The sequence below is a fragment of the Nostoc sp. genome (assembly GCF_036917135.1).
Classification (GTDB): Bacteria; Cyanobacteriota; Cyanobacteriia; order Cyanobacteriales; family Nostocaceae; genus Nostoc.
This window is the reverse complement of record NZ_JBALEA010000032.1, coordinates 1-53,025: the sequence shown is the minus strand read 5'-3', so window position 1 is coordinate 53,025 and position 53,025 is coordinate 1. Positions and strand designations below refer to the sequence as shown.

The 53,025-nt window shown below is 42.1% G+C and carries 42 protein-coding genes; 23 read left to right on the top strand and 19 right to left on the bottom strand.

Going from position 1 to position 53,025, the window contains the following annotated elements; genetic code table 11:
• The 4 genes from V7K50_RS09790 to V7K50_RS09775 form a co-directional block, all read left to right on the top strand.
• A partial coding sequence (locus V7K50_RS09790; RefSeq protein WP_334959482.1) for a dihydroxy-acid dehydratase domain-containing protein occupies window positions 1–933 on the top strand: 933 nt, incomplete at its 5' end.
• Window positions 934–1,377: 444 nt separating this feature from the next.
• A complete protein-coding gene (locus V7K50_RS09785) occupies window positions 1,378–1,746 on the top strand; it encodes a hypothetical protein (protein WP_334959480.1) in 369 nt (122 codons plus the stop codon).
• Window positions 1,747–1,777: 31 nt separating this feature from the next.
• A complete protein-coding gene (locus tag V7K50_RS09780) occupies window positions 1,778–3,577 on the top strand; it encodes a caspase, EACC1-associated type (RefSeq protein WP_334959478.1) in 1,800 nt (599 codons plus the stop codon).
• A 204-nt stretch (window positions 3,578–3,781) separates the two neighbouring features.
• The gene (locus V7K50_RS09775) at window positions 3,782–4,564 is read left to right on the top strand and encodes a CVNH domain-containing protein (protein ID WP_334959476.1); all 783 of its coding nucleotides are present in this window, start codon (window positions 3,782–3,784) and stop codon (window positions 4,562–4,564) included.
• 175 nt (window positions 4,565–4,739) lie between these two features.
• On the opposite strand, the gene V7K50_RS09770 is transcribed toward V7K50_RS09775, so the two are convergent.
• Genes V7K50_RS09770 through V7K50_RS09760 form a run of 3 tightly spaced genes read right to left on the bottom strand, consistent with a single transcriptional unit; the run spans window position 4,740 to window position 6,446 of the window.
• Window positions 4,740–4,928 (bottom strand): type II toxin-antitoxin system HicB family antitoxin, encoded by a 189-nt coding sequence (locus tag V7K50_RS09770; protein ID WP_334959474.1) that lies wholly within the window; start codon window positions 4,926–4,928, stop codon window positions 4,740–4,742.
• Window positions 4,929–4,985: 57 nt separating this feature from the next.
• The gene (locus tag V7K50_RS09765; RefSeq protein ID WP_334959473.1) at window positions 4,986–5,771 is read right to left on the bottom strand and encodes a Uma2 family endonuclease; all 786 of its coding nucleotides are present in this window, start codon (window positions 5,769–5,771) and stop codon (window positions 4,986–4,988) included.
• A gap of 36 nt (window positions 5,772–5,807) precedes the next feature.
• On the bottom strand, window positions 5,808–6,446 hold the full coding sequence (locus V7K50_RS09760) for a Uma2 family endonuclease (RefSeq protein WP_334959471.1): 639 nt from the start codon (window positions 6,444–6,446) through the stop codon (window positions 5,808–5,810).
• A 143-nt stretch (window positions 6,447–6,589) separates the two neighbouring features.
• Here V7K50_RS09760 and V7K50_RS09755 point away from each other — a divergent pair, with 143 nt between their 5' ends.
• Entirely contained in the window at window positions 6,590–7,123 is a 534-nt protein-coding gene (locus V7K50_RS09755; protein ID WP_334959469.1) for a GNAT family N-acetyltransferase, read from the top strand.
• Window positions 7,124–7,188: 65 nt separating this feature from the next.
• On the opposite strand, the gene V7K50_RS09750 is transcribed toward V7K50_RS09755, so the two are convergent.
• Together V7K50_RS09750 and V7K50_RS09745 are read right to left on the bottom strand one after the other, a co-directional pair.
• Window positions 7,189–9,105: a sensor histidine kinase gene (locus V7K50_RS09750; RefSeq protein WP_334959467.1), complete on the bottom strand. Its 1,917-nt coding sequence runs from the start codon at window positions 9,103–9,105 to the stop codon at window positions 7,189–7,191.
• An 81-nt stretch (window positions 9,106–9,186) separates the two neighbouring features.
• Window positions 9,187–15,087 (bottom strand): trifunctional serine/threonine-protein kinase/ATP-binding protein/sensor histidine kinase, encoded by a 5,901-nt coding sequence (locus tag V7K50_RS09745; RefSeq protein WP_334959465.1) that lies wholly within the window; start codon window positions 15,085–15,087, stop codon window positions 9,187–9,189.
• Window positions 15,088–15,303: 216 nt separating this feature from the next.
• Between V7K50_RS09745 and V7K50_RS09740 the strand changes: the two genes are divergently transcribed.
• The 4 genes from V7K50_RS09740 (at window position 15,304) to V7K50_RS09725 (ending at window position 18,282) form a co-directional block, all read left to right on the top strand.
• Window positions 15,304–16,029, top strand: a complete 726-nt coding sequence (locus V7K50_RS09740) for a pyridoxine 5'-phosphate synthase (protein ID WP_334959463.1) — start codon at window positions 15,304–15,306, stop codon at window positions 16,027–16,029.
• 149 nt (window positions 16,030–16,178) lie between these two features.
• Window positions 16,179–16,898: a SnoaL-like polyketide cyclase gene (locus V7K50_RS09735; protein WP_334959462.1), complete on the top strand. Its 720-nt coding sequence runs from the start codon at window positions 16,179–16,181 to the stop codon at window positions 16,896–16,898.
• A 65-nt stretch (window positions 16,899–16,963) separates the two neighbouring features.
• Entirely contained in the window at window positions 16,964–17,293 is a 330-nt protein-coding gene (locus V7K50_RS09730; protein WP_334959460.1) for an MgPME-cyclase complex family protein, read from the top strand.
• Between the two features lie 302 nt (window positions 17,294–17,595).
• Window positions 17,596–18,282 carry a hypothetical protein gene (locus tag V7K50_RS09725; protein WP_334959458.1) on the top strand — a complete coding sequence of 229 codons (687 nt, stop codon included), beginning with the start codon at window positions 17,596–17,598 and terminating at the stop codon, window positions 18,280–18,282.
• 57 nt (window positions 18,283–18,339) lie between these two features.
• Here V7K50_RS09725 and V7K50_RS09720 read toward each other — a convergent pair whose 3' ends face one another.
• From V7K50_RS09720 to V7K50_RS09705, 4 genes are all read right to left on the bottom strand, one after another.
• Window positions 18,340–18,795, bottom strand: a complete 456-nt coding sequence (locus V7K50_RS09720) for a divergent PAP2 family protein (RefSeq protein WP_334804974.1) — start codon at window positions 18,793–18,795, stop codon at window positions 18,340–18,342.
• 276 nt (window positions 18,796–19,071) lie between these two features.
• Window positions 19,072–20,004: a geranylgeranyl diphosphate synthase CrtE gene (gene crtE, locus V7K50_RS09715; RefSeq protein WP_334959456.1), complete on the bottom strand. Its 933-nt coding sequence runs from the start codon at window positions 20,002–20,004 to the stop codon at window positions 19,072–19,074.
• 150 nt (window positions 20,005–20,154) lie between these two features.
• Window positions 20,155–21,030 (bottom strand): bifunctional methylenetetrahydrofolate dehydrogenase/methenyltetrahydrofolate cyclohydrolase FolD, encoded by an 876-nt coding sequence (folD, locus tag V7K50_RS09710; RefSeq protein WP_334959454.1) that lies wholly within the window; start codon window positions 21,028–21,030, stop codon window positions 20,155–20,157.
• Between the two features lie 132 nt (window positions 21,031–21,162).
• Complete coding sequence (locus V7K50_RS09705; RefSeq protein ID WP_334959452.1) at window positions 21,163–21,393, bottom strand: hypothetical protein; 231 nt, start codon at window positions 21,391–21,393, stop codon at window positions 21,163–21,165.
• Here V7K50_RS09705 and V7K50_RS09700 point away from each other — a divergent pair.
• The 3 genes from V7K50_RS09700 (at window position 21,392) to V7K50_RS09690 (ending at window position 23,548) form a co-directional block, all read left to right on the top strand.
• On the top strand, window positions 21,392–21,808 hold the full coding sequence (locus V7K50_RS09700; protein ID WP_334959450.1) for a hypothetical protein: 417 nt from the start codon (window positions 21,392–21,394) through the stop codon (window positions 21,806–21,808). The genes V7K50_RS09705 and V7K50_RS09700 overlap by 2 nt on opposite strands.
• 22 nt (window positions 21,809–21,830) lie before the next feature.
• The gene (locus V7K50_RS09695) at window positions 21,831–22,265 is read left to right on the top strand and encodes an NUDIX hydrolase (RefSeq protein ID WP_334959448.1); all 435 of its coding nucleotides are present in this window, start codon (window positions 21,831–21,833) and stop codon (window positions 22,263–22,265) included.
• 179 nt (window positions 22,266–22,444) lie between these two features.
• On the top strand, window positions 22,445–23,548 hold the full coding sequence (locus V7K50_RS09690) for an AI-2E family transporter (protein ID WP_334959446.1): 1,104 nt from the start codon (window positions 22,445–22,447) through the stop codon (window positions 23,546–23,548).
• 329 nt (window positions 23,549–23,877) lie between these two features.
• Here the strand turns inward: V7K50_RS09690 and V7K50_RS09685 are convergent, their stop codons facing one another.
• From V7K50_RS09685 to V7K50_RS09665, 5 genes are all read right to left on the bottom strand, one after another.
• Window positions 23,878–24,621 (bottom strand): HAD family hydrolase, encoded by a 744-nt coding sequence (locus V7K50_RS09685; protein ID WP_334959444.1) that lies wholly within the window; start codon window positions 24,619–24,621, stop codon window positions 23,878–23,880.
• Between the two features lie 131 nt (window positions 24,622–24,752).
• The gene (locus V7K50_RS09680) at window positions 24,753–25,967 is read right to left on the bottom strand and encodes a 30S ribosomal protein S1 (RefSeq protein ID WP_334959442.1); all 1,215 of its coding nucleotides are present in this window, start codon (window positions 25,965–25,967) and stop codon (window positions 24,753–24,755) included.
• A 294-nt stretch (window positions 25,968–26,261) separates the two neighbouring features.
• Window positions 26,262–26,369: a photosystem II reaction center protein T gene (locus V7K50_RS09675; RefSeq protein WP_012409025.1), complete on the bottom strand. Its 108-nt coding sequence runs from the start codon at window positions 26,367–26,369 to the stop codon at window positions 26,262–26,264.
• 96 nt (window positions 26,370–26,465) lie between these two features.
• The gene (gene psbB, locus V7K50_RS09670; protein ID WP_334959440.1) at window positions 26,466–27,995 is read right to left on the bottom strand and encodes a photosystem II chlorophyll-binding protein CP47; all 1,530 of its coding nucleotides are present in this window, start codon (window positions 27,993–27,995) and stop codon (window positions 26,466–26,468) included.
• Between the two features lie 479 nt (window positions 27,996–28,474).
• Entirely contained in the window at window positions 28,475–28,801 is a 327-nt protein-coding gene (locus V7K50_RS09665) for a hypothetical protein (protein ID WP_334804966.1), read from the bottom strand.
• A gap of 690 nt (window positions 28,802–29,491) precedes the next feature.
• On the opposite strand from V7K50_RS09665, the gene V7K50_RS09660 reads away from it, so the two are divergent.
• Window positions 29,492–31,144, top strand: coding sequence for an ABC transporter substrate-binding protein (locus V7K50_RS09660; protein WP_334959438.1), 1,653 nt, complete (start codon window positions 29,492–29,494; stop codon window positions 31,142–31,144).
• 257 nt (window positions 31,145–31,401) lie between these two features.
• On the top strand, window positions 31,402–32,427 hold the full coding sequence (locus V7K50_RS09655; RefSeq protein WP_334959436.1) for an ABC transporter permease: 1,026 nt from the start codon (window positions 31,402–31,404) through the stop codon (window positions 32,425–32,427).
• 16 nt (window positions 32,428–32,443) lie between these two features.
• On the opposite strand, the gene V7K50_RS09650 is transcribed toward V7K50_RS09655, so the two are convergent.
• Window positions 32,444–33,049 (bottom strand): hypothetical protein, encoded by a 606-nt coding sequence (locus V7K50_RS09650; protein WP_334959434.1) that lies wholly within the window; start codon window positions 33,047–33,049, stop codon window positions 32,444–32,446.
• A 41-nt stretch (window positions 33,050–33,090) separates the two neighbouring features.
• Window positions 33,091–33,633, bottom strand: a complete 543-nt coding sequence (locus tag V7K50_RS09645) for a hypothetical protein (RefSeq protein WP_334959432.1) — start codon at window positions 33,631–33,633, stop codon at window positions 33,091–33,093.
• A 190-nt stretch (window positions 33,634–33,823) separates the two neighbouring features.
• Between V7K50_RS09645 and V7K50_RS09640 the strand changes: the two genes are divergently transcribed.
• The 3 genes from V7K50_RS09640 to V7K50_RS09630 are packed head-to-tail and all read left to right on the top strand — an operon-like array spanning window position 33,824 to window position 38,053.
• Window positions 33,824–34,891 (top strand): ATP-binding protein, encoded by a 1,068-nt coding sequence (locus V7K50_RS09640; RefSeq protein WP_334959430.1) that lies wholly within the window; start codon window positions 33,824–33,826, stop codon window positions 34,889–34,891.
• Window positions 34,891–37,734 carry an AAA family ATPase gene (locus V7K50_RS09635; protein ID WP_334959428.1) on the top strand — a complete coding sequence of 948 codons (2,844 nt, stop codon included), beginning with the start codon at window positions 34,891–34,893 and terminating at the stop codon, window positions 37,732–37,734. Before V7K50_RS09640 ends, V7K50_RS09635 begins: the two co-directional genes overlap by 1 nt.
• Window positions 37,658–38,053 carry a hypothetical protein gene (locus tag V7K50_RS09630; RefSeq protein WP_334959426.1) on the top strand — a complete coding sequence of 132 codons (396 nt, stop codon included), beginning with the start codon at window positions 37,658–37,660 and terminating at the stop codon, window positions 38,051–38,053. Before V7K50_RS09635 ends, V7K50_RS09630 begins: the two co-directional genes overlap by 77 nt.
• A 4-nt stretch (window positions 38,054–38,057) precedes the next feature.
• On the opposite strand, the gene V7K50_RS09625 is transcribed toward V7K50_RS09630, so the two are convergent.
• Together V7K50_RS09625 and V7K50_RS09620 are read right to left on the bottom strand one after the other, a co-directional pair.
• Window positions 38,058–39,173 carry an ABC transporter permease gene (locus tag V7K50_RS09625; RefSeq protein WP_334959424.1) on the bottom strand — a complete coding sequence of 372 codons (1,116 nt, stop codon included), beginning with the start codon at window positions 39,171–39,173 and terminating at the stop codon, window positions 38,058–38,060.
• Between the two features lie 120 nt (window positions 39,174–39,293).
• On the bottom strand, window positions 39,294–40,175 hold the full coding sequence (locus tag V7K50_RS09620) for an Npun_R2479 family HD domain-containing metalloprotein (RefSeq protein WP_334959422.1): 882 nt from the start codon (window positions 40,173–40,175) through the stop codon (window positions 39,294–39,296).
• Between the two features lie 562 nt (window positions 40,176–40,737).
• Between V7K50_RS09620 and V7K50_RS09615 the strand changes: the two genes are divergently transcribed.
• The 3 genes from V7K50_RS09615 (at window position 40,738) to V7K50_RS30665 (ending at window position 44,380) form a co-directional block, all read left to right on the top strand.
• Window positions 40,738–42,195 (top strand): efflux RND transporter periplasmic adaptor subunit, encoded by a 1,458-nt coding sequence (locus V7K50_RS09615; RefSeq protein ID WP_334959420.1) that lies wholly within the window; start codon window positions 40,738–40,740, stop codon window positions 42,193–42,195.
• Between the two features lie 87 nt (window positions 42,196–42,282).
• Window positions 42,283–43,674 carry an efflux RND transporter permease subunit gene (locus V7K50_RS09610; RefSeq protein ID WP_442944568.1) on the top strand — a complete coding sequence of 464 codons (1,392 nt, stop codon included), beginning with the start codon at window positions 42,283–42,285 and terminating at the stop codon, window positions 43,672–43,674.
• On the top strand, window positions 43,631–44,380 hold the full coding sequence (locus V7K50_RS30665; RefSeq protein WP_442944567.1) for an efflux RND transporter permease subunit: 750 nt from the start codon (window positions 43,631–43,633) through the stop codon (window positions 44,378–44,380). The genes V7K50_RS09610 and V7K50_RS30665 overlap by 44 nt, the downstream gene beginning before the upstream one ends.
• 370 nt (window positions 44,381–44,750) lie before the next feature.
• On the opposite strand, the gene V7K50_RS09605 is transcribed toward V7K50_RS30665, so the two are convergent.
• Entirely contained in the window at window positions 44,751–45,074 is a 324-nt protein-coding gene (locus V7K50_RS09605; protein WP_334804950.1) for a YnfA family protein, read from the bottom strand.
• Between the two features lie 406 nt (window positions 45,075–45,480).
• On the opposite strand from V7K50_RS09605, the gene V7K50_RS09600 reads away from it, so the two are divergent.
• From V7K50_RS09600 to V7K50_RS09590, 3 genes are all read left to right on the top strand, one after another.
• Window positions 45,481–50,196, top strand: a complete 4,716-nt coding sequence (locus V7K50_RS09600) for a GAF domain-containing protein (protein WP_334959418.1) — start codon at window positions 45,481–45,483, stop codon at window positions 50,194–50,196.
• 984 nt (window positions 50,197–51,180) lie between these two features.
• Window positions 51,181–51,738, top strand: a complete 558-nt coding sequence (locus V7K50_RS09595) for a hypothetical protein (RefSeq protein WP_334959416.1) — start codon at window positions 51,181–51,183, stop codon at window positions 51,736–51,738.
• Between the two features lie 247 nt (window positions 51,739–51,985).
• Window positions 51,986–52,762 carry an SDR family NAD(P)-dependent oxidoreductase gene (locus V7K50_RS09590; RefSeq protein ID WP_334959414.1) on the top strand — a complete coding sequence of 259 codons (777 nt, stop codon included), beginning with the start codon at window positions 51,986–51,988 and terminating at the stop codon, window positions 52,760–52,762.
• Window positions 52,763–53,025 lie beyond the last annotated feature (263 nt).

Sequence of the window (53,025 nt, the reverse complement as noted above, 5' to 3'; positions counted from 1 at the left end):
ATTATCACCCGCAAATCTATAGAGAATGCCATCTCTGTGATTATGGCGGTGGGTGGTTCGACCAATGCAGTGTTGCATTTTTTAGCGATCGCCCGCGCTGCTGATGTAGAGTTAACCCTGGATGACTTTGAAACAATCCGCGCCCGTGTTCCCGTTTTGTGTGATTTAAAACCAAGTGGTAAATATGTCGCTACAGATTTGCACAAAGCTGGTGGCATTCCCCAAGTAATGAAGATGTTACTTGTCCATGACTTATTACACGGTGATAGCCTCACCATTAGCGGCCAAACAATTGCAGAGATATTAGCAGACATCCCAGAAGAACCATCCGCCAACCAAGATGTGATTCGGACTTGGAATAACCCCATGTATGCTCAAGGACATTTAGCTATTCTCAGAGGTAATTTGGCAACAGAAGGGGCTGTAGCCAAAATTACCGGGGTGAAAAAACCAGTAATTACCGGACCTGCACGGGTATTTGAATCGGAAGAAGCCTCTTTAGATGCGATTTTGGTGGGTAAGATTCAAGCTGGTGATATTCTAGTTATCCGCTACGAAGGGCCCAAGGGTGGCCCTGGAATGCGAGAAATGTTGGCTCCCACTTCGGCAATTATCGGCGCTGGTTTGGGTGATGCTGTGGGATTAATTACCGATGGGCGCTTTTCTGGCGGTACTTACGGTATGGTGGTTGGTCATGTGGCACCAGAAGCGGCAGTTGGTGGTGCGATCGCTCTTGTCGAAGAAGGCGATAGTATTACTATTGATGCACCGGCGCGTTTATTGCAGTTGAATATATCGGAAGAAGAATTAGCCCGTCGTCGTACTAATTGGCAACCTCCGGCTCCGCGTTACACTAAAGGCGTGTTGGCGAAATATGCCAAATTAGTCTCTTCTAGCAGTATTGGTGCTGTAACAGATTTAGATTTGTTTTAATTAACCTCACATAATTTCAACTGCCTACACTATACCGAACTGTACAGTGTAGGCTTCTCAATTTATTCAAAGTATGGATATAGAATATAATGCCCCAGAAGTTCTGCGTATGGGGTGAAATGACTATGGCAATACAGTTCAGAATGAGCAACAAAACACTTGTAGAGACGGCGATTTATCGCGTCTCGTAAAACCAAAAATTGTTGCCAGTAGCCCTGAACCCAAGCGTATTGATGACTGTGGGAATTATAACTAACTATCCGAACACGATATTAGATTCGGAGCGATCGCCCCTGCTTCTACTAGTTTTTACTTAAATTTTATGAATTTTTGTAAAAATCTTGAAGAAGTTTCAGGAAATTTACATAGCAGATATGATGTCAATAGAGAAATCACAGAAATTATAGTTGACAGTCAACTACTTAAAACCGAAAAGGGTACAAAATGAATAATGTCAAACTAACGATCGCTCTTTCTAATCCAGACTTAGATGCAGAAGAGCAAGAACGGGAAACGCGGAATCTGCTACGAGATATCAGAGATTTAGATGTAGAAAGTGCTGAACTTGTAGCAGTCACACAAACTCCTCCAGGATCAAAGGCGTTTGGGGTTTTTCTGCTGGGAGTATTGCAAGCAGAGGTGAGCCTTGCCAATTTTAAGAAATTGTTGGGATTTTTGGGCGATCGCTTGGGTAACAAAAGCATTGAATTGGAAGTAGAGGCTAACGGTAAAAAACTCAAGGTGAAAGCTAGCAGTCGGGAAGAGTTAACAGCAGCACTGGAAGCCGCCCAAAGGTTTGTAGCCGTAGGCTGAGAAATCCCATAATAAAAGAGAGGATAACAAGATGGCAAAGGTAGCACTGCTAATCGGAGTCAGCGAGTACGAGCCTGGTCTTAACCCATTACCAGCGTCGGTAAAGGATATGCAAGCGATCGCTAAAGTTTTACAACATCCAGAAATGGGCGGGTTTGCTGAAGCAGACATCCAAAAAATGGAGAATCCCGATCCTCAGAAAATGCAGGAAGCGATCGAGACTCTGTTTAGCGATCGCCGTAAGGATGATCTAGCAATAGTTTACTTCTCCGGTCACGGCATTAAAGATGAGAGCGGCAAACTTTACCTTGCTACTCGCTTAACCCGTAAAAACCCTCAAGGACAACTCATCAAATCAACTGCTGTTCCTGCCAGTTTCATTCATAACATCATGAGTGAAAGCCGCTCTAAGCGACTAGTGATAATTCTCGATTGCTGCTTTAGTGGGGCATTTGCCGAAGGTTGGTCAGCCAAAGATGATGGTTCTGTCAATATCCAGGCTGAACTTGGGTGTGAAGGGCGGGTTGTCCTTACATCTTCCACTTCTACTCAGTATTCTTTCCAGCAAGAAGGAGCAAATCTTTCTACTTACACTCGTTACCTCGTCGAGGGTATTGAAACAGGAGCAGCAGATTTAGATAACGATGGTGTAGTTTCAGTTGATGAGTTGCATGAGTACGCCAAAAAGAAAGTTAAAGAAGCGGCTCCCGCCATGCAACCAGAAATCTACGCAGTCAAAGAAGGATTCAAAATCTTTTTGACTAAAGCACCAGTTAGCGATCCAAAACTGAGGTATCGCAAAGAAGTTGAACGGGTTGCCAGTCGGGGCGAAATTTCTCTTACTGGTCGTAGAATATTAGATGAGCTACGCTATAGTTTGCCATTGCCTCCTGAAGAGACTGCCATAATTGAGACAGAAGTTTTAAAACCTTATCAAGAGCGCAAAAAAAAGTTGCAGCAATATGAGCAAGCATTGGTTGATGCGATTAGGCATGAACAGATTTTAAGTGATTATACACGCAATGACTTGCAACGTTATAAGGAAATTTTGGGACTTAGAAATGAAGATATAGCGCCAATTGAACAGAAAATTCTTTTCGGAAAAGAATCTACTCTTAGCAATCAAAATGCAGCTTCAACTCAGTCCGTTCACTTTGAAGCCAACAATATTGAGGCAAATGATGAAAAAATCTCTTTGCTCAAGACCAACATGACTCCAAAATCCACTCCTAAAAAACCTTTAACCAATGAACTTAGTTCTCAACAGAGAGTAGACACAACTCGAAGAACTGCATCACAGCCTCAGTCACTATTTGAAAACATTGGCCAGGCTAAAAACAAATTGCTCGCAGGTCTAAACAATATAACGGTGGAACATCCACCTTTTTCATCGTCTCTTTCTAGAGTGCCTGTTATTCTGATAAGTATTGTTACTGTAATAATATCCATCGGAGGCTTAACAACTTTTATTACAGTCTCTAGGAATTCACAGCCTATTAAATTTCCGGGAAAATGCCATGACGTTAATATTCAAATTCCCGATGATAAAACGTCTACTAAGCTAGAAGCTATTTGTAATAAATTTGATGGTGAATCTCACTTAACCTCAATCGATTTGAAGGCAATCGAAAACCATAATGGAAAACTGATAGAAAATCCCAATATGGAGGTGAGTAGTTTTCAGCAAAGTTGCAATAATATTAAACTTGAGGGAAGCATACTATCTGCTGATTGCACGAAATTTGATCAAACAAAGGCTCATTCTTCAATAGAATTGAATGGAATATTTAATGAGAATGGAAATTTAATATATCATGATCAACTGAAGTAATTACATTACATAACGCTTCAAATTTAACTCTTGTCTCTCTGATTAAACTTACTTTACATATAGTGCTTTTCCCCCATCTACCTACTTAATAACTTTTTAAGTTTATAGTTTTTACATTCAAGGTTTAGCCTAGACTATGACTCTCGAAATGCAGTAGAAGCTTAATAACCTCTGCACTTTACTAATCTATCATGGTATATTATCTTGCTATCTAACTTTAGTTTAAATCGCTTGGCTACCTCGGCTCCTGTAGTAGCTTTGACACTTGGTATAGCGTTTGTTGCCCAGCCTGCTCAAAAAGCTTCTGCCCAAGTCACATCTAGTACCTATCAAAAAAGTTGTTCTAATATTAAAGTTAAAGACGGAGATTTGTTATCAGCAACTTGTGTAACAATAAATGGCAGACTCAACAATACATCTATTCGCATTCCCGGAATTGAGAATATTGATGGATTATTGACGTTTAATAATCCCAACCATTCTAGTAGCTATCAAAAAAGTTGTTCTAATATTAAAGTTAAAGACGGTGATTTGTTATCAGCAACTTGTGTAACAATAAATGGCAGACTCAACAATACATCTATTCGCATTCCGGGAATTGAAAATATTAATGGATTATTGACGTTTAATAATCCCAACAATTCTAGTAGCTATCAAAAAAGTTGTTCTAACATTAAAGTTGAAGACGGAGATTTGTTATCAGCAACTTGTATAACAATAAATGGCAGACTCAACAATACATCTATTCGCATTCCGGGAATTGAAAATATTGATGGATTATTGACGTTTAATAATCCCAACAATTCTAGTAGCTATCAAAAAAGTTGTTTTAATATTAAAGTTGAAGACGGAGATTTGTTATCAGCAACTTGTATAACAATAAATGGCAGGCTCAACAATACATCTATTCGCATTCCGGGAATTGAAAATATTGATGGATTATTGACGTTTAATAATCCCAACAATTCTAGTAGCTGGATGCCTTAGCCAGGCCATGACATCAAATTAGTTAAAATTAAACCAAATAAGTTTGTGCCGATTCAACTTTAATTTTGCAGCTTTACTTAATAGCGATCGCACTTGTTCATTCTAATATTTCCAAATAGCGATCGCACTGACTCATTCTGATATTGCCAAATAGCGATCGCACCCAGTCTTTCACTTACAGCAACTCGATAAATTCATCACGACCTTCTTCTTTTAACACTTCAATATATAACTCAATAGCTTCCTTGGTATTGGCAATAGCTTCTGTTTTCGTCTTCCCTTGGCTGATACAAGCAGGTAAGCTAGGACATTCAGCTATCCAATAATCATCTTCTCCTGGATAGATAATAACTTGTCTCTTCATCTATTACTCCTACAACTCAAAACTGTAGTCCAAACAAATCAAAAAAGCCAAAATCTCTCACAACAAATCTGGATTTTCCCCCAGTTCTCTCAATCTAGCCGCTAAACGAGCCACCTGTGCAGCAGCCGCTTCTTCTCGTACAGCAGCCGCTTGTGCTTGTGCAACAGCAATTTCCGCGTGTGTGACTACGGCTTGTGCTTGTGCAACAGCAGCTTCATCTGGTAACAAAACCAAATTCCCAGCTACATCATAAAACCGCAACCATACCGCTGTTTCTCTGTCTATTGTTCCTTCATAGGTTCCCAACCATAAACTTAACTTTTGACACCATAGCCAACCACGCTCATTCGGTGTCAAAGATTGATATTGCTGATTATGATCTAAATGCCACCCTTGCAAAGAAGTCGAGTCAAAGGGGTCATAGACAAAATAATCTGAAGTATGAAAAGTTTGTTCGTAAAGGTCTTTCTTAACAGTCTGATCTATTTTGGCTGTAGATGGTGACATTAATTCTACAATCACATGAGGATAACGACCGTTTTCTTCCCACACTACCCAACCTTGACGAGAATTAGTCCCGTTCACATTCAAGACAGCAAAGAAATCGGGGCCACGGAAATCCTGGTTACGTACTTGGGCGCTGCTATAATAAATAAACATATTGCCACCAGTAAAAAAATCATTCCGGTCAATCCAAGCTTGTTGCAATGACCGAATCAGGACATTCATAGCAATACGGTGGCGATTTGATTCCAAGGGTTCTCCGTCATCAAAAATTAAATCTGTGGGCGGTGTGGGGTGTTCCCAGTCTAGAATGGCTTTTGGGTTGTTTTCGGTAGTCATGAGCGATCGCCTTTCTCAGAAAGCCTTAGATTTTTATCATAAATTATTCTTAACCCAATCTCGAAAATTACGCATAGCTTGACTTCTCCCAATTGTTAAACACTGCTGAACATATTCATTGACTAATTCAACAATTGGGATATCAGGAAAATTAGGACTAGATTCAGATTTTATATATTTTCCTTCTCTTAGCAAAGAAATTTCTAAACCTTGTTGTGTATGTCGCCAAAGTTCAGGAACTCTCAAAATTTCATAATTCTCAAATCTAGTCCGAGAAGTAATATCAATTTCGATTGCTAAATCTGGTGGTGGGTCTATATTTAAATCTATGCGATTTTTACCAATTACAGCAGCTTGATTTTGAATATAAAAACTGGTATCTGGTTCTACTGCTTGCTGCGATCGCTCATTTTTTAGTGTTGTGGAACCGAAAGGCTCAAAATCAATTTGGAGTTTGTCTAACAAGATTTTGACTAAATCACCAATAAGCTCTTTATCTTTTTCGTGTTCTGCTAAGGGAACCATAATTTCTAACCAGCCATGACTATAAGAAATACGTGCTGCACGCCTTTCTCCCATTTCTGCCAAAATATTTTCTAACTGCTGCCAACTAATATCTTTGAGCAACGTTTGTTGACCAGGTTTAACAATAATTTGTTGCAGTTTTAAAAGCATATCACCTCAGAGAGTTGATGTAGTAACGGTTGTGTTGAGCAGATTTTATTTACAACTCAACTTTCTTAAAGCATATCGCCTCTGAGCATGAGTGTAGATATTATGTAAAAAGGTCAGTGTAATAGAACATACAGAGAATGCAAATGCAACTCACCATTCGTAAAGCTTCTTGCGAGGACATTCCGGCTTTAGAAGCTCTGATTCTGAACTCGGTGAAAAATCTTCAAGCTGCCTATTACAGTCGTGAACAAATGGATGGCGCTCTTGGCACTGTTTTTGGTGTTGATAGCCAACTCATCAAAGATGGCACATATTTCATTGCTGAGGTTGAGTCTAACATTGTCGGTTGCGGTGGCTGGAGTCAACGCAAAACTCTTTTCGGAGGCGACAAAGCTCAGAATAAACAAGATGACTTACTTGATCCACTTCATGAGCCAGCGCGAATTCGGGCTTTCTTTGTGCATCCTGCCTGGGCGCGTCGTGGAATTGGAAGTAAAATCATGGCAGCTTGTGAAGCAGCAGCTATCGGCGCAGGTTTTTCGAGACTTGAATTAGTGGCTACACTTGCTGGTGAGCCACTTTATCAAGCACACGGATTTGATAATATTGAACATTTTGAAATATCTCTTTCTAATGGAGCTTGCCTCCCAGTTATTCGGATGTCAAAGCAGATATAAAATTCCTATTTTATTTTTCAAATAAAGCTGTTTATATATTTTAATTCCAATGTTATCAGGAATTTTTAATTTGTACTTTTTAAAGGAATACGGATAGTAAACTCTGTTCCGCATCCTGGGGTAGAATCAACTTCAATAGTTCCTTTATGTTTGTCTACAACAATTTGATAGGCGATCGCCATTCCTAATCCAATTCCTTTACCCACAGGTTTTGTAGTGAACATGTGGTCAAATACCCGATGTTTCACATCCTCGGACATCCCAATCCCATTATCGTAAATTTGAACGATGGCGTAATCACTTGATTTGTCAATTTGCGTTTGCAGCTTAATTTGATTAGGATGACTTTTAAGTTCCTCAGAACTGCGTTTGGGGCTGGCTTCTTCCAATGCGTCTATGGCATTCACCAGAACATTCATAAACACCTGATTTAGTTGCCCTGCGTAGCATTCTACTAGGGGTAAATCACCGTATTGCTTCAGGATCTGAATTTCTGGTTGATTAGGCGTAGCTGTCAGACGATGGTTGAGAATCATTAGAGTGTTGTCTAATCCTTCATTAATATCTACAGATTTCATGTCTGCTTCATCGAGGCGGGAGAAATTACGCAGCGACAGCACAATTTCACGAATGCGTTTGGTTCCCACCTGCATTGATCTCATTAGCTTGGGTAAATCTTCTGCCAGAAACTCAATATCAAGGTCTTGGGCGCGATCGCTAATTTCTGGTGTAGGATTTGGGTAGGTTTGTTCATAAAGCTTTAGTAAATCGAGGATACCTTGGCTGTATTCACTTGCATGGTTGAGGTTGGCATGGATAAAATTGGCCGGATTATTGATTTCGTGTGCCACCCCAGCAACTAGTTGTCCCAGACTAGACATTTTTTCGGTGTGGATGAGTTGAGCTTGGGTATTTTGCAATTCTTTCAAGGTTTTGCTGAGTTCCTGCGCCTGCTGACTAGAAACAAAGGCGCGATCGCGAATCTGTTCATATAGTTGCACCTGTCGCCATGTACTGATCAACCCAACCACTAGCAATCCTCCCAGAACCGTAGCTAAAAGGTTTAACGCCTGCAATGGCGATTCAATATTTTCTTGTGGCACAACTAAAGCTACCGACCAATTTGCTTCATGAAGCGGGGTGTAAGCAACATAATTCCACTGACCATCTAGTTGAGCTAATTCAATATTAGTGTGTTGAGCTACCATTTTTTGAGTAATTTTCGCCAACTGGGGATTAGGCGAATTGAGGAAACTCTCGGCGGCTTTTTCAGGTGTGCCAATCAGTCGGATGTCGGGATGGGCAATGGGAACTCCTTGAGAATTGATGGCAAAGGCATAGCTACCGTTACCTTGATGTAAATTACCGATCACCTCAACTACCCGATTAATCGGAATCCCACCCATCAATACACCTGCTGGTTCTGTACCTGTTTCGGCAGGAATCGGCGAACTAATCTGAATCTGTAACTGATTGCTTGTACGTCCAATAATGGGATCGGCGGCTACTGTTTGACCTGCCATACTGCGCTGAAAAAATTCTCGATCTTTGACCCTTGTCCGACCTTCTTGAGTATTAATTAATGCACCATCGGGTGTAATTAGCGCCATGAGCAAAAATGTTTGCATCCGCTTCACCTCAGATTGCAAGTAAGGTTCCGTCATAGACCAATCCATTGATCGCACTACAGCAGAATTTGCCAGAGTTTTAATTTCTGTCTTCCGAATGGCTAACCAGTTATCAATATCATTTTGACCTTGTTGTGTTTTTAATAGCGCTTGCTGTTTAAGACTATCGAGCAACAACCCTTTGACAATTTTGTAACTAATAATAGCGGTGACGCTAATACTAAGGGACAAAATCACCAAGATTGATAGTAATATGAAATTACGCGATCGGCATTTCAATGAGTAGTGATTTTTGTCCATTGAATGATCCCGTCGGGGCTTGATTTTCAACCAGCCTTTGCGTAATTTAAGCATTATAAAGTTATTTGCTAGAAGTTAAAATTTAAAAAGCAAAAATGAAGAGTGCTGAGTCAGGTAGAAAGTACTCATAACTCTTTATTGTTGTTGAGTAGAGATTTGAATGACAAACTCTGTACCCTGTCCAAGTTCTGAAGTGCAGGAGAGAGAACCACCATGTGCTTCCACTATAATTTGACGAGCGATCGCTAATCCCAATCCAGTGCCTTTTCCTACAGGTTTGGTGGTGAATAAATGGTCAAATACTTTTTGTTTAACCTCTGGTGACATTCCTACGCCATTATCAGCAATCTTAATCAAAACGTACTGACCTGAGTCTGCCAAACGAGTTTCAATGGTGATGCAATTGGGGTTAGCGAGAATGGCTTCCAAACTATGCTCTGAATTGTATTGTTCAAGTGCATCAATGGCATTTGCTAACAAGTTCATAAACACCTGATTAAGTTGTCCAGCAAAGCATTCCACTAGGGGAAGTTTGCCATAATTTTTGACCACCTCAATTGCCGGACGGTTTTCGTTAGCTTTTAAACGGTGTCTGAGAATCAGAATAGTGCTGTCAATGCCTTCGTGAATATCAAAGGGAACTTTATAATCCTTATCTGCTCTGGAGAAGGTTCGCAGACTAGTACTAATGCTGCGGATACGTTGAACACCCAATTTCATCGAGTCTAGCAATTTAGGTAAATCTTCACGTAAATAATTCAGGTCGATGGCATTAATTTCGTCTTGAATATCTAAGCCAGGATTAGGAAACTTCTCTTGATAAAGGTTAATTAGTCCAAACAAATCCTTGACATAATCTTTGGCTGGTTCAATGTTGCCGGCAATGAAGCCAATAGGATTGTTGATTTCATGGGCAACACCTGCTACCAGATTACCAAGGGCAGACATTTTTTCACCCTGCACTAATTGCAATTGCATGGTTTGGAGTTCTTGCAAAGCTTGTTCTAATTGTTGCTTTTGTTCTTGCAGCAATTGTTGTGCTTCCTGGCGTTCGGTGATGTCTTCAGATGTGCCAAGAATGCCAAAAATGGTTCCTTCTCGATCTCGTAGGGGAATTTTATTTGTATTCGACCATGTTTGTTTCCCGTCTACTTTCTGGATGGTTTCAATAATGCTAAGTTCAGCTTGTCCAGACTCGAGAATGCGGCGATCGCGCCCTACATAATAATCTGATTTTTCCCGAATCCAGGGAAGGTCATAGTCTGTTTTACCAATAACATTTTCTGGCGCTCCTACACCCGAAATTTCCGCAAAGTTCTGGTTACATCCTAAATAAACACTATTGCAGTCTTTCCAGAAAACAGATTGGGGAATATTGTCAATAATTAACCGCAAGCATTGTTCAGTCTGTCCCAGATTTTCGAGAGTATCTTGTGCTTGCTGATAAAGTCGGGCGTTTTCTAGGGAGATTGCAGCTTGAGTGCATAATAGATTGAGAATTTCAACGCGATCGCTCGTAAACACCCCTGTAGTAATATTATTTTCTAAATACAAAATCCCCAACAGTTTGCCTTGATACAAAATCGGCGTACACAGCAAGCTTTTGGGTTGCTGACGGATAATGTAGGGATCAGCTATTAGCGCCAGATGCACTGTTGCATTAATGATAACCGTAGGCTGTAGGCTGCGTTTGACGGTGTAAATTAGACTATGGGGAACGTCTGCGCTATCTTCCACAAAAATGGACTGTAACACCGTTGATTGTTGCCCAACTTCAGCAGTGGCCTCAATGACCAATCTATCTTCTTTAAGGAGTAGTAAGGCACACTTATCTGCACCTGCATTTTCAATCACCACTTGCAACAGCTTCGTAAGTAATTTATCTAGTTCGATTTCACTAGAAAGAGTCTGAGAGGCTTTGAGAACTGTTGCCAAATCTAGCATTACGGATGCACTACTACTAGAAGTTACTGATTTATTAATGCTTGAGTGCAAGGTACTAATGCTGTCAATCTTGGCGATCGTCTCATTGGGCGTAAGTAGCGATACTCTTTCAGAGTCGCTTCGTGAACGCATCTGTTGGAGAATGGGAGCTAGCAATTGTGGATAACGTTGTTCTAAATCATCGACTTTGGCTTTAGCACCCCAGCGAGTGTAACAATAATAAGCATTAATCAAATACTCTTGGGCAATGCGTTCTTTGCCCCATTCTAAATAAAACTTGGCTGCAAGTTCGTTGGCGAGAGCTTCTTCGTTGAGATATTCGTTTTCTTTAGCTTTAGCAATGGCGCGATCGTAATACTCAATTGCCTCTAGTTTTGCCCCCAAGACTCGACATTTTTCTGCAACTACTAAAGCATGTCGGTGAGCCTGATTACTGGGTGCATGATCTGCCCAGTTCCTGAGTTTTTCTTGATGATTTTTTACCCGCTCTATAATGCCTGTTTGCTCTGTCTCACTGGCAGTTGCATAAACCGCTAATCGAACTAATGCATCATAGAAATAGAAGATTGGAATGTGCATCAGTCCTCTCCCAGCACCTAAATACTGTTCCGCTAGGCTGGCGTTTTCTAATGCCTGTTCATAGCGTTGAAACAGGTAGGAGAGGAGCATTTTATTGATATAAATCTGAAATAGTGCTGTCACATCATTGGTTTTGAGGTGAAGCTGAATCATTTCATCCTCATTATAGTGTTCGCTATGCAAGCGATCGGGTTCATCCCTAGTCTCCAGCAGATTGAGTACAGCTTGATAGTAGATACTTTGCTTGTGGAGATAGGTATCCTGGCGCAATTGCTGCATCACCTGGCGATGAGCTTCCATTGTTTGTCTGAGAGAAAATAGTTCCTGACTGCTGAAATAGGCAGTGATGCTATAACTAAGAAGACTTAGGGCGACATATTGAATATCTCCGATTTCTAATCCTCTAGAATAGGCTTTCAGATACCCTTCCAAAGTATCTTTTGCAGGTTCTTGCCAATGTCTGAGAAAGTTGTTAAAGGCAAAAATGGTTTTAGCGGTTAACTCAGGAGCATGGATATGTTGCAGTAGCTTCATCCCCAGTTGTCCAAACCGATAGCCCGCCTGAATATCTCCCAACACAACCAGCAATGTCAACCCGTACATCACATAGCCATGAGTCGATTCTGGTGCATTCCCATACTGCACAGATAAATCGACGTGAGCAAGGATGATCAGAGGTAATAAGTCTGGGGCAGCTTGAAAGGCAGCAGAAAGAACGCTGGATAGAATGACCATTGCCGCTTTTTTGTCCGGTGCGGTCATTTGGGGTAATTCCAGGAAAGATTCCATTGACCTATCGTTGAGTAAGATTTGGGTATGCTTAAGTGCCTCTTCGATGTCTGCTGGGGTGGGTTGCTCTGGCAGATGCACTCCCAGATGCTTTAGGACTTCTCGTGCTAGTCGCAAGGCTTCTAGCTGCTGATTTTGGGCAATGCAAGCCTGGATTTTAATATTGTAGATATTTACCCGATCCAGCCAGGATTGGGCATGATTCAGTACCATCTCAGCTAACTGTTCCATCTGTTCAAAATGGGTGCAGAGGTAAGCTGATTCTGTTGCTCCTTCATACAAGATCAGGGCGAGATTGTATTGGCTGTGCCAGCAATTAGCCGTTAGCATAGCAATACCGATGTTGAAATAGTCCAAAGCTGCTGCGTAAGCTGTTGCACCCTTGGCTTTATGCCCAGCCGCCAAGTTTAACTGCACGATTTCCTGTTGTTCCTGCTCGTCATTAATTAAAGCAGCCCCTTGATTGAGGTGGTTGACGATCGCAAAAATTTTCTCATCTCGTTCATTTGCTGTCGTGGCTTGTTGCAGCAAACGCCCAATGTGCAGGTGAGTAACTTGCTTTTGGTTGTCAGGAATTAATGAATAGGCAGCTTGCTGAATGCGATCGTGAAGAAATTTGTAGCTGATGTTTATTTGTCCATAATCATTGTGGCTATTTACCAATGAATGCTGTTGATAAAACTTGTAAACATCACTGGTAGGAATGATCAATCCTTCTTGGAGTGCTTTCCATAACTCATCTGCCGTTGTGGCCTCAGACTGTTCATAGACGATCGCTAATGTGGCTAAATCAAAAGAGTTTCCCACACAAGCCGCTAATTTCAAAACTTCTTGAGTCGGTGTTGGCAATTTTTCAAGTTGAATTGCCATGAACTCTACTACATCATTGGTCAGAGCGAGCGATCGCACCTGAGCAATATCACATTCCCAATAACCACCCTGAAAATTAAATGTAATTAGTTGATCTTGATGTAGCGCTTTGAGAAACTGGGTGCTGAAAAAAGGATTGCCTTTGGTTTTGCTCAATACTAACTCTGTTAATGGTGCAGCTAACACTAGGGAACAACTCAATGTATCTGCAACCAAATGATTGATAGAAATCTGCTCAAGGGGAGCTAAGGTAATTGTACTGACTGTAGCACCTAACTTCTGAATCTCTGACAAAGTTAGCATTAGGGGATGTACTGGGTTGACTTCGTTATCTCGATAAGCGCCAATTAATAGTAGATAGCCGATGTCAGCTTCTCTCATTAACAAATGCATTAAATTTAAGGAAGCAGAATCGGCCCATTGCAGATCATCAATAAAGATCACCAATGGATGTTCTAATGCAGCGAAGACTTGAGTGAATTTCAAAAACAGCAAATTGAAGCGATTTTGTGCTGCACTCCCAGAGAGTTTCGGCGCAGGAGGCTGTTTACCAATCATACTTTCCAGTTCGGGAATCACCTCAATCATCACTTGTCCGTTCTCACCTAAAGCGGAGAGAATTTTGCACTTCCATTGCTCAAATTGAGCGTCAGTTTCACTTAACAGTTGCCCAATTAAGTCTCGAAAAGCTTGCACAAAGGCAGAGAAAGGGATGTTGCGCCCGAACTGGTCAAATTTACCTTTAATGAAATAACCGCGTTGTCGCACAATTGGCTTGTGGACTTCGTTAACCACAGCAGTTTTGCCAATGCCAGAGAAGCCTGCTACCAAGATAATTTCAGTGCTTCCCTGATTGACTCTCTCAAAGGCATTTAGTAAGCTTTGAACTTCACCTTGGCGACCGTAGAGTTTTTCTGGGATGATGAAGCGATCGCAAATATCCCTCTGTGCAATTGGGAAACTCTCAATTCTACCCGTGTTCTTCAGTTTCTCTAAGCATTGTTCTAAATCAAATTTCAGCCCTAACGCACTCTGATAGCGATCTTCAGCATTTTTCGCCATCAATTTCATCACAATGTCACAAAGAACCTGCGGAATTTCCTCTTCATTTTTGAATTTTGAATTTTGAATTTTGAATTGATCTGGTTGCTTGGCAATATGACAGTGAACCAACTCCATCGGATCATTAGACTGAAAGGGTAGATGTCCGATAAGTAGTTCAAAGAAGGTAACGCCGAGGGAATAGTAATCACTGCGATAGTCAATTCCGCGATTCATCCGCCCGGTTTGTTCCGGGGAAAGGTAGGCGAGAGTACCTTCTAAAACATTAGGACTGTAAATTTCTTGGGTTTCTCTAGGTAAAAGAGAAGCAATGCTAAAGTCAATCAACTTGACTTGCTTGGTTTCTGGGTTAATCAGGATGTTGGCAGGCTTAATGTCTTTGTGGATAACCCGATGGCGATAGAGTCCCTCAAGAATATCGCTCAGAGCGATCGCAACATCCAAGAACTCTGTCAAAGTATATTGGTTATATCCCATTTCCCTGTTCATCCAATCTCTGAGGGAAATGCCGCCAAAATCCTCCATCACCAAAGCATAGCTGTTGCGGTAAGGTTCCAGACTGTAGGGACGAACAATACCAGGTAGGTCAATATTTTTAACGATCGTGTATTGATTGCGGAATAGTAGCAGTTCGTTGAAGGTAGGATATTCCTGCTGGAGCAGCTTGATGACGACCGGAATTAGATCACCCTCTCGAATTGCACGGTAAACTAAGGTTCTAGAGCCTGCATAAAGTTGTTCGCTAATTCGATAGTTTAAAAGCTTGTCCATCGGCTCAACTGCTGTATTCATACTTCATCAACTCTTGTTAAATCAGCTATTTGTTTAAAGTAGTTTGCCCAAAAATCAACTTTTGCTAACTTAGTTTTCTTTTAGGCGATGCCGATAGCGAGTCCTGCGAGCGTCATAGTCCGTCGTAGACATCGCATTTAACTCTTCACCAGTAAAACTTCCACTATTTCCGGTAAAATCAAGTTCTGAGGACTGTGGATTTGGGAGAAATTTGGGGTGCCTACACTTGGCGTTAACATTGACCACATCGCCACCATCCGGCAAGCGCGGCAGACGGTGGAACCAGACCCCGTAGCGGCGGCGGTGCTGGCAGAATTAGGCGGTGCAGATGGAATTACGGTGCATCTGCGCGAAGATCGGCGACATATCCAAGATAGGGATGTACGGATATTGCGGCAAACAGTGCGATCGCATCTTAATTTAGAAATGGCCGCTACAGATGAAATGCTAGCGATCGCTCTCGATATCAAACCAGATTACGTGACCTTAGTCCCCGAAAAGCGCGAAGAAGTCACAACAGAAGGCGGACTAGATATTATCGGTAAAATTGCTAGAATAGGTGAGATAGTTGATAAATTGCAAAGCGCTAGCATTCCAGTTAGTTTATTTATCGACGCAGAGCCAGCACAAATCGAAGCATCTGTCAAGGTACAGGCGCGGTTTATTGAATTGCACACCGGACAATACGCTGAGGCTAAAGATGAGACAAATCGCCACCGAGAATTAGCCATATTAGCTAAAGGGTGTGAACAAGCGATTAAATCTGGATTACGAGTCAACGCAGGACATGGACTCACCTACTGGAACGTCTATCCCGTAGCTGCGCTTCCAGGTATGGAAGAACTGAATATTGGTCATACCATCATCAGTCGGGCAGCATTAGTAGGTATAGAAAGGGCAGTCCGCGAGATGAAACAAGCTATTAAGGGGAATGGGGAATAGGGCATTGGGCTATTCAATTTTAGATTTTGGATTTTAGATTGAAATTTAATCCAAAATTTAAAATCTAAAATTCTTACTCCCCACTCCCCCACAGAGGGTTGTCACTGCGAAATCTAGAAATTGGGATCAAATCTTCAGCAAAAACTTCTATGAGCGCAACACAATCTAACAACCTGCCGCTTTGGGTACAAGATCGGGATCAGGTGATAGCAGAAAGCACTGATGTCGAGTGGCGCTATCAGACACCGCCTGATTATTCCCGTTCCAAAGAAAATCTTGCCCAAGAAAGTATCTACAATCATCTTGAAGGGACACTGGAAGCGATCGTCCAAAACTTGGTGCGAACCTTAGAGATGGAGGTATCCTTTAAAGCTAACCCCCAAGAGTGGTTATCTATTGTCAATGACAAGTTTCGCGTCAGTACCAACGGCGGGATAGAGTACACCGCAGCAGATTTATCAGCCCAAGGTACTTACAACTTATTTATGGCTGATTCAGAACACTACAAGGCTTCAGAAGAGAGCTTTGAATCATCCGCAAAAGTCTTCCACACAACATTTCCCCAAGGTTTCCCTTGGGAAGTAGTGGAAGTTTTCTCAGGGCCACCAAATGTCACATTCAAGTGGCGGCATTGGGGACATTTTAACGGAGAATATAAAGGCCATGCACCCACTGGAGAGACAGTAGAAATTATCGGCATGAGTATTGCAAAAGTTACCGATGACTTGAAGGTTATTTCCTTAGAACACTACTTTGACAATAATCTGTTCTTGGAAAAGCTCACATCTGGTGGCAAACAGACAAATGCTGAAAACCAGAAAAGTGCTTGTCCGTTTAGTTCTTGGTTCAAGAAATCCCAGAAAAGTTAGTTTGTAAGGGCACAGAGTGCAGCACTGTGCCCTTAAATTATTCACATAGCAACTCAAGGATGAAAATGCAAACATACTATTACGTTTTGGCTAGTCAACGCTTTCTTCTCCAACAAGAACCGATAGAAGAAGTTCTCAAAGAGCGCACTCGTCACTACCACGAACAAGAAAAACAAATAGATTTTTGGTTGGTTGAACAACCAGCTTTCTTGGAAACACCGCAATTTAAAGAGCTAAAGGCGAAGTGTCCTCAACCAGCTGTGGCGATTATTTCTACTAATCCCCAATTTATTACTTGGTTAAAACTGCGTTTAGAGTACGTCATCACTGGCGAATTCCGCGCCCCTTCTGAGACAATACCAGATGCTTTGGCATCCCTTGCTACTGTTTCCTAATCTGGGCATCATTGGGCATTGGATTATTCTCCTTGCCCCCTTGTCCCCCTCTCAGATTCGGTGGTCTTTTTATGTCTGTTTTAATTACGCGGACACCCTTTTCAGATATATGTTCAACTTATGTGATGTTATTAAGCGTACAGCTAAAGAATAGCTTTATACAGTCAAAATTATAGGTTAATTGATACATTAATAATTACAAAAAATCACTAAGTAGAGACAAATGCTATATTATTTTGGGGGAACAAAATATTTTTTTATAAAATCTTCTAAGACACCTTCATTTACATAATCTAACTTTTGTGCATAGATTTCAGACTTTACCAAGTGTTTTAGGATTAGCGATATCTACGACGATCTTCGCTTACGCAGGGTTGATTTGTGGAATGAGTTCTGTTTTTGCCCAACAAGCTATTCCCCTTTGCAAACCACCAAATGCGGGTGAGTATCTTTTATTAGTAGTCAGTCCCACAGCAAATAATCAAAAGCAGTTGCGTAGTGCCTTACCACCTGAACTTAAGACCATCACCTGCAAATATCTCAACGAAACTGTGACGCGAGTCGGGGGCTTTAACAAAATTGATGATGCCAATCGTTGGGCCAGATATGTCAGCAATATTGTTGGCTTGTCTGCCATAATTACGACTCGACCAACAACAACGGCAGATGGGCAGCCACAGCCACGGTCACAGCCACAACCACAGCCACCGCAGCAGACAGTCAGCTATAATCCTCAAGCCTTAGGAGAGGGTTATGCAGTGCTGGTAGATTATTACAACCGTCCAGAACTAGCAAATAGTGTGCAGCAATTGGTGGGAGGTAATGTAGGTTTTGTTTCCTATGGACAACGCCCTTACTTGCTGGCAGTTTATACCACTAACCAAAGTGAAGCTTACAACACATTGCAGAAGCTAAACAATGGCGGTTTTGTTGCCAGCATAGTAGATAGTCGCAAAGTGATTTTGTTGCGCTCAACTGTGCGGTTGTAGTCATTAGTCATTAGTCATTAGTCATTAGTCATTGGTTAATAGACTGTAGACTATTGACTAATAAGCAGACCTAGCTAACCAATAGATGGTTATACCTAAAGCCGACCCAGCGATTACCTGAACTGGTGTATGTCCGAGTAATTCCTTCAGACGGTCTTGGCTAAAATCTGGTTTTTCATCAAATAATTCATCAATCATTTGATTGAGGATACGAGCTTGTTTACCAGCCGCTTGGCGAACTCCGGCTGCATCATACATGACGATGATGGCAAAAACGATCGCAACAGCAAAATCAGGAGATGCCCAACCTAGTGTTTGCCCTACACCAGCAGCTAGAGCCGTAACTAGAGCTGAATGGGCACTGGGCATACCTCCGGTTGTCACCAAAACACGCACATTCAGTTTGCGATTTTTGACGATCTCGATTACGAGCTTTAGTGCTTGAGCAATTAAACAAGCTACCAGAGCAACCAGCAGCACCCGGTTGTCTAAAATGTTGCCTATGTCCTGCATGGTATTTTGGTTAGGTTAGTAAATATTAGCAGCAGTTGTTGGTTGAGGAAACATTTAGATTCAACCCAAAATCCCAAATTAACCTAGTAAATCACGGCGAAAACAGGACAACTATTCAAAATCATCGAAAAGCTTAGTTGATAAGCTTTTTTAGTTTTGAATGAGTGAATTTTGAATTCCTCTGGGTGGTGTAATACAGAATAGCCTCAATAAACCACCCATTCCAAATCAATGAAACGCTTGCACTATATGAATTACAAATTACTCAAAGCGTTACTAGTTATTACGGCTGGCAATAAAAAGAGCGATCGCTTGGAGCTGTTTGGCTCTCTCCCCAAATGGTTCTAATTCCACACAAGCTGCTTTAACTAGCTCTTGGGCAATTGATCGCGATTCCTCAAGTCCCCAAAGGCTGGGATAGGTCACTTTATTGGCTCTTTGGTCTTTACCAGCTGTTTTACCTAATTGCTCTTGAGTAGAAGTGATATCCAGAATATCATCAATGATTTGGAATGCTAGCCCAATATTTTGAGAATAACGGGTTAGTCGCTGCACATCTTCAGGTGATGCCCCAGTTATGATCCCGCCACAAACTACGCAAGCTTCCAAAAGGGCGGCTGTTTTGTGTTTATGAATGAAATTTAATGTTTCTAGGGAAATATCAGATTTACCTTCCGACTCTAAATCAACAACTTGACCGCCGACCAAACCAGCTGCCCCTAGCGCTCGACCAAGACGGGCAATTACCTGCAATACTAGCTCTCTAGGAACGCTTTGGGGGGTTTCAATGGCAACAAACTCAAAAGCGAGAGCTAACAAGCCATCGCCAGCCAAAATCGCCACATCTTCGCCATAGACTTTATGATTCGTCAGCTTGCCACGACGGTAATCGTCATTATCCATCGCTGGCAGGTCGTCATGAATCAAGGACATTGTGTGGATCATTTCCACAGCACAAGCCGTTGGCATAGCCATCTCAATAGTTCCACCCATCATTTCACAGGTAGCAAGGCAAAGAATGGGACGTACACGCTTGCCTCCAGCTAATAACGAGTAGCGCATCGCCTCATAAATCTTTTCTGGATAAATGATGGGGATAGCCTGATCCAAAGCATGATCACAAAGCTTTTGTCGCTCTTTGAGATAGGCTGCTAAGTTAAACGTGGCTTCCTCTGGTGGTGTCTTTTGAACGTTATCAGTTGCTACCATTCTTAAATTCCTGACATTTTGGGATTTTTGTCTTACACGTCACAATTTTAAGGTGCTGTGGCGCTGAAAAAATGAAGAGTTGGGAGCTGGAGTTGGAGTTAGGAGTTAGGAATTAATAACTCTTAACTTTTAACTCATCAGTCTCTTTCTTCATCTTGCCGCCTTGGAATAGCTGGCAAATGTATTTTGCAACAATATGGCGACAGTCATCGGACCAACACCACCAGGAACTGGGGTGATAAATCCGGCGACGCTAGCGGTTGATTCAAAATCAACATCGCCAATTAAGCGACTGTTGCCACTAGCATCGGTGACGCGATTCATCCCTACATCTACCACAACAGCGCCCGCTTTCACCATGTCAGCAGAGATCAATCCGGGACGACCTACTGCTGCAATTAGAATATCAGCATTTTGGGTGATGCTTTTGAGGTCATGCGATCGCGAGTGAGCGATCGTGACTGTGGCATCAGCTTCTAAGAGCATCAGCGCCATCGGTTTACCAACCAAAATACTGCGTCCCACTACTACTGCCTGTTTTCCCTGCAAAGGAATCTCATATTCTTGTAAAAGCCGCATCACACCAGCCGGGGTGCAGCTACGTAAACCGATTTCTCCCCGTACTAGTCGCCCCAAGTTCACTGGGTGCAGTCCATCAGCATCTTTATCGGGATCAATTTGATGCAGCAAAGTTACAGCATCCAAGTGGTTAGGCAAGGGTAACTGCACAAGAATGCCATCCACCCGTTCATCTTGGTTGAGTGCAGCAATTACCTCTTCTAACTCCCCAAGGCTAGTTTCGGCGGGAAAATGTTTGCCAAAAGAAGCGATGCCAACTTTAGCGCAGGCTTTTTCTTTATTGCGTACATAAGCGGCTGACGCTGGGTTATCACCAACCATCAACACTGCTAAACCAGGCGATCGTCCGATTTTTGGTTCTAATTGTGTAATGGCAACAGAAAGTTCTTGCTGAATTTTTTTAGCTATTGCTTTACCATCAAGGAGTTTGGCAGTTCTTGTTTCCATGAAAATTCCCAGCTATATTCGCTTGTTGTCTAAAGTCAAAATGAAAATATTAATTATTTAATCTTGACTTTCGACTATTATTTTGTTGCTGTTTGATGTCGTAGGGTTTCTCTGACAGTAAATCCATAATGTTTATTTTCTCAGATCAACGGCATCATCTGAAGAATAAAGAATTGGGGAGTGGGGAGATGAGGGAGATGAGTATTGAACCATGCCTAATACAACTCTTGGAGAGGCTGCGCCAACGGCTTCGCGGTAGTTGAGCGTAGCGATGCACTGAGCGTAGCCGAAGTGTCGAAACTCAGTACAAGTGCCCAATGCCCAATTCCCAATTCCCAAAATAAATAAATTGGTGGCTTTCATGCAACAAACAAGAAATTTGTCCTTTTCCTTCTTGTACGGACACAGCATTATTACCTACCGCGTGGGGTTGATTTTTTTCTTGATGGTGGGACTTTGTAGTTGTAGTAGTTTGCCTCCGTCTGGCTTGAGTGGGGTTAACTTAAAAATTGGTACTAATGTCACACCAATTCGAGAAATTAAACCAAAACAAGACAATCAGGCTATAGTTTACATCCAAGGTCAGGTAGAAAAGCAAGCTCCCCTGATCAAACAGTGGGCTTATCAAATTAGTGACTCAACGGGCAAAATTTGGGTTGTTACCAATCAAAAGAATCTGGGTGAGGGTTCAGAAGTGGTGATTAAGGGTAAAGTTCGCTACCGAAGTATTCCCTTAGCTGGCAAAGAATTGGGGGAAGTTTATTTAGAAGAAGAGTAATCAGTAATTAAAAATAAACATAATGAACAATCAACAGGTGCATGTAGCGATCGCAATTCTCTACCAAAAAAACAAGTTTCTCATGCAACTGCGCGACAACATCCCCGGTATTCTCTACCCTGGTTACTGGGCGCTGTTTGGCGGTCACATCGAACCTGGTGAAACGCCGGATGTAGCGGTAAAGCGAGAAATTTTAGAAGAAATCGGCTACATTACACCACCCTTTGTTGAATTTGGCTGTTACCGCGACGAAAGAATTATCCGTCATGTCTTTCATGCACCACTCTTGGTGGAATTAAATCAACTAGTTCTGAACGAAGGTTGGGATATGGGGTTATTCACGGTAGAAGATATTCGCCAAGGTAACTGTTATTCACAAAATGCTGGCGAAGTCCGACCTTTAGGGGCGACGCATCAAAAAATTATGTTGGATTTTATTGAGAAAAATCTCACATAATTTGGGCATTGGGCATTGGGCATTGGGAAATAGGAGGCAGGAGGCAGAAATAAATTCTTTAATTTTGAATTTTGTTAGCGAGTCCGCGAGCGTCATTTTGAATTTTGAATTGATTTCTCCCCCACTCTCCGCACCCTAGAAGCCAAAATAAAGTTAGAACTCTTATGGGGTCATCACTAATGCAATCAGCAAATAAACTGCCGCGATGGTTAACTATAGGATTGGCATTTCCCATTGCCATTCTCAACGGCTGGCTATTGATCCAGGTTGTACAGTATTTTCAACCATTGGTTAGCATTATTGCTGCCGCCATCCTCCTGGCTTTTGTCTTGAACTATCCAATTCAGTTTCTTCAGGAACAAGGGGTGAAACGCAACTTAGCGATCGGGGGAGTGTTACTTTTGACTGTGGTGGTTTTAGGAGCTCTAGGCATCACCTTGGTTCCCCTGATTATCCAACAGCTAGTTGAGTTGGCTAATATTTTGCCCAGTTGGATTGATTCTGGTACTCAGCAGCTGCAAGCTTTCCAGGATTGGGCGTTAAGTCAACAAGAACTTCCCATTAATTTAAGTGGTTTATTTACTCAACTTCTGGAACGATTATCTAACCAACTTCAGTCCTTCACTGGTAGAATTCTTGGTTTTGCCGTCGATACCATTGGTATTGTCCTCAACGTGCTGCTGGCAGTAGTGCTGACTATCTACCTAATATTGAACGGCAAGCGTCTTTGGGACGGAATTTTTCAGTGGTTTCCCCCTAACATTGGGTCAAGAATGCGGGAATTACTACGAGAGGATTTCCACAATTACTTCATCGGTCAAGCAACATTGGGAGCTGTGTTAGGGGTGACAATTATATTGGCATTTTTGGCGCTGCAAGTTCCCTTGGCTCTACTTTTTGGCATTGGTATTGGCTTATTTTCACTCTTCCCCTTTGGTACGGGGGTAGGTATCGCCATAGTAAGTTTGTTGGTAGCGCTGCAAAATTTTTGGTTAGGAGTCGAAGTCTTAGGTGTAGCTGTTGCCATCGACCAAGTTAATTCTAATATTGTTGCACCGCGAATTCTGGGAAATTTGACTGGTTTAAATCCTGTCTGGGTGGTGATTTCTTTGCTGCTGGGGGCCAAGTTGGGAGGAGTGCTGGGTTTGTTAATTGCGATCCCTATTGCCAGTTTTATCAAGGATATAACAGATAGTTGGCGGGCTGGGGAGTTTAATAAAATAGATGATATCGAGTCAGAACCTGTTGCGATAACAACTGAGAGAGCAGGAAGTTATAGCTAAAATTCAATCATTCAGATTAAGTGAAAAACTGGTGAGCTTGTCTAGAAATTAATTGCAAAAACCCACTTGATGATACTAACAAATAAGAAGTTATTAAATACTTTTTAGGACTTACGCAAAACTACACGCGGTAGGGGCAATTCATGAATTGCCCCTACCGTAAAATAATGATTTCGGCTATTGTTTACGTAAGTCATTGACTCCGGTTCGCCCCTTTTTAAGGGGAGCCAGCGCGGTCTTGGGGTCTCCCCAAGTGGAGCGACTGGCGTAGGTTAGGGGGGATCAATAAGTGCCTAAAAATCACAGCCAACCACTTTTCAAACAACCTCTTAAGCTATTGACATCTCTAAAATCTGGATTTCATCAAGTTGATTAATCACCACATCCGCACCTCGGACATTATCTGACTTACCTACCCAAGTGATACCAATACAACCTGCGGCTTTAGCATCACGCGCCATTTGCATATCACCAACTGAATCACCCACCATCAATGTAGCGCCTGGTTCGACTCCCAAAGCTTGGCAAGCTTGCAAAAATAGCATGGGATCTGGTTTACTCGGACCATCATCTACTCCCATTTCCAACTGGATATAATCACTTAACTGGTGATTCGCTACAAAATTATGTACTTCTTCAGTTGTCGCGGCTGAGAGAATACCAAGTTTCAAACCCCCATCTTGTAGATATTTCAACAAGTCTAAGCTACCCACAAACAGTGGTGAAGGAGTTTTCCCAATGTATTTTTCCGCTTCATCTAAAGCTTGACGGGCTATTTTTAAGCACTCAAACCATCCTTTTCCAGTTTCGGCAATATATGCCGCAGCTGCAACTTCCGTTTCACGGCGGCTTGCTACTGATATTAAACCTGCGGGATCTAGAAGATTGCCATTGATGCCAAATGCCATTAACAGAGGTTCCCCAGTTCCAGGGATTTGGGCATCTATTAATCTTGCTGCTTTTTGTGCCAGCGATCGCAAATAGGTTTCTGAATCTTCTAGAGTACCGTTTTTGTCAAACAAAATTGCCTGGATATTATCAAAGGTGATATTTCTACATTTAATGGTTGCCACAATATTTAACTCTTAACTACTGCCAACTCTTCACTTTTAGCGATTATCCACATAAAAAAAGAGGGAAAAACCCTCTTTAGAAAATGATTTGATACTCTTACTTAAAAATAAGTAAAACTATAAAAAATCTATTATTCTTCAATAGCTGCTGGAATTTGTTCTTCAGTTTCCGTTGCTGCTGGAATCTCCTTTTCAATTTCCGCAACTACTGTAACTTCTTGAAGTTCTGCTGCTGGTAGAACTTCTTCTGCAAGTTCTGCTGCTGGTGGAATCTCTTCTTGAAGTTCTGCTGCTGGTGGAACTTCTTCTGCAAGTTCTGCTGCTGGTGGAATCTCTTCTTGAAGTTCTGCTGCTGGTGGAACTTCTTCGTCAAGTTCTACTGCTGGTGGAACTTCTTCTTCTGCTAAAGCTTCCGCAGGTGCAGCCGCCGCAGCAGTAGCACCTTGCTGCTTGGCTAGCAGTTGTTCACGATACTTAGCAGCCATTTCTTCCGCTTTATCGTAAACCAAATCCCGGTTCTTAATCATGTCGCCGGGTTCGGGTTCTAGCTGCTTGGTAGATAGGGAAATCCGACCCCTTTCTGCATCCAAGTCAATGATCATAACTTTCACTTCATCATTGACATTGAACACGCTATGGGGTGTATCAATATGTTCGTGAGAAATCTCGGAAATATGTAGTAGACCACTGACGCCGCCGATGTCGATGAAAGCACCGTAGGGCTTGATGCCACGAACGGTACCAATTACTACTTCGCCGACTTCTAGGCGGTTCATCTTGCGCTCAACCAGCGCCCGACGGTGAGATAGAACGAGGCGATTACGTTCTTCGTCTACTTCTAAGAATTTCAACGGCAAATCTTCGCCTACCAATTCTTCTTTAGGTTTGCGGGTACTGATGTGAGAACCTGGGATAAAACCACGTAATCCCTCAATCCTTACCAATGCTCCACCACGATTGGTTGCAAACACGCCAGAACGTACAGTAGCATCTTCTGCTTGCAGCTGTCGCACACGTTCCCAAGCCCGCATATATTCAATACGGCGAATGGAAAGGGTTAATTGTCCATCTTCGTTTTCATCGGTGAGGATGAAAAATTCCCGTGTTTCGTTTGACTGTAATACTTCTTCCGGGGCATCCACCCGGTTAATAGACATTTCTTGTATAGGTATATATGCTGCGGTTTTAGCACCAATGTCAATCAGAGCGCCGCGCGGCTCTATACTGAAAACTGTTCCTGGGACAACATCACCAGGGCTAAAATGATAATCGTATTTGTCAAGTAGAGCAGCGAAATCTTCGTGAGTGAATCCAATTTCTGTAGCGGTTAAATTCTGATTGACCATGCTTATTTGTTCCTGGTTCTAGTCTCCGTAAAGGTTGTGCGACAAGCGCGACGTATTATGCAAGCGCTTTTATGGCAGCTTACACAAAACATCCATTTTCATCCTAGCGCAGAAAAGCTAGTATTAACACATATCTACTCCCAAGATTGGAAATTATATCACAATGATTAGTGATTAGTCATTGGTTAGTAGTGAGAAGTAACATAAAGGACAAACATAATAATATCCGTTGCTACTAAGCATGGTAGCAACGGATATTAACGTTAAATCAGCTTAAAGGTCTGGAAATAGGATCTACTTATCTTTTGGTTTCTCAAAGCGGGGGGGTTCGCGAAATGCGATCGCAAAAAAGATAGTACCTATACACAGAGTAAAAATCAAGATGTACGCAACGCTTTCCATATTACGATTTCCTCTTTATCTAGCCAGTAGTTAAAATTCTGAATGCTGAGTCAGAGCCTTAACTCTGAACTCAGCACTCATAACTCAGAACTGAAATTAAAGGGCTTCCTTCCGGCGGGTTGACTTATCACCCACTTTCTGGAACAGACCCCACTCAACTTGTTCTTCAAGATCGGCATCAACACCAGCAAATACGTCTCGGTAAATTGTCCGAGCGCCATGCCAGAGATGACCAAAGAAGAACAGCAAAGCAAATACCGCGTGTCCAAAGGTAAACCAACCTCTAGGACTGGTGCGGAATACACCATCAGAGTTCAAGGTTTCTCGGTCAAATTCAAAGATTTCACCGCCTTGAGCTTTGCGGGCATACTTCTTCACATCAGCTGGTTCTGTGAAGGTTTTACCATTGAGATTGCCACCGTAGAAACTAACGTTGACACCAGATTGCTCGAAGCTATACTTAGATTCTGCCCGACGGAAGGGAATGTCAGCGCGGACAACTCCATCTGCATCAGTCAAAATCACTGGGAAGGTTTCAAAGAAGTTGGGGAGACGACGCACGGTCAATTCCCGTCCTTCAGAGTCTTTGAATACGGCGTGACCTTGCCAAGATTGGGCAATGCCATCACCTTTCACCATTGGACCTGTACGGAATAGACCGCCTTTAGCGGGGCTATTACCGACGTAATCGTAGAAAGCCAGCTTTTCGGGAATTTGCGACCAAGCTTGATCAAGGGTTGCACCTTGAGCAACAGTTGTTTGGACGCGGCGCTGAATTTCTTGACGGAAGTAACCTTGATCCCACTGATAGCGGGTGGGGCCAAACAATTCGATGGGAGTGGCGGCGTTACCGTACCACATGGTACCAGCAACGACGAAAGCAGCGAAGAAGACTGCTGCAATACTGCTAGAGAGTACTGTTTCAATGTTCCCCATCCGCAGGGCTTTGTAGAGCCGTTCGGGGGGTCTAACTGTCAGGTGGAATAAGCCTGCAATAATACCAACAACACCTGCGGCAATGTGGTGAGCCGCAATGCCACCAGGGTTATATGGGTTAAAACCATCGGGTCCCCATTCTGGTGCTACTGCCTGCGCTGCGCCAGTTATCCCGTAGGGGTCAGAAACCCATATCCCCGGCCCAAATAGTCCGGTGACGTGAAAAGCACCAAATCCAAAACAAAGTAGACCAGATAAGAACAGGTGAATGCCAAACATCTTTGGCAAGTCGAGAGCCGGTTCACCAGTGCGGGGATCTCTAAAGAGTTCCAAATCCCAATAAACCCAGTGCCATACGGCGGCTAGGAACAGCAGACCGGAAAGAACAATGTGAGCCGCAGCAACGCCTTCAAATGACCAGAAGCCAGGATCAGTTGATGGACCACCAGTAACGTTCCAACCACCCCAAGATTGAGTAACACCCAAACGTGACATGAAGGGCAGAACGAACATCCCTTGACGCCACATGGGGTTGAGAATCGGATCGCTAGGGTCAAAAACAGCCAGTTCGTAGAGTGCCATCGAACCAGCCCAGCCAGCTACTAAGGCTGTGTGCATTAGGTGTACAGAAATCAGCCGCCCTGGATCATTCAGAACGACTGTATGTACTCGGTACCAGGGTAGTCCCATTGACTACGCTCCTCCTCGATGAGTTAGTTTACAAAGCAATTTTCTTACTGAGGTTATGAGAGACGAAAATCGCCACTCATAAAACTCTCTCTTGTTTTTTGTTATTGCCAGAGCCAGAGCATTACCACAGCTTAGTCTTAATAAGTCAGACAGCGTGGGTGCTTTGGCAATGCTTACTCGCTTCGGGAGGTTTACCTTGTAGGGTAGCCATCTCCAAGCAAAAATGAGAATGTTTTAAAAAGTGTAACTATTGATGGAATTGTTTGCAAGCGTGTAAATTGATGCGATCGCGTAGCATCTGTAAGTTTTTTCGCTACCAACACCCCTCAGAGATTAAATTTGCTTATCTTTTCTTTACTATGAGTGGGGCATTGGGCACTTGTACTGAGCGAAGCCGAAGTATTGGGCATTGATTCAGAAAAAGCTCCAGGAAGAGGGAGCAGGGGAAAAATTTCTCTCCCATGCCCCATGCCCTATATTTACTGAACCACCAACTGGATATTTTGCAGTTGACACTTCGCCTCGGCTGTACCCAGGCGTTCGATTACCTGTTCGGCACTCATCAGACGTTTGAGTACTACTTGTCCGATGGTTTTACTAGCAATTACTGGTGTTGTTGGTTTCACTTCTACGGTTAAAACGGCTTCTTCAACTCGATAAAGCCAGAGCAATTCGTTTTCTTCAACTAAACAAATATTCATTCGCTGAATATCTGGTTGCCGTCGCCATGCAGTTATTTGCCAGAGTCCATCAGATGCCCAGACTCTCGCAACTGCCCATCCCTCAGATAGAAAGAAATATTTCACGGTCTTAGTCTCACTATTAGACTTTCAATCTGCTCTTAACGATATCGTATATTATTTGTTAATAATGTATAAACTAATGATATTTTAATACTCATTACTCATTTAATGATCCTCCTTATTTTAAAGCCGAGCAAGATAAATTTTATGCTCATTCATTTTCTAAAGACGATCATTTCAGGCTATGCCAAATATTAAACAGACATAAGCATAGAATCAAATTTCTTACAACTTACGATAATAGCGACACAATTAAAAAACTAGATGAATGGGCATTTGAAATACACGGCAAGGAATGGAATTATACAATTAATATAACCCATGATAAAAAATGGGAGAAGTAAACAAGATAACTTTAGAAGCGAACGATACAAGGGAAAAGAAATTTTTATATTAAACTACTCTTCTGTTGACTCTACTTCTCAAAATTATGAACAGTTAATTTTAAAAGTTTGAATTATTCTATAGAAATAAGCAATGTAGATTCTGAGGTAAACATCTAAATTTTTAGAAGTAATTCTATAGTTAGCATTAAAGTATTTTTACTTAATCATCCTGAACACACATAATCCATCTATTCGAACAAAGCCCTCTATAAAAATATGTAGATTAGTAATCAATTGTAAAAATTACTATAAAACTAGCGAATATATAGTATGATCACTGACTTCTAATTACATAAAATTTAACTGTATGACCTGGTTTTCCTTGTCCGTGAAACGGTGGGGTCGGATTACACAATTCCTATCTTTGTTCTGTCTATGTTTATTTTTAGTTGTTAGTTGCGCTCCTCGTCCGCAGCCAGTTACGCCGCCATCCGGTTCTGTAAATACCCCTACAGGTGATGGGCGGATTACTATCGGTACAACAGCGAAACCAAGAACTCTTGATCCAGCTGATGCTTATGAGTTAGCATCTTTAGGGTTGGTGTTTAATATGAGCGATCGCCTCTACACCTACGAATCAGGAAGCACTGAAATTAAGCCCCAGCTAGCTACAGCATTACCCAAAGTTAGTCCAGATGGCTTAACTTATACCATTCCCTTACATCAGGGAGTAATTTTTCACGATGGGACTCCCTTTAATGCCCAAGCAATGGCCTTTACCATCCAGCGCTTTATTCAAAATAAAGGAAAACCCTCATTCTTACTAGCTGATATAGTAGATTCCATAAAACCTACAAGCGAGTATGAGTTAACCATCAAGCTGAAAAAGTCCTTTGCAGCGTTTCCCTCAATGCTGGCGTTTCCTGGGCTGTGTGCAGTTTCACCCAAAGCTTACGAACTCGGTGCTGGTAAATTCAAGCCGAATATTTTTGTGGGGACTGGCCCTTACAAATTAGCGCAGTATGGTACTGATTCCATCCGATTTGATGTGTTTGATAAATATTGGGGAGAGAAACCAGTTAATAAGGGTGTTAACCTCCAAATTCAAACTAGTCCGGTTAATTTGTTTAATGCTTTCCGTACAGGTGCGGTGGATGTAGCTTATCTGTCGCTACAGCCAGATCAAAATCGCAGTTTAGAAGAAGGTGGCAAAAAAGGGGATTGGCAAGCGATCGCAGCTCAAGGTAGTGTAGTCAGTTATCTGGCATTGAACCGGAATCAAAAGCCTTTAGATAAATTAGAGGTAAGACAAGCGATCGCATCCATAATTGACCGTCCACTTTTAAATGAGCGAGTGTTACTTGGTCAAGCAGATCCGCTTTATAGCATGATTCCGACCACATTTAAAGTTTCTGTGCCATTATTCAAAGATAAATATGGCGATGCTAACTTTGATCAAGCTAAAAAATTGTTAACTACTGCTGGTTTCTCCAAAGAAAATCCCGCAAAAGTGCAAGTTTGGTATCCTTCTAGTTCGCCTACTCGGAGTTTGGCAGCACAGACACTCAAATCTCTTGTCGATGTCAAAATGGATGGAATACTTCAATTTGAAGTCACCCAAGCGGAAGGGCCAGCGTTCTTTAAAGACATTGCCAAGGGTTTGTATCCAGCAGCTTTAGTTGATTGGTATCCAGACTTTTTAGATCCAGATAATTACGTTCAGCCATTTTTGTCTTGTGACAAAGGTTCAGTTGCTAAAGGATGCGAAGATGGAGGTAGTCAAACTCAGGGTTCGTTCTACTATAACGAAGCCATCAATAAACTGATTGATCAGGAACGCAAAGAACAAAACCTCGAAGCGCGTCAGAAAATTTTTGCAGAAATTCAAACGCAAGTGACTACTGATGTACCTTACGTTCCCTTATGGCAAGATAAAGACTATGTATTTGCCCAAAAAGGTGTTAGTACGGTACAACTGAACACTATCCAAATTCTGGTTTACCAGACAATTAAAAAGTAGTTAAAAAGTCAAAGGAACAAGAAATTACTCTTTAACCTCTTACCTCTGTGTTCTCTGCGCCTCTGTGGTTTATTTAATTACTTTTTAACCGCAGAGACACAGAGAACGCAGAGAGAATAAAGAGATTTTACAAGTACCTTTGAAAGGGTTATGTCCAATATTTTTTATTTTGACTCTTGGCTCTTAAGTAAATATCTTTCGTATCCTGTCAATAGACAAGATACTTTCAAAATTGAGTTTTAAACTTTGAATTGCTTATGTCTCGTTCTAAAGCTTTACAATATTACATTGTTTCTCGGTTGCTTCTCGCACCACTTCAGCTATTAACAATCATCACTATTGTATTTCTCTTACTAAGAGCAACACCAGGAGATCCCGCAGATGCAATTCTTGGTGGACGTGCGCCAGAAGCGGCTAAAGAAGAATTGCGAAAACAACTCGGTTTAAACCTTCCTCTGTGGCTACAGTACCTAAATTATTTGGGAAGCATACTGCGCTTTGACTTGGGAACCTCTTTAATGAGTACCGGACAGAATGTTGGGGACATAATTGGGCAATATTTCCCGGCGACGGTAGAGTTAGCAGTATGTAGTATGGCCGTTGCGCTCATCGTCGGAATTGCGGTTGGGACTCTTTCGGCTTCCCGTCCTGGAACGTATTTTGATATCGGTGGGCGCTTATTTGGGATTATCACCTATGCACTCCCCATGTTTTGGGCGGGAATGCTTTTGCAGTTGATTTTCTCAGTCCAATTGGGTTGGTTTCCTAATTCAAACCGCTTTCCGCCCAATCTTGCGGCACCCACTACTGTCACTGGATTGTATACAATTGATAGCTTACTCGCTGGAAACTTCATCCAGTTTTTTACATCTTTGCATCATCTGGCTCTACCGAGTCTCACGCTAGGAATTTTGCTGAGTGGGATTTTTGAGCGAATTGTGCGAGTGAATTTAAAGCAAACCTTGCAAGCCGATTATGTAGAAGCCGCTAGAGCCAGAGGTATTGGTGAAAATAAGATTTTAGCCTCCCACGCTTTAAAGAATGCGCTAATCCCAGTAATTACAGTGTTGGGATTAACATTTGCATCTCTATTAGGTGGGGCAATTTTGACAGAGGTGACATTTTCTTGGCCTGGGTTAGCTAATCGACTGTATCAAGCGATCGCCGATCGTGATTATCCCACAGTCCAGGGAGTGCTAGTCTTTTTTGGTGCGATCGTTGTGAGTGCCAGCATTTTAATTGATATTTTAAATGCTTATGTAGATCCACGAATTCGATATTAAGCTGTTGGACATTTTGTTAAATTTCTTGAGAAATACCACTGGCTAAAATCCCAAGAATTTTATTCACATCTTTGAGATAATATTCGCTTAAATCAATGGTCAATGTTTGTTCTTCTAGTTTCAGAAATTGCCAAATACTGCCCGTTGTGACTGCGCCGTAAATTGTTTTAATCTCAGTTGCAGCTTGCTCATTAAAGATTTGGGCTGCTACCATTTCTGCTGCACACTGACCCAAACCCCCATAAATATTTTCTTTTTTAGCTTCTACAACTGTAATTACTGGTGCTGTCAAAATGAGGATTTCTGGAGATTTAGTAATAATAAAATCGCAAGTACCGTTTAATCCTTTGCTATTATCGACAGTAAAATCTACTCCAGAAAATAAACTAACTTGTTCGTGTAATTGTCGGCGTAAATCAACTAAAATGGGAGCAATAATTAACTCAGAACGAGCTTTTTCACTATTACTCCCTAAAGCAATATCCAGGTTATAATTGAGTGTTTCTACAAGTAAATTACTCGCTGTTAATTCAGAAACACCAGCGAAGATATTGCGTTTTTCTAATGTGTTTAAACTAAAGTCTTGTTTTGCTTTAGCTAAACTAAACTCGCTGTAAGCCATAAAACTATTACTCTCTTTCGCTTTTAAATAGAAGACTGAAATTACGGTCCAACATCCAAGTTAAAGTAGAAACTACTGTCAACAATTCTGTTGCTGCCAACATATTTGATAATGAGTATGCTAACTCGGTGCTGTCCTGGTTTAAGCTTCCAAGTTTGTTGAAAATTACCAATATTATGACAAGCAGCATTAATCGGGAAGTTACTAGGAGTGAAAAGTCCATTTTTATAACTCTCAACTCCATTTGGAAACAGATAAACTTTTACTTCTACTCGATTGACTGGATCTTTAGATGGTATGCAATAGGTTAGGTTTGATAATCTTAGAGTATCTCCAGCTTTTAGAGGTATGCGATCGCTATTTTTTACTTGCTGAGGTTCGTTGCTATTAAACTGCACTGAAAGATTATCAACGCATACTTTAGCCACAGTAACTTTATCACACGTTGTAGAAGTGGCGGTGACAGAGGGTGACTCTAGAGAAGGTTTGTTCGCAAGCCCCATTATGACAGGCACTCCGGCAGCTACTATGGTGGCGGTGGCAGCGAGAAGAGCAAGTGCAAGCTGTTGTCTAAAAGTTGTCATTTCTCAAACTCCTCAAGTTTTGTTCTGTAACACCATCATCACTTGAGACACAGACTCTATAGGTAGGCGTTAGTAGGAAGTTTGAGTGATTAAATTGTTGTAAGGGAAAGTAGGCAAATGTAGGTTTGTAGGGTAAAGTATTACACTACTGGCTGATTTTTACTTCGCTCTGCCAATTCAATTACGCCTAATGGACTCAAAACAAGCGTTAGCATTCATTAATGTGCTGTTTGCTAAAAAGACTAATCAAGTCTTAAATGAATTGGAAGAACAGCTTTTTTTAGGAATCTGGGACGGTCAGATTTATTCAGATATTGCTACTCAGACTTTTCTCTCTGAGCAATATTTGAGAGATGCAGGTGCAAATTTATGCAAAAAGATTACAAAATATTTAGGGATAAAAGTTAATAAGAGAAATTTTAAAAATCAAATTAAATATCATTATCAACAGCATTCAGAAACAACTTTACCTTCCCAACAAGCAATTGTAGAACCAATTAATCTATCACAAGGAGATGAATCACAGTCAGATAATCTATCGCAGCAAAATCATAATCCCTTCATTCCATTTAATGGCAGAGTCGAAGAAAAGGATCTATTCTTTGACCGAGAGTGCGAAATCCGGCGAGTTTTTGAGGTACTAAATAGCGGTAGTAGTGTCGTTTTAATTGGGGAGGAGGGAATCGGTAAATCCTCGCTGTTATGGATGATTTGCCAAGAAGCAGAAACTCGTCTAAACGTTGAACGTCAGCCAGTTTTCTTAGACCTGAATTTACTTCATAATGAAAGTCAATTTTATAGTGAATTGTGCCACGAAATTGGTATACCTGACAGTAAAGACTATCAGTTAACCCGCAATTTGCGAAGTTGTAAAATACTACTGGCTATAGATAATGTAGGAAAGCTTACAGGCGAAGGTTTTACTCGCAACATAAGGGATTATTTGCGCGGTTTAGCCGAAGGAAGTAATGCTCCGTTGAAGCTGATTTTAGCTGCCACCGAATCTCTGAATAACCTTTTTAAGGATAGTCAGGAGCAAGGCAACACTTCTCCGTTAGCAGGTATTTGCCAAGAGGAACACATTTATCCTTGGGATGAAGCTACTATGCGTGCTTTTATTACCAATCGTCTAGCTAAAACTTCTGTGAGTTTTACAGAAGAAGAAATCATCCAACTCATCCAAGAAAGTGGCGGACATCCTCGCAAACTGATGCAATTATGTTATCGAAGTTATTCGCGGTATATGGAGGTTAAATAATGGCCTCTGTACCCCGCCTAGACTTAGCACCCAAGTTAAAGCGTCCTCTCTCGTTGTGGAATCCCTGGGATTATCTGCGCCTTTTGTACTGGGTGTTTTTCTTTCCCCAAGCTTTACGGTGGTATGTAGACACCTTCGGGGGTGAGTATATTCCCGAAGGGGAAATGAATTGGCGAAAAAGGTGGAAGTTATTGGGTCAAAATCCTATCCAACGTCAGTTACTTTTACTTTTCCAAGGATTAATTTTAACAGTAATTACACCTGTAGCTATAGGTCTAATTTTTCATACTGCAAACTTTCCTGTTAAATGGTTCTACGTGGCAGGGGGCGTGTTAGGAGGCGTGGCAGGGGGAGCGGCAGGGGGCTTGACAGGCTTGACAGGGGGCGCGGCAGGGGGCGTGGCGCTAGGGGTGGCAGGAGTCGTGGTAGGAGGTGTGGTAGGAGGCGTGACAGGAGTCGTGACAGGAGTCGTGACAGGAGTCGTGGCGCTAGATATAACCGGAGGTCTAATCCGAGGCGTACCCCTAGTAGAGCTAGGCGTGGTGTTTGGGGTGGCGCTTGGGGTGGCATTTGGGGTAGCGCTTGGGGTGGCGCTTGGGGTAGCAGGAGGTGTGGCGTTTGGGGTGGCAGGAGTCGTAGCATTTGAGGTGGCGTTTGGTGTGGCGGTTGGTGTTGCATTTGGTGTTGCATTTGGGATGGCGCTTGGGATACCGGGAGGCGTGCCACAAGGCAAAGCGCTTGACGACGTAGCAGTTGGCGTGGTGGTTAAGGCATTGGGCATCGTGGCTTGGGCATTAGGCGTAGTGGTTGCGGCATTCGGGGTGGCATTTGCAGTGGCGGGAGTAGTGGCAACACTGCGTCCAGAAATCTGGCTTATTGGCTCACCTTTAAACTTGCGAATCATCCAAAACGGTAGTTGGCAACTCCCCCGCATTACTCCACTTTGCCTTCCTAATCTTGTTTGGCGTCTGGAAAATTGGTTGCAAAATGATTGGGAAACAGGTTTACATAACACTAATCAGCTACTTGCATATACCCTGCAATTTATTCCCGTTCTTGAAGCAGTTAGTAGAGTGCTTAATACAACTCCATCAGAGCAAATTATTTGGCGTGTTTCTCTGCTAGCGGCAGATCCCTTTGATTGGAAATTAGTAGGTTTTGCTTCAGTTTCTTTGAGGGAACAAATTAAATCAGAATTTGTTAAATTTGTTAAAGGAGTTGTATTCTTTGGTTATTTTAATGAAACATACTCTCCTTTTACAGTTGACACGAGCTTAGATACTCCTAGCCGTGCTGCTGCTGCTGGTTTCTGGCATTTGCATAAAAAAGAACCTGCTAAAGCAATAGAGGCTTTTGTTGTCGTGCGTTCCATACTCTATGGTGAGGAAATGTATATTCTTGCTCAAACTCTAGCAGCGTTTCATAAAGCTCAAAAACCAGCCTCTATTGCTGCTATCCAAGTTCCTCCATTTCCACAGGAACCGCTTTTACGTCTAGTTACCTGGAAAGTCCTCACTAATCTGCGTCAAGTTGTTGAAGATGTTCAGTTTGTTGTTTGCAGTGTCTCACGTTCAGTCAGGTCTTTAGCTCTCAATCGAGCATTAGGCGAACTGACAAAAATCTTAAATCAAGCTGACACCTTGCCGCAAGCAGAGCAAGGATTAATTATAGATATTGCTAAAACTTGGAAAGAAAGCCTTTTAGAAATCGCTGGTGAAGTGGGAGAAATTTCCATCACCAAGCCTGTGGTTAGTCCCTATCTTGTAGGTGACCCCGTTCAAGGTCATCTCTTTGTTGGGCGAGAAGATATCATCAGACAGTTAGAAGAACTCTGGGTAATGGGTAATCAACTCCAGTCTATAGTTCTCTATGGTCACAGGCGCATAGGCAAGACTTCTATTCTACTTAACGCTGCTAACTGTCTAGGCTCACAAATACAGCTAGCATACGTCAACTTGCTACGTTTGGGAGATAGTCCCCAAGGTGTCGGTGAGGTGCTAATGGCAATTTGTGATGAAATTTCTCAAACTGTCAAACTTCCACCACCAGCTGACGCTGATTTGCTTAATCTTCCCTACCGGACTTTTGAGCGTTATTTAAAACAGGTGGAAGCAAACCTAGACGGTGGGTTAATCATTGCCTTAGACGAGTTCGAGAAAATTGAAGATTTAATTGAAGCCGGAAAAATCCCTATCGACTTTATGGGTTTTCTGCGCGGTTTGGTGCAAATGAGTTCTAAAATCGCCTTTGCCTTTGCCGGTTTGCACACCTTGGAGGAGATGACAGCAGATTATTTTCAACCCTTCTTTGCCAGCGTCATCCCCATTCATGTCGGCTTTCAAGAACGTGCAGCTACTCGCCAAATTCTGGCTAACCCAGGTAATGAAGACTTCCCCCTTGACTACATCCCGGAAGCTTTAGATGAAATTTATGCTTTGACACACGGTCAACCATATTTAGTGCAACTCGTGGGTTTTCAGCTAGTGCGCCGCTACAATGACTTTGTTTTTGAGCAAGGGCGATCGCGTGACCCAGTTTTCACAGTAGAAGACGTGGAAGCAGTTATCAATGACCCTGAGTTTTTCAAACGGGGACGCTATTACTTTGATGGGGTTTGGGGTCAGGCGGCGCGGGGTGCTGAGGGTCAACAAGCAATTGTACAAGTGCTTGCACCTCACCCAGAAGGGCTAAGTCTGGATGCCTTAGCTCATTCTACAGGTATGAACGATGCCGCTTTACAGGAAGCACTGAATACTCTGAAGCGTCATGATGTCGTTGAGGAAACTCAAGGAAGCTGGCGGATTATGGTGGAACTGTTTCGCCGTTGGGTTTTGCAGCAGTAGAGTCGAGCGATCGCATTTGTTATTTCGGCGATCGCATTTGCTATTTCGGCGTTGGCATTTGTTATTTCGGCGTTGGCATTTGTTATTTCGGAGTACGCATTTGCTATTTTGGCGATCGCATTTGTTATTTCGGAGTACGCATTTGTTATTTCGGAGTACGCATTTGTTATTTCGGAGTACGCATTTGCTATTTCAGGGTTCGCATTTGCTATTTCAGCATTCGCATTTGCTATTTCAGCGATCGCATTTGCTATTTCGGCGATCGCATTTGTTATTTCAGCGATCGCATTTCCTATTTCGGCGCATTTACTATTATTGAGGGCTTATCTTCTCAAACTACGGGGGTCAAGTGCATCTCTCAGCCCATCACCGAGTAAGTTGAATGCCAGCACTGTGAGGATAATCAGCACAGCCGGCGGCCAGATTAACCAAGGTTGCAGTACTATAATTGAAGCATTGCTAGCCAGAGAAAGCATATTTCCCCAAGAAGGGTCTGGTTGTTGAATTCCCAAACCGATTAGACTCAGTATCGCTTCTGAACCAATAAAGCTGGGAATTACAAGAGTCGCAGAGATAACTACATAACTAGCCGTTTGCGGTAAAACGTGGCGGACGATGATATAAATTGGGTTCCCACCCATTGCACGCGCTGCTTGGACAAATTCTCGCTCTTTAAGTGATAGTACTTGTCCCCGAATTACCCGTGCTAAACCAGCCCAGCTAATCACCGAAGTAATCACCACAATCAGCAAAAAGCGCTGGGTACTACTTAAGCCAGCTGGTAAGACTGCACCCAATGTTACCAAAAGATAAATACTAGGGAAAGTCATTAGCACTTCTACCAAGCGCATGATGACGCTATCAATCACACCGCCGAAATAGCCAGAAATTCCCCCAACCAGCAAACCAAGGGGATAGGTAATGATAATACCAAAAATCCCGATAAACATACTGATGCGGCCGCCATGCAGGAGGCGACTAAATTGGTCGCGCCCTTGGTCATCAGTGCCCAAGATGTTGAATTTTGTCCCACTTGTTGTGCCAAATAGATGCCAATTTAAGGGAATACCTGAAAAGATTGTGACTTCATCCCACTTTGGGGGTAATGGCAAACTCATCTGTAACAATCGGTATTCTGGCCCGGAGACAAATAGACGCACGGGTGAGGGCTTTGTCAAGTCTACAATGAGTTTGCGATCGCCTGTTTCTAAATTCGTATCTCCCTGAGTCGTGGGATAAATATGGGGTCCGGTAAACTGCCCTGACTGAGAAACCCAGTGTATCTTAGTTGGTGGCAGCAGTGAACCATTAGGCTGTGAAGCATAGGGGTCATAAGGAGCTACGAAATCAGCTGCAATTACTCCTATATAGAAAATTAACAGCAAAATTGCCCCAAATCGTGCCAAAGGATTTTTCTGAAGTCGTCGCCACCAATCCATAGGAGTTAGGAGTTAGGAGTTATAAGTTATGAATTAAGCTTTTATCTTAATTCATAATTCATGATTAATAATTCTCAACTTTCCACTCCTGTAGAGACGCGATTAATCGCGTCTCTACTCCTAACTCGCAACTCCTAACTTCTCCAAATACCTCTGCTGTTCTTCCTGTTGTTTTTCATGTTCCACAACAAATACATTTGAGTAGAGATTAGCGAGAATTTGTTTTCCCTGTTGTGTCAGTGATAGGTAATGCAGTCCCTCTTGGATATAGGGATAGACACCATTCCAGTAAAACTTAGCGTAGTTATTACGTAAATCGGCAGGGGTTTGATAGCCCAAAACTTTATTTACACCAGTTTCTTCAAACTCGTAAAATAAAGAAGTAATTTTCTTCAGATAACGTGGGTCACTTAGTTGACCAATCAAGTCAGCAGCTCGGACTAATCCTGCAAAGCATTTTGTATCTTGATGATCTTCTGCCGCCGGTACGGGAAATCGAGTCAATTCAATATTGCTCTTAATTGCCTCAGCATCTATTAATTTGTGACCTCCAAAACGTTCATCAATAAACAGCTTGGCTCTATCAACATGATATGGTGTCAGACTGGCATCAGAAGCGCCAGGAGCCACAGAAATCATTCTGCCATTTTTACCTGTGGCATATAAACCTGCTGTTTCTCGGTCTTGTCGGCAAACTCCTTTAACGTAGCCAATATCATGACTCACTAAGGAAATGATACAATGCAACCAGTCTTCGCTGGAAACACCGCCTTCCCTGATGTGTTTACCACGTAAAATCTCTTGCCCCACCAGGGTTACAAGGACAGTGTGTTCAACATTGTGATAAAGAGCGTCGCTATTGGCAATGTTTTCCAAAGCCATATTACCAGCCCAGGCAATAATGTCCTGATAATCATTTTTGAAGCAGCCGTAGGTGCGACGGTAGCCGTCTCGAATTTCATTTACAAAGGCATCAATTAAAATTTCCGTGGCATTGAACATATCTGTTTACTCTGGTAAATACCAATTATTTATTGATTTCATTGATTGATTTCAAAATTCCATAATTAGAGCCGCCCTTGCTGGAATTTAGGGCAATGGAGTTTGCTCAGTTGTAACTCACTTGTAGCTGTGAACGCTAGCTTGACCTACATAGTAGTACATGGCTTCTTGGCAACAGAAAGGCTTTAGATGAATTATGAGTTGCGTAGAAAAAAGAATTCCCTAGTTGAGAAAAATACATGAATGGTTCAGATTTTAATTAGATAAATCTAGATTAGCTTTATCAGTATTTCATATCTAAGCCTTGGTTGACGGTGATCTAAATACGTAAGGTATGTGACCTAGAGTAGCTAGATGAGATGAGATTATTTTCTATATCATAATTTTTCTAAGCATTTTTAACTAGTAATTCCTCTTAGAAAGAATGTTCTATTATATACTATTGCCAATAAAATATTTAGACCATAGAATGCGTCATAGTTGATATAAAGTAAATAAATCTCAATTTTTCTTAAGAAAAGACCAAGATTGCTATGGATAGACAGAAAGTGGAGGTGAGACTGTGAGCGATGAAAGTGTTTCAGAAGTTGAGGTGGAAAGACTTGTAACCTCTGAAGATGCTAGCTTTTTGGGCAAATCAGATCCCAAGCCAGCTAGGGTATGGTTGAAGCCATTATTCTTGGGTGCTGGTTTAGGAATTGCGATCGCCTTGGCTGCTATGGGTATATTAAGTCGTCTTCCATCCCGTCAACAAAGTGCGGTAGCAGATAAAAAAGTTAACCCAGCGATGACAGTTACCATTGCCACTGTAGAAACCGCCCGTGTTGTCCGTACCCTTAAAACTACTGGGACTGTAGCAGCGCGTGATTTAATTCCAGTGTTACCGCAGACAAACGGCTTACAAATCAAAAGTATCCCCGAAAATGTGAAAGAAGGAGCTTTTGTCAAAAAAGGTCAAGTTTTGGCGGTGTTGGATAATTCCATACTGCAAACCCAAATTAACCAAGCAAAAGCAGATGTGGAATCTAAACAAGCAGATGTGGAATCTAAACAAGCAGATTTGACGTCCAAGCAGGCAGATTTGGTATCAAGTAAAGCAATAGTCCAGCAAAAACAAGCCGATTTAGCTCAAGCTAAGGCGAGGCTAGAGGAAGCAGCTAAAAATTATCAGCGCTATCAACAACTCGCTGACTCTGGAACCATTAGTAAGCAAGAACTCGATACTCGTTCCTACGCTGTGAAAACTGCCAGAGAAGTTGTGAACCTGGGGCAAGAAAATGTGCGTAGTGCCGAGGCTAATATCGGCAGCGCTCAAGCCAATATTGGTAATGCCCAAGCTATCATCAACAAAGCCAAAGCCGATGTCCGTAGCAGTGGTGCTAAGGTGCAACAACTACAAACTCAGTTGGGACAAACTGTGGTGCGATCGCCGGTTTCGGGAGCGATCGCAGAGAAACTGGCTAGAGTAGGTGATATCACTGGTATACCGCCACAAACCCAGACGGGAACTGTGATTGGTGGCACACAAAAGCTATTTTCGATTATTCAAGATGAAAAGCTAGAACTTCAGGCGAAGGTGCCCGAAACTCAACTAAATCAGGTGAAAATTGGCGCATCTGTGCAAATTACTTCTGGTGTCGATCAGGGTGTGCGATCGCAGGGACGAGTCAGGGATATACAACCACAAATAAACGATCAAAGACGTGAAGCAACAGTAAAAATTGACTTGCCACCAACAACTTTACTTCAACCAGGAATGTTTGCTAGTGCTGCAATTACTACTAACTCAGGGATGAGGATGGTGGTGCCGCAAAAAGCAGTGCAGTCTCAAGCGGACGCAAGTGTAATTGTATTCATCCTATCGGGTGAAAATACAGTCCGCAGCCAGAAAGTAGAATTAGGAGATCCTGCCAATGGCGACAAAGTAGAAATCAAGAGTGGGTTGCAATTAGGCGATCGCGTCGCAGTTGATGGTGCCGGCTATCTCAAAGATGGCGACAAAGTTCGAGTTGCAAATTGAAGGGAGTGGGGAGATCAGGGAGATGAATTAATAACCAATGACAAATGACAAATCTAAAATCTAAAATCTAAAATCTAAAATTCCCCAATGTCTTTTAATATCTCAGCCTGGTCGATTAAAAAACCTGTTCCCACAATAGTTTTATTTTTAATTTTAACTGTGGTGGGTTGGTTTTCCTTTATGTCCTTGGGGATTGATACTAATCCAAATATTGATGTGCCAACAGTTTCGATCAAAGTCACCCAACCCGGTGCAAGCCCAGCAGAATTAGAATCCCAAGTGACGAAAAAAATTGAAGATGCCGTCGCGGGGTTGGGCAATATCGATTATATGATTTCCAGCGTCAGCGATGGGAGTTCTAAGACCACAATAAATTTTGTTTTGGGTACAAATACCGATCGCGCCACCAATGATGTTCGGAATGCGATCGCTCAAATTCGCCAAGACTTACCCCAAGAGATCAACGATCCAATTGTGAAGCGCGTAGAATTTGCCGGCGGTCCAGTGATTACTTACGCAGTTAAATCAGATCAGCGTTCCGTAGAAGAATTAAGCAACCTCGTAGATCAAACTATTAGCCGCGCCTTATTGGGAGTTCCTGGTGTCGCCCAAGTTCAGCGTGTGGGTGGGGTTGACCGAGAAATTCGCATTAACCTTAACCCCGATCGCTTACAATCTCTAGCGATCACCGCCAGCCAGGTAAACGGCCAAATCCGCGCTTTGAATATTAACTTACCTGGCGGACGTGCCGAAGTTGGTGGTAGCGAACAAAGTATCCGCACTTTAGGAAGTGCCACCAGTGTAGATATTTTGAAAACCTACGAAATCGTCTTACCACAAGGTGGTTCCGTACCCTTATCCAGTTTGGGAACCGTAGAAGATAAATTTGGCGACGTGCGCCAAGCCGCCCGTTTGAATAATCAACCCGTGGTAGCTTTCCAGGTGTTACGTAGTACTGGCAGCGTTCTAGTGACAGTGGAACAAGGAGTGAAAGCAGCAGTCAAAGAACTGGAAAAAACACTTCCCTCAGATATCAAGCTAGATTTAATTTTTACTAGAGCCGATATTATCCGCCAATCTTACCAAACCACCATTGATGAATTAATTCAAGCTTCGCTGCTGGCGGTCATCGTTATCTTAGTATTTTTGCGGGACTGGCGAGCAACATTAATTACGGCTGTTACCTTGCCCCTATCAATAATTCCCACCTTCGCAGTGCAGCAGGCACTTGGTTACACCCTCAACAACATGACTTTGTTGGCATTAGCGCTGGCGGTGGGCAACTTGGTAGATGATGCCGTTGTGGAAATAGAAAATATGGAACGCCATATCGCTATGGGCAAGTCAGTTTGGGAAGCTGCTTTTGAATCTTCCGACGAAGTAGGATTAGCGGTAATTGCAAGTTCAGCAACGATTATTGCGGTGTTTCTGCCTGTTGCCTTTATGGGTGGCATTCCGGGGCAATTTTTCCAACCATAACCGTTACGATCGCGCCCGTCAAGTTGCCGTAGAAGGGAACTTACAAGGGATTTCTTTGGGAGAAGCAGTCGAGAGAATCAACAAACTACCTGTGATGCAAAACTTACCGCCAGGAGTAGTACAGCAACCATCAGGGAGTGCCAAAATTATGCAAGACATTTTCGGTCGCTTTGGTGGTGCATTAGGGCTGGCATTAATGTGTATCTATGCGATTCTAGTGCTGCTGTATAACAACTTCCTCCATCCATTATCGATTATGGCAGCCTTACCCTTTTGTTTAGGCGGTGCATTGGTAGCGTTGATGCTTGCCCAAAAACCCTTAGGACTTTATGCCTTGATTGGTATCGTATTGCTGTTAGGGATTGTCACCAAAAACTCGATTTTGTTAGTTGACTATACAATCATCAACATCCAGTCAGGTAAAACCCAGCGTCAGGCACTGGTAGAATCGGGTGTTTCACGTCTGCGCCCGATTTTGATGACATCTTTGGCAACGATCGCCGGTATTCTGCCCCTAGCATTAGGAATTGGCGCGGGTTCTGAAGTTCGCCAACCAATGGGAATAGCCATTATGGGCGGTTTTACAACTTCTACCCTGTTGACACTGGTGGTAGTGCCAGTAATATTTAGCTACATTGACAACTTCCAGAATTGGATTAAGGATAGATTGCGCTATGGCTTTGGTAAAAAACCATCGCGTTCATAATGCCCTTTAGGAGTTATGAGTTAGGAGTTTTGCCCCAATATCCAAATTTGTGCGATCGCATTTACCAATGGGAATCATCACAAACAGATTCACCACAAATAACTAATGGCTTACCAAAACATTACCGCCTCCCTTTCCCCAGCAGATATGCAAGAAATCAAAGCAGCCTTTGCGACTTGGTTGCTAAAAAACCTTTGTAATTTTGCGTGAGATTATTATCTCTTTAAATGGGAATAATATAAAAGTTAAGCTAATCGTCTATATTGATCTTTCCAGACTTATTCTCTTGTAGTAAGAGGCTCTGGCATTGGTTTTATCCAACCTAAATGCTATGAAAGCTTATTGGTCAAAAATCATATAGAAATTTTACTTAATTTCTGGGTGCAAACATGATAATTAAAACACTTGCTACTGCTAAACATACTCCGATGAAGTCGTAGCGATCTGGAGTTACCCCGTCTACCTTCCAACCCCAAAGCATTGCCATTGCGATAAACACGCCGCCGTAAGCCGCATACACTCTGCCAAAATTTGCCGGTTGGAGAGTTGCAATAATCCCATAGAAAGCTAAAGCAATTCCCCCCAATATGCCCCACCAGAAAGGCTTACCTTCGCGCAACCACAACCAGATCAAGTAGCCACCCCCAATTTCAAATAAACCAGCCCACAAAAAATACAGCAAGGACTTAATCATTTGACCAATTATTGAATAAATGGAACTCAGTGAAATTACGCTAACGCTTTTAACTAAACTATTGTCATTAATTAAAGTAAGTTTGTTGACCAAATTGGGTATTAGGGATTGGGGACTTGTACTGAGCGACTTGTGCCGAGCAAAGCCGAGGTAAGCCGAAGTATTGGGGACTGGATACTGGGGACTGGGTACTAGGTACTAAGGAATGGGAAGAAACAAGATAAGGTCTTCTTTTTTAATAATTCCCCCCAATCCCTAATCCCTAATCCCCAATCCCTAATACTTCGGCTTCGCTCAGTACAAGTCCCCAATACTTCGGCTTCGCTCAGTACAAGTCCCCAATACTTCGGCTTCGCTCAGTACAAGTCCCTAATACCCAATCCCCAGAATTAGATAAGGCTCACGGATGAAAGCACCATTACCTAATAACGAAGCACAGAGAATTGAAACGCTTTTGGAGTATAAGATTCTCGATACGCCATCTGAAGCCGTCTTTGATGACCTCACCCGTTTAGCCTCGTATATTTGTCAGACTCCTATTGCCTTAATTAGCTTAATTGATGCAAATCGCCAGTGGTTCAAGTCAAAAGTCGGTTTGGATACCCCAGAAACACATCGAGATTTGGCATTCTGTGCCCATGCTATTCTCCAGCCTGATGTTTTTGTTGTGCCTGACGCAATAAATGATGAACGGTTCGTCGCCAACCCACTGGTAACATCTGATCCAAATATTCGGTTTTATGCTGGTGTACCTCTGACTAACCCTGAAGGATACGCACTCGGAACCCTCTGTGTGATTGACTACGTACCACGAGAACTTACTCCAGAACAACTGGAGGCGTTGCGAACTTTGGGTCGTCAAGTTATGAAGCAACTGGAATTGCGCCGAAATTTAGCAAGTTTGGTACTTGTTACGAAGAAAGGCAAATGGGCGCAGAAGGTACACAAGCAATTTCTCAAAAAGATTGCAGCAGGTTTTAGTTTAGCGTCAGCAATTTTAATTCTGATTGGCGTGGTTGCCTATCAAAATACAAGAGTATCTACTAATAATCAGAGTGTAGTTAAAAATTCTTATAAAAAAATCAACAGTCTAAACGAACTACTGTCCCAGATCAAAGATGCCGAAACTGGACAAAGTAGTTATATCCTGACTGGAGAAAAAAGTTATCTAAAACCTTATCAATCAGCACTTGGGAACGTTAATCAAGAAATTGCCAAGCTGAAGAATTTAACGGCAGATCAACCGAAGGAAGGACAGCAAATTGCAACGGTTGAATCTTTGATAACGGCTAAACTTAGGCAACAACAACAGACTATCGACTTTCGCCAGAACAAGGGATTAGAGGCGGCGTTGCAAGTACTACTGAGAAATAATCAAGAAAATCTCATGGATGATATCGGCAAGATGATCAATGAGGTCAAAAATGAGGAAAGGGGGCGGCTTCAACAACAGTCACAAGCAAAAAAAGCTAGGATTCGCAACACAATTTTGACACTGGCGATCGCTATCACCCTAAGTTTGATGGTTCTGGCTGTAATCTACTACTTGATCTATCGTGAGGTGACTGAGCGGAAAAAAACACAAGAAACCTTAAATCAAGAACGCAATTTTATCTCAGCAATCCTTGATACAGTCGGGATGTTGGTAATAGTCCTGGATTCTCAAGGCCAAATTGTTCGTTTCAATCAAGCTTGTGAGCAAATAACAGGTTACTCCTTCGATGAGGTGAGGGGTAGGTATTTCTGGAATTTATTCCTGTTTCCTGAAGAGTTGGAGTCAGTCAAAGCAGTTTTTGAGCAACTGCTAACGGGTAGAGGCTTTCTGGAGTACGAAAACTATTGGGTAATGAAGGATGGCAGTCAGCGACTGATTAGCTGGTCGAATACCTTCTTAAAAGACTATGAAGGATCAGTGGAATACATTGTTAGCACTGGCATTGACATCACTGCTCGCAAACGATCTGAACGGCTTCTGACTGCACAATATGCTGCAACCCGCGTCTTAGCAGAGTCCGCCACCACCAGCGAAGCTACTCGCCAAATCCTTCAAGGGATCTGTGAGAGTTTGGGATGGGATTTAGGTGAAATTTGGATGGTCGATCAGCAAGCAAATGTGCTGCGTTTTCTCGATATGTGGCATCAAGCATCCCTTGATTTGCAAGAATTTGAAGCACTGAATCGGCAAACCACCTTTCCACCAGGAATTGGATTACCTGGCGGTGTTTGGGCGAGTTCTGAACCTGTTTGGATCGCTGATGTCGTTAAAGAACTTAGTTTCTCTCGCTTTAAAATCAGCGATCAAGTAGAACTACACGGAGCCTTCGGTTTTCCGATCCGCATCAGTCACAAAATCCTCGGTGTCATTACCTGCTTCAACCGTGAAATCCAGCCGCCTGACCAAGATTTGCTAAAAACAATGAATTTCATCGGTGAGCAAGTGGGGCAATTTATCCAGCGTAAACAGGCTGAAGAAGAAATACAACGCCAAAACTTGCGATCGCAACTCTTTACCGAAATCACCCTCAAGATTCGCCAGTCTTTGGAAATCGAAGAAATTCTCAAAATCACTGTTGAGGAGGTGCAAAAGATTCTCCAGACTGACCGAGTTTTGATCTATCAGCTTTTGCCAGATGAGTCGGCAACCACCGTTACTGAAGCAGTAGTTTCTGGCTTACCAGCAATCAAAGAACAAAACATCACCACCCTCTACTTACAAGCGGAATATTTACAACAATACTATTTACAGCAGTACCGTCAAGGACAGATTTTCGGGCTGGCTAATTTGCATCTGCCAGAAATTGAACAAAGCCATCTGGAGTTAATGCAACAGTTTGGGGTGAAAGTCAATTTGGTTGTGCCCATTCTTGTCAAAGAAGAAGTTCGCGGTTTGCTGATAGTTCATCAGTGTGACGATTCTCACCACTGGACTAGCTTTGAAACTCATCTCTTGCGGCAAATAGCCGACCAAGTAGGTATTGCCTTAGCCCAAGCCCAACTATTAGCAGCAGAAACTCGTCAGCGACGAGAACTTGAAATTGCCCGTCGCCAAGCCGAATTAGCTTCTCAGACGAAAAGTGCATTTTTGGCAAATATCAGTCATGAAATTCGCACTCCGATGAATGCTGTGTTGGGAATGACCAGTCTGGTGTTAGATACTTCCTTAGATGCAGAACAGCGAGATTTTATTGAAACAATTCGTAGTAGTGGAGATGCCCTTTTAACTTTAATCAACGAGATTTTGGATCTTTCCAAACTTGAGGCTGGAGAGATGGCTCTCGAAACTCTAGATTTTGACCTATCCACTTGTGTAGAAGAAGTGGTGGAATTATTGGCTCCCTCTGCCCATAACAAGGGATTAGAAATTGCAGCACTAATTGATCACAATGTCCCTACCCAGCTTAAAGGGGATACTGGTAGACTGCGGCAAATTCTCATGAACTTAATCAGCAACGCCATCAAGTTCACCAGCGTCGGCGAAGTATTAGTGCAAGCCGAATTGCGTTCGTCTTCCTCCACTACAGCCACCATCCATTTTGCCATCACAGATACGGGTGTTGGCATTAGCCCTGAAGACCAGCGCAAAATCTTTACACCATTTACCCAAGTGGATGCTTCTACCACTCGTAAATATGGTGGTACCGGTTTGGGATTAGCCATCTGTAAACAACTTGTAACCTTGATGGGAGGAGTGATTGGGGTAGAAAGTCAGGTAGAAAAAGGATCTAATTTTTGGTTTGAGGTGCTTTTTACGAAGCAAGTTGAGCCGATTTTGGCAAAATCCGATGGCTTCTCTGCGACACCCGACACCAACGCCAAGAGCGATCGCGGACTTTTGCGCGATCGCCGCTTATTAGTAGTGGATAACAACGCGACTAATTACAAAATTATCTCCCATCAAGCTACTCATTGGGGAATGCAGGTAGATCAAGCTGGCAGTATTGCTGCGGCGCTCAAAGTGATTCAGCAAGCTGGTGAGCAGGGTAAATCGTATCATGTCGCCTTGGTTGATATGCAAATACCCCAAAGTTATGGCATGACAATCAAAGAACAAATTCAAGCCAATTCTGCAATTGCTGAGATCCCTTTGATTATGCTCGCCTCTACTAATCAACGGGATGAAGTGCAACAGGCGCTCAAAATCGGATTCGCTGCTTGTTTGGTCAAACCCATTAAGCCATCACGACTCCTCGATACCATCATGACTATTTTAGAAACTCAGCCAGAATCAGAACAAGGGGCAAGAAGCAAGAGGCTACAGGCTACTGAAGAAATCGAGAGTACAGAAACTTCAGGCATTCTTACTTCCTCTTCCCCTAACCCTTCTAATAAATCCAAGTTAAGAATTCTGTTAGCTGAAGATAATTTGGTGAATCAGAAAGTAGCCTTAAAGCAACTCCAGAGTTTGGGTTACAAAGCCGATGTCGTTGCTAATGGAAAAGAAGTTTTGCAGCTATTAGAAAAAATTCCTTACGATTTGATTCTAATGGATTGCCAAATGCCAATTCTCGACGGTTTAGAAACCACAAAAGAAATTCATCGTTGGCAAGAGGGTGCTTTTGCTCTGCGTCGTCGTCCTGTGGTGATTGCAATGACGGCTAATGTGATGAAAGAAGACGAACAAATGTGTCTCAATGCCGGAATGGACGACTATCTGAGTAAGCCAGTGTTTAAAGAAAAATTGGCTGCGACTCTAGAACATTGGACAGGTGTGATCGCTTCACAACAAGAGGCAACTGTGTATAAACAGACAGTTTACAACGACCTAGCAATCGATTGGGAACACTTGCATCGGATATCGGGAAATGATGAAGAATTTGAATTAAATCTATTGCAAGTATGCGTGGAAGATATTAAACCCCGTTTAGAAATAATTAAAGCCGCGATCGCATCTCAAGACTTTGGGCAAATAGCGCGAGAAGCTCATCACCTTAAAGGTGCTAGCGCCAATATTGGAGCCACAGCTATGTACCTAGCAGCTGACAAACTAGAACAATTAGCTTTCCATCAAGAGCGTAGAGGGATGAATAACTCAGTTTCCGAATTAGAAGAATTTGTCAACCGCATTCAAGATTTTTTAATCAAAAACAAAGTCCTAAATCACACCTTATTTCATGTTCAGTAAATTACCTTTGATTCCCGAAGAACCGCAAAGAGCTTGGTAAATAAAAAAGCCCTCAACTAAAAGCTGAAGGCTTTGATTTAATTAAGGTGCATCTACTATTTATTAATCCGCTTTATTCATTGCTATATCCGGGTAAATTAGACTTCTGATAAAATTTATTTTTTCCCAACTAAAAAATAATAGCAGCGATAAAAAAAGCCCCCAACTAAAAGCTGAGGGCTGTTATTTAATTAAGGTGCATCTACTATTTATATATCCGCCTTAGTTATTGTTGCATCAGGAAAAATTAAAAAAAGAATGGATGGCTGTGGGATTGATTTTTTATACAGCAGATTTCACGTAAATGAAGTACATATATAAAACCCAAAACCTTGTAGAGACGTAGCAGTGCGACGTCTCTACGTGTATTAGATTAGAGCGCAATCTGCTGTAAGTAAGTCGGCATATTAACAATTCAAAATTCAAAATTAAAGACATTTCAGACTTGTGGAGTGCGGTTTTGGGGTCTCCCCCGCCGTAGGATGCGCGTTCGCAAAGCGTCTCGAAGAGAAGCGCTGTAGAGGAGCAACTCCGGGGGATTTAAACCCCGATGGTTCCTGAGCGTAGCCGTTGGCGCAGCCTCTCGTAGAGAAGGACTGAAATGGCTGCTACATATAGATTGCAGGTTGTTAAACCCTTTAATTTACGATAAAAGCAACCTGTGTAAAGAAAAGTAAACAAGGCTCAAACCCTTTTTCCCCCAGTTCCCTACTTATCCCAAGGATAATTATTTACGCCGATCTACTTATCCAACCTTAGTACTATTAGAGCCTGCGGTATTTAAGTAGGTAATCATTGACCAACTTCACAGTAATTTTACAAATGTCCCGAATTTCCTTTGGATAGACAAAGTTTCTGTTAATATCTCTAATGGATATCCGCAATAGTACGAATTTAGTTTATTAGTTGGGTATATGACTATGAACGTTAGATGCACCCAACTCGATGAAGCGATCGCAATTTCTATTAGCCCTTGGTAGTCTTAGTATTGTCGGGGGAAGCTTTTTTGTGAGAAAAAATTTTAGCAATACTAGCAAACCTAAAATAATAACTGATACATCACGCTACAAAGAAATTCGTAACCAACTATGGTCTGATAATGACCAAGTAAAACATTTTCCTAATGAGATTCCCAGTGATGCCAAAGATGTTCGCATTGCTTACTCTCCCGAATTTTTACCAGGAAGTAGTTTTTTTCAAATTAGGCTGAAAGAGCCACCAACCAAGATAGAAAAATTACTTTCACAATACAGAAGTAGTGCAAAACACAAATATAGCGGTGGCAACACAAACGACCACATAAATCAACCTAACGGTGTACCGACAACTTTCTTCTACACCAGTGACTCTCATACAGAATCTTTTCCAGCTACTTATGAAATATTGGTATTAAATGCAGAGGACAAAGGTAGACCTGGCTTCAAGTGGAATCATGGAGATAGCTACGGCGTGGCTATTAATAGTTCAGCCTCAGAAATTATCTATTGGTCTGAAAAATGGTAATTAGCAATTCAAAAGTAATTTTAATCGCCATGATAAAATCAGTTTTTTGAGATTGAGAAGACGGTAAATCTGTATTTCAAGTTCTACCACAGCTTGCCTTGTGAAGTTTTGAGTACAGAAAGCTGACCCTGATTTCAATACTAAGTACTGCTTTTACCCTTTTGGGTATATCACTTTGGGTAGTTAAAACTTATAGCCACCATAGTTAAGATTTTAATGGTGCTTAAAAACTATCTGAATATGTATAATGCCAACTGCTTTAATTACTGGCGCATCTAGTGGTATTGGTAAAGCCTTTGCTCACGAACTAGCTGCACGCAAGACAAATCTTGTACTCGTTGCTCGTTCTGAAGAAAAACTCAGCGCATTAGCTAAACAACTACAAGAGCAACACAAAATTCAAGTAGATGTTATAGTCAAAGACCTCACAGAACCTAATGCAGCTGCTGGTGTATTTGATGCCACTAAAGCAAAGGGATTAACCATAGATTTATTAATCAACAATGCTGGTTTTGGTTACTATGGCGACTTTGCTGAAGGGGATGGAGAAAGACAAATTAAAATTGTACAATTAAATATTTTAGCATTGGTAGATTTAACCCATAAATTTCTACCCTTGATGCGGCAACGTCGTTCTGGAAGTATTATTAACGTATCCTCTATTACCGCATTTCAACCGATACCATACCTTTCTGTTTATGCTGCCAGTAAAGCTTTTATTCTCAGTTTCAGTGAAGCACTATGGGCAGAAAATCGTCAATATGGTGTCCGTATTTTAGTCACTTGTCCAGGACCAATAGAAACAAACTTTTTTGCAGAGGCTAATTTTCCTCCAGCCCTGGCAAGCAATACAGATAAAGTCTATTCTTCCGAAAAAGTGGTTTGGGAATCTTTAGAGGCTTTAGAAAAAGGCTATCCAACTGTTATTAGTTCTGATACTAACACTCAAATTAGAAGCAAATTATCTCGGCTCGTACCGCGTAAACTTCTGCTGAATATGTTAGCAAAACACTTTAAAGCCTAAGTAGATGTTTAAAAGTTAGGAGAGACGCGATTAATCGCGTCTGTACAAAAGTTGGGAGTTGGGGATTTGGAGTTAAAGAAAACGGGGAATTTAAAAATCCTAACTTTTCACTCCTCGCTTATTACCAAAAAAATGGGTTTAGAGCTACGTGCTTCACGCAATGCTTTAAAGTAATAAGTAATAAGTAATAAGTAATAAGTAATAAGTAATAAGTAATAAGTAATAAGTAATAAGTAATAAGTAATAAGTAATAAGTAATAAGT

What these genes read in the sequence shown, in the direction of transcription:
- V7K50_RS09690 (WP_334959446.1), top strand. Translation starts at nt 22,445, where the DNA reads ATGCAATCAGCAAATAAACTGCCGCGATGGTTAACTATAGGATTGGCA.
- V7K50_RS09755 (WP_334959469.1), top strand. Translation starts at nt 6,590, where the DNA reads ATGCAACTCACCATTCGTAAAGCTTCTTGCGAGGACATTCCGGCTTTA.
- V7K50_RS09600 (WP_334959418.1), top strand. Translation starts at nt 45,481, where the DNA reads ATGAAAGCACCATTACCTAATAACGAAGCACAGAGAATTGAAACGCTT.
- V7K50_RS09745 (WP_334959465.1), bottom strand. Translation starts at nt 15,087, where the DNA reads ATGAATACAGCAGTTGAGCCGATGGACAAGCTTTTAAACTATCGAATT.
- V7K50_RS09610 (WP_442944568.1), top strand. Translation starts at nt 42,283, where the DNA reads ATGTCTTTTAATATCTCAGCCTGGTCGATTAAAAAACCTGTTCCCACA.
- V7K50_RS09650 (WP_334959434.1), bottom strand. Translation starts at nt 33,049, where the DNA reads ATGGCTTACAGCGAGTTTAGTTTAGCTAAAGCAAAACAAGACTTTAGT.
- V7K50_RS09625 (WP_334959424.1), bottom strand. Translation starts at nt 39,173, where the DNA reads ATGGATTGGTGGCGACGACTTCAGAAAAATCCTTTGGCACGATTTGGG.
- V7K50_RS09660 (WP_334959438.1), top strand. Translation starts at nt 29,492, where the DNA reads ATGACCTGGTTTTCCTTGTCCGTGAAACGGTGGGGTCGGATTACACAA.
- V7K50_RS09695 (WP_334959448.1), top strand. Translation starts at nt 21,831, where the DNA reads ATGAACAATCAACAGGTGCATGTAGCGATCGCAATTCTCTACCAAAAA.
- V7K50_RS09730 (WP_334959460.1), top strand. Translation starts at nt 16,964, where the DNA reads ATGCAAACATACTATTACGTTTTGGCTAGTCAACGCTTTCTTCTCCAA.
- V7K50_RS09635 (WP_334959428.1), top strand. Translation starts at nt 34,891, where the DNA reads ATGGCCTCTGTACCCCGCCTAGACTTAGCACCCAAGTTAAAGCGTCCT.
- V7K50_RS09720 (WP_334804974.1), bottom strand. Translation starts at nt 18,795, where the DNA reads ATGCAGGACATAGGCAACATTTTAGACAACCGGGTGCTGCTGGTTGCT.
- V7K50_RS09765 (WP_334959473.1), bottom strand. Translation starts at nt 5,771, where the DNA reads ATGACTACCGAAAACAACCCAAAAGCCATTCTAGACTGGGAACACCCC.
- V7K50_RS09605 (WP_334804950.1), bottom strand. Translation starts at nt 45,074, where the DNA reads ATGATTAAGTCCTTGCTGTATTTTTTGTGGGCTGGTTTATTTGAAATT.
- V7K50_RS09630 (WP_334959426.1), top strand. Translation starts at nt 37,658, where the DNA reads ATGATGTCGTTGAGGAAACTCAAGGAAGCTGGCGGATTATGGTGGAAC.
- folD (WP_334959454.1), bottom strand. Translation starts at nt 21,030, where the DNA reads ATGGAAACAAGAACTGCCAAACTCCTTGATGGTAAAGCAATAGCTAAA.
- V7K50_RS09780 (WP_334959478.1), top strand. Translation starts at nt 1,778, where the DNA reads ATGGCAAAGGTAGCACTGCTAATCGGAGTCAGCGAGTACGAGCCTGGT.
- V7K50_RS09640 (WP_334959430.1), top strand. Translation starts at nt 33,824, where the DNA reads ATGGACTCAAAACAAGCGTTAGCATTCATTAATGTGCTGTTTGCTAAA.
- V7K50_RS09590 (WP_334959414.1), top strand. Translation starts at nt 51,986, where the DNA reads ATGCCAACTGCTTTAATTACTGGCGCATCTAGTGGTATTGGTAAAGCC.
- V7K50_RS09735 (WP_334959462.1), top strand. Translation starts at nt 16,179, where the DNA reads ATGAGCGCAACACAATCTAACAACCTGCCGCTTTGGGTACAAGATCGG.
- V7K50_RS09645 (WP_334959432.1), bottom strand. Translation starts at nt 33,633, where the DNA reads ATGACAACTTTTAGACAACAGCTTGCACTTGCTCTTCTCGCTGCCACC.
- V7K50_RS09675 (WP_012409025.1), bottom strand. Translation starts at nt 26,369, where the DNA reads ATGGAAAGCGTTGCGTACATCTTGATTTTTACTCTGTGTATAGGTACT.
- V7K50_RS09705 (WP_334959452.1), bottom strand. Translation starts at nt 21,393, where the DNA reads ATGAAAGCCACCAATTTATTTATTTTGGGAATTGGGAATTGGGCATTG.
- V7K50_RS09620 (WP_334959422.1), bottom strand. Translation starts at nt 40,175, where the DNA reads ATGTTCAATGCCACGGAAATTTTAATTGATGCCTTTGTAAATGAAATT.
- V7K50_RS09680 (WP_334959442.1), bottom strand. Translation starts at nt 25,967, where the DNA reads ATGGTCAATCAGAATTTAACCGCTACAGAAATTGGATTCACTCACGAA.
- V7K50_RS09700 (WP_334959450.1), top strand. Translation starts at nt 21,392, where the DNA reads ATGCAACAAACAAGAAATTTGTCCTTTTCCTTCTTGTACGGACACAGC.
- V7K50_RS09785 (WP_334959480.1), top strand. Translation starts at nt 1,378, where the DNA reads ATGAATAATGTCAAACTAACGATCGCTCTTTCTAATCCAGACTTAGAT.
- V7K50_RS09770 (WP_334959474.1), bottom strand. Translation starts at nt 4,928, where the DNA reads ATGAAGAGACAAGTTATTATCTATCCAGGAGAAGATGATTATTGGATA.
- V7K50_RS09655 (WP_334959436.1), top strand. Translation starts at nt 31,402, where the DNA reads ATGTCTCGTTCTAAAGCTTTACAATATTACATTGTTTCTCGGTTGCTT.
- V7K50_RS09760 (WP_334959471.1), bottom strand. Translation starts at nt 6,446, where the DNA reads ATGCTTTTAAAACTGCAACAAATTATTGTTAAACCTGGTCAACAAACG.
- crtE (WP_334959456.1), bottom strand. Translation starts at nt 20,004, where the DNA reads ATGGTAGCAACTGATAACGTTCAAAAGACACCACCAGAGGAAGCCACG.
- psbB (WP_334959440.1), bottom strand. Translation starts at nt 27,995, where the DNA reads ATGGGACTACCCTGGTACCGAGTACATACAGTCGTTCTGAATGATCCA.
- V7K50_RS09595 (WP_334959416.1), top strand. Translation starts at nt 51,181, where the DNA reads ATGAAGCGATCGCAATTTCTATTAGCCCTTGGTAGTCTTAGTATTGTC.
- V7K50_RS09750 (WP_334959467.1), bottom strand. Translation starts at nt 9,105, where the DNA reads ATGCTTAAATTACGCAAAGGCTGGTTGAAAATCAAGCCCCGACGGGAT.